Genomic DNA, 55,915 nt, shown 5'->3' with positions numbered 1-55,915 from the left:
GCCGCAGGAATGCTGACACCGTCGCATGGTCCCTCCCGGAGTCGGCAGCGCCCTGAGCGTAAGCCCGGGCGGGCGACGTGATCAGCGCCTTCGCGGCCGAGATCACTCGGACGAGTGGCGCGGGACCAGAACGTCCGGCCTTCTGCCGGGCCTTCCGGCGCCACTGGCGTCCTCGCAGGTCAAGTGCCCGACCCCCGGGCCCGGCGCGACTGAAGTCGCAGCCACCCCCCAGCCTCGAGTCGTACGCGGCCGGCCCGGACCACCGCCAGGCGACTACCCCGGGACAAGCCCGTCGGCCGACGACCGGGACCCCCCTTGATCCCTACCGTTTTCTTGGGCCTGAAGCGCCCGCCCACCCACACGAACAGCAGCGCCCACACCACGTTTTCCGGAGGGGTTTCCATGTCCGCCACCACCCGAGCGTTGAGAGAAAGCCCCGAGTCCGTGCCGAGCGGCTACGCGGTCCTCGCGCGCGACCTCGTCAAGACCTACGGCTCCGGCGCCACCGCGGTCCGCGCCCTGGACGGCGTCACCGTCGGCTTCGGCCAGGGGGAGTTCACCGCGATCATGGGCCCGTCCGGGTCCGGCAAGTCCACGCTGATGCACTGCCTGGCGGGCCTGGACACCGCCTCGTCCGGCTCGGTGCAGATCGGCGGGGTGGAGCTGACCAAGCTGAACGACAAGGCCCTGACGCTGCTGCGCCGCCGCCGGATCGGCTTCATCTTCCAGTCCTTCAACCTGCTGCCCACGCTCACCGCCGAGCAGAACATCCTGCTGCCGCTGGACCTGGCCGGCCTGAAGCCGCCGAAGCAGTGGTGGGACCAGGTGATCGGGGTCCTGGACCTGGGCGGTCGGCTCAAGCACCGCCCCGGCGAGCTCTCCGGCGGCCAGCAGCAGCGGGTGGCCTGCGCCCGGGCGCTGATGAGCCGGCCGGAGGTGGTGTTCGCCGACGAGCCGACCGGGAACCTGGACTCCCGGTCCGGCGCCGAGGTGCTGGCGTTCCTGCGGATGAGCGTGCGCGAGCTGGGCCAGACCGTCGTGATGGTCACCCACGACACCACCGCGGCCTGCGCGGCCGACCGGGTGGTGTTCCTCGCGGACGGCATCATGCGCGGCGACGTGCTGTCCCCGACTCCGGACTCGGTGACGGCGCAGCTGCGCATGATCCGGCCGGACCGCGTCGCGGCCGGGGAGTGAGACCGCGATGCTGAAGACGGCCCTGGCCAACCTGCGGGCCCACAAAGCCCGCATGCTCCTGTCCTCGATCACCGTGCTGCTCGGCGTCGGCTTCGTCGCCGGCACCCTGATCTTCACCGACTCCATCAAGCAGTCCTTCTTCGACAGCTTCGCCCGGCAGGCCAAGAACGTCGACGCCGCCGTCACCCCGGCCGGCGGCCTGCAGGTCTCCAGCATCGAGAACCAGCAGGACAAGAAGACGGTCGACCCGGCGGCGCTGGACGCGATCCGGAACCTGCCGGACGTCGCCTCGGCCGAGGGCCGGGTCCTGGGCCCGGCGCCGGTGCTGGACAAGACCGGCAAGCTGGTCAAGGAGAACGGGGGCACCGGGGTCGGCGTCTCCTTCCCGACCGACACCAAGCTCGGCTACTTCGACTTCGCCTCCGGCCGCGCCCCGGCCGCCGCCGGCGAGGTCGCCATGGACAAGTCCACAGCCGACGACAAGCACTTCGCCGTGGGCGACCAGGTGACCGTGATCGACCACGGCGACCAGCGGGAGAGCTTCCGCCTGGTCGGCATCTTCGACACCAGCACCGACAAGACCTACGCCGGGGAATCGGTCGTCGGCTTCGACACCGCCACCGCGCTGAAGGTCACCGGCAGCGCCGGGTACGACCAGATCGCCGTGCGCGCCAAGGCCGACGTGAGCCAGGACCATCTCGTCACCGAGCTCAAGGACCTGCCGGTCCTGGACGGTAGCGGCGCCACCTTCTACACCGGCGCGCAGCTCCAGACCGAACTGGCCGACAAGGCCACCGGATACACCAGCGGCTTCGGCACGTTCCTGCTCGTCTTCGCCATCATCGCCGCGCTGGTGTCGGCGCTGGTCATCCAGAACACCTTCCAGATCCTGGTCGCGCAGCGGGCCCGCGAGCTGGCGCTGTTGCGCTGCGTCGGGGCCACCCGCCGCCAAGTGTTCGGCAGCACCCTCATCGAGGCCTTCGTCTTCGGCGCGCTGGCGTCCACCGCCGGCTTCTTCGCCGGCATCGGGCTGTCCAAGGGCCTGTCCGCGCTGCTCAACGCGGCCGGGATGAACACGCCGACGGACCACCTGGTCGTCAACCCGAGCGCGGCGCTGTACTCGATCGGCCTGGGCCTGCTGCTCACCGTCGGGTCGGCGGTGCTGCCGGCCCGCGCCGCCACCCGCGTGGCGCCGGTGCAGGCGCTGTCGGCGCAGCTCGGGGAGACCCGGGTGACCCGCAAGGCCGGGCGGGTCCGCGTCACCGTCGGCCTGCTGATCGCCGCCGCCGGCCTCGCCGTCGGCTACCTGGGGATGCAGAACCAGGACCGCAGCACCGGATTCATGGTCCTGACCGTCGGGGCCATGGTGACCTTCGTCGGCGTGCTGGCCCTCGGCCCGGTGATCGCCTCGCCGGTGATCCGGGTGCTGGGCTGGCTGCCCGGCAAGGCCTTCGGCCCGACGGCCCGGCTGGCCACGGCCAACGCCGGCCGCAACCCGCGCCGGGTCGCCGCCACCACCGCCGCGCTCACCATCGGCATCACGCTGGTGACGATGTTCACCGTGGTCACCGCCTCCATCAAGGCCTCGGCCACGGACTCCATCAAGCAGCACTTCCCGTTCGACTACCAGGTGGTCGCCGACCAGGACCGCGCGGTCCCGGCCGACGCCGTGGCCAAGCTCAAGGCCCTGCCGGAGCTGGGCACGGTCGCCGCCGAGTACGACGGCAAGATCACGGTCAACGGCCGCTCGGAGCACACCGGCGCGATCGACGCGGTCGGCTACGGCAAGCTGATCAACCCGATCATGAAGCAGGGCTCGATCGGCGACGTCGTCCCGGGCACCGTGGGGCTGCAGGAGAACCAGCTCGCGTCCCTGCACACGGCCGTCGGACAGACGGTCACGGCGACCGCGGCCGACGGCGGAACCGTGACGCTGAAGGTCGTGGCCACCTACGAGGACAGCGGGATCGGCATGCCCGACGTGGCGGTGTCGGTGCCGGACTTCCAGCGGCTGCAGCCGTCGAAGGGCCCGGATTCGGTCAGCATGGTGGCCAGGCCCGGCGTGTCGCCGGCCGCGTCCCGGGCCGCGATCGAGGCCGCGGTGGACGGCGACCCGCTGCTGACCGTGAACAGCGTCGCGGACTACAAGAACCAGCTGAACAGCAGCCTGAACCAGATCCTCGCGATGTTCACCGCGATGCTGGGGCTGGCGATCCTGATCGCCCTGATCGGCATCGCCAACACCCTGTCGCTGTCGGTCCTCGAGCGCACCCGCGAGAGCGCCCTGCTGCGCGCGCTGGGCCTGACCCGGCAGCAGCTGCGCCGGATGCTGATGGTCGAGGCGATGCTGATGGCGGTGCTGGGGGTCTCGCTCGGGATCGTGATGGGCGGCGGCTTCGGCTGGGCCCTGGTGCACCTGGTGGCCAAGGCCACCGGCGCCGGCGCCCTGGCGATCCCGTACACCCAGCTGCTGATCTACGTCGTGGCGGGCGCGCTGGCCGGGGTCCTGGCCGCGGTCGTGCCGGCCCGCCGGGCGGCACGGCAGACGGTCGCGAGCGCGATCACGGAGGCCTGAGAGGGGAGCCGCCCGGCTGGGGGACAGTGGGGGGAACGGGGGAACGGGTAACGGGGAACGGGGAACTGAAAAGGGCGGCCCGGCGCATCAGCGCCGGGCCGCCCTGTCGTCTGTCGCAGGCAGCCTTACTGCAGGTAGCCCTCGACCTCGCCGACCGCGCGGGCCCTGGCGTCCGACGGGTTCCCGCCGGTCTCCTGCTTGGCCCGCCGCTGCCGCAGCAGGTCCCAGCACTGGTCCAGCTCGTTCTCCGTGCTCTTGAGCGTGGTCAGGTCCTCGGGGGTGGGGTTCGGGTGCGACCGCAGCCGGTGCTCCTCGGCGACCAGCTCTTTGATGCGCGCGCCGATCCCGGCGTCGTTGGTGGTGTCAGCCATGGGACCACGGTATGCCGCCGCGCGACGCGACGCAGAATTTGACCGTCCGGACCCCGGGACGGCCGGGGCGCTACAGCCCGATCAGCCGCTTCAGCCGACGGAACGGCGCGCGCAGCCACAGCGCCCGCTCGGAACGCCGTGCGCCGCCGGTCCGGGGCAGCACCGCGATCATGGTCTGCAGGGCCTCGTTGGCGTTGTCGTCGTCGAGCGCCGCCGGCGCGTCCACGATCGCCGCGAAGTGCCGGTCCAGACGGTCGGCCACGGCCTGGTTGCCCAGGTTCAGCGGCGGCACCCCGACGCGCCGCGGCGGAGTCATCGGACCCGCCGTCGAACCGCTCGCCTGAGACATCGCCACCCTTAGAAGGTAGCGCATCGCGCCCCACGCGGCACAGAGGTTCGGTGTTCCGTTATCCCGTTGTGCCGAGTGCTGAATGTCACACCGGATCAGGACCCTGTCTGAGCAGGGCCCGACCCGTCATGCGCTACAGGGTTCTGTTAAAGACCCGGCGGGAAATCGTACGAGGACGGCACCTGAGGCGTCTGCGCCTTGTCGCCGACCCAGACCACGATCTCGTCGTGCGCCTTGAACACGTACTGCGACGGGTCCCCGGTGATCTCCTTGCCGTTCACGAAGACGTGCAGCGCCTTGTCGCCGCCGATCGCGACCGGGCCGACCTGGGTGGTGCTCAGCGGCTGGCCCCACTCGGTGAAGAACTGGCCGAGCTTGAAGGGGACGTCCTTGCCGGACTCGATGTGCACCACGCCGCTGGTGTCGTGGGTGTGCAGCGCGGTGATCGTCTGCGCGTTCTCGTCGATGCCGACGTACTGCGGCACGGTGACCGGCTTGCCGTCGACGATCACGTCGAGGTGGGCGTGGTAGTGGACCTGCAGCTCCTCGCTGCCGAGCATCGGCAGGCCGGCCTTCAGCGCGGTCGAGGACTGGTCCGGGTTCCGCGCCCAGCCGGCGGCCGCCGCCGGCGCCCCGGCGCTCGTGCTCGGTGCCGGGGCCGTGGTCGACGTCGACGTCGCCGCGCCCGCCCCGGAGGCCGCGCCGCTGGAGCCGTTCGACGAGCAGGCGGTCATGACCAGGGCCGTCACCGTCGCCGCGAGGCCTATCGCGGCACGCTTGGGGATACTCATGGTGCCCAACCCTACCCAGCCGGGAGCTGTTCTCAGTTCGAATTCAAACGATTACTCCCGTGAGCATCCTCACCCGGCCGAGCGGGAACTTCTCACCGATACCGGGGCAATGGAAAGCGGGCGGCGCATCAGCACCGCCCGCCCCGTGGATCCCACGGCCACCGCTCAGTAGAGGTCCGGCCCTTCCGCGCTGTTCCCATCGAACCCGCCGAACCCGCCGAAACCGTCGGCCCCGTCGTCCCCGCGGGCCTCGGGGTCCGCACCGTCCCCGGCGGTCACGACCGCGCCGACCAGCACCGGCAGCGCCGCGGTGACGTCCGCCGCGACCGGCACCTGCACCCGCACCACCGGACCGCCGCCGACCCGGGCGAAGCCGCGTCCCGGGGGCAGGACCGCCGGGCCGCCGATCTCCAGCGTGCCGCCGAACAGCGCGGTGGAGGCCCCGGGCGGCAACTGCCCGAGCCCGACCCGGGCGTGCGCCTGGTTGCGCACCGTGGCCCGCAGCTCGGAGACCCGCTCGGCGCGGCAGGACAGCACCACGGTCACGCCGGTGGTCCGGCCGGCCCGCATCAGGTCCGCCAGCAGGTCCTGCGGATCGGCCAGCCCGGCCCGGCCGGCCGCCTCGCCCAGGGACGCCAGCTCGTCCACGAACAGCCACATCGGCTTGGCCAGCTCGGTCATCAGGGTGTCCTCGGTGTCGCCGAGCTCGCGCAGCCGCTCGGCCCGGCGCGTGGACTCCGCGCAGACCCAGTCCAGCAGGTCCATCGCGGCGGCCGGCTGGGACTCCACGCGCAGCACGCCGTCGCGGCCGGTGAACTCGTCGAAGTGCCCGGTGTGCTCGGCGTCGATCGCGGTCACCAGGTGGCCGTGGCCCAGGGCCTGGGCGGCCAGCGAGCGCAGCAGGTTCGACTTGCCGCTGCCCAGGACGCCGGCCACCAGCAGGTGCGGCTCGGCGGCGAACCGGCCGTGCCGCCAGACCACCGGCGCCAGCTCCACCACCGGCACCTCGCCGCCGGGCTCGGCGGTCAGCTGCACCGGGATCAGGCGCGCGGTCGAGGTGGGGTCGGTGAAACCGAGCACGTACTCGATCTCGGCGACCTTCCACGGCTGCGCCGGGATCCCGATCGGCAGCGGCGGCAGGATCCGGACGGCGAGCTTGTTGCCCTCCTCGTCCCAGTCGTAGAGGTACTCGTTGGACTGGCCGATCTTGCCCTCCAGGGCCCGCTCGACCTTGGCCCGGGAGTCAGCCTCGCCGTCCTTGAAGAAGGGGGAGTACTGGAGCTTGAGCGTGACCAGCCGGTCGCCCTCGTCGAACTCCCATTCGGTGAACCCGTCGCGGTAGCCGCCGCCGGGCTTGAAGCGCTCGTCCGGGTCGTGGGTGTCCATCAGGTAGGGGACCAGGCCGTTGTACGCCGACTGCAGCCGCGCGACGTGCGCCTCGCTCTCCGGGTCCTTGCCGGGGTCGGGCCGGTCCCGGCCCAGGTAGGTGGCCGCGGCCGCCCAGACCGCGATCAGCAGCAGGATGCCGTACGGCTGGAAGCCCACGGCCACCGCGCACACGGCGAAGACGAAGACCGCCAGGTCCCGCCACTCCTTGTGCTTCTCGTGCCCGCCGGCCTCGGTCCAGTAGGTCTTGGCGTCCGCGGCCATGCGCTTGGTCCCGCGGGCCAGCACGACCACGGGGTGCCCGATGTCCAGCGCCCGCGCCTTGGCCCGCTTGGAGGCGTGCCGGGTGGTGTTCGTGTAACGGCCGAAGGCTTCCGTGATCGGATGATCACGGAAGCCGCGGGCCAGGCGCTGGATGGGGTTCTCCGACCCCACCGATCCCGCCATGTGTGTTCGACCCCTTAACTAGCTGTTCGACACCGGATCAGCTCTCGCGCGCCCGCCTAGAAGTGCAGGTTGCTGATGAAGCTGGCGATGGAGGCGCCGCTCTGCTTGATGTTCGGGGCGATCGAGGTGGACGCCAGGTAGAACCCGAGCAGCGCGCACACGATCATGTGCGAGACCTTGAGCCCGTCCTTGCGGAACAGGATGAAGGTGATGATGCCCAGCAGCAGTACACCGGATACCGAGAAGACCATGACAGCGACTCCTTCGCCTGCGAGTGCCCGGCGTTTTTCGGTCGCCGTGCGTGAATCTCTACCTAGTGGTGCGGTCGGCTATGGAGAGTGGCCGTCGCCCGGCTCGGCGGGGCCATTCGTTCCCGAAGCGGGATGAAAACCAGATTCAGGTGAAGCTCACACATGGATTCTCGCCCAGCGGGTCGGGCTTTTATAGCTGGAAAGCCGTCCAGGGCGGTGAAGATTCACCCGGGCGGCGCATCTGCCTGGGCGGGGCCGGAACGCGAGTACGAACGCGTGGGGCCGGTGGGAACCCCGAGGTGAACGGGGTCTGATTCGCGAGGCGAACGGCGCGCGGGGGGCCGGTCGGTGGCAAGACCGGCTCAAGGAGTTGATGGGTTCCAGTCGGGGAATCCCCATCCGCCGATTGTCGGAGGGCGATACTATTCCCGCTTCCGGGAAGCGGATGACGTGTATTGAATTACATGCTGTGAAGTACGGGCGCTGCTTATTCCTCGAGCGCCAGGGTCCATTGGCCGCGCTTCACGACCCCGCGCACCTCCAGCTCGTCGTCGAGCACGACCAGGTCGGCGAACTTGCCGGCCTCCAGGGAGCCGATCTCGTGGTCCAGGCCCAGGGCCAGCGCCGGGGTCAGCGAGGCCGACACGGCGGCGTCGTGGATCGGCAGGCCCAGCTCGCGCACCGCGCGGCGGAACGCGACGTCCATGGTCAGGGTGCTGCCGGCGATCGAGCCGCCGCCGGAGAGCCGGGCCACGCCGGCGGCCACCTCCACCTCCAGCGCGCCGAGCCGGTACATGCCGTCGGGCTGGCCGGCCGCGGCCATGGCGTCGGTGATCAGGGCCACGCGGTGCGGGCCGACGGCGTTGAAGACCATGCCGATCACCGCCGGGTGCACGTGGATGCCGTCGTTGACGAGCTCGACGATCACCGACTCGTCCTCGATCGCGGCCACCACCGGGCCCGGCTCGCGGTGGTGCACCCCGGGCATCGCGTTGAACAGGTGGGTGGCCACCTTGGCGCCGTTGGAGAAGGCCTGCTCGGTGATGCCGTAGCCGCCGTCGGTGTGCCCGACCGCGGCGATCACGCCGGAGTTCGCCAGCAGCGCGGTGGCCTCGATGCCGAAGTCCAGCTCCGGCGCCAGGGTCACCATCTTCACCGTGCCGCGCCCGGCGGCCAGCAGCGGCCGCAGCAGCGCCGGGTCCGGCGCGCGCAGCAGGGCCGGGTCGTGGGCGCCGCAGCGGGCCTTGGAGATGAACGGGCCCTCCAGGTGCAGCCCGGCCAGCAGGCCGTCCTCGACCAGGCCCGCGAGGTCGGACAGGTAGCGCTGCAGCTCGTCCAGCTCGGTGGAGACCGTCGAGGCCATGATCGTGGTGGTGCCGTGCGCGCGGTGGAACGCCGCGGCGCGCACCGCCTGCTCGACGTCGCCGGAGCTGAAGGCCGCGCCCCCGCCGCCGTGGACGTGCATGTCGACGAAGCCGGGCAGGACATAGCGCCCGGCCAGGTCTATGGATTCCTCGTGGGGGTCGGTGGCGGACGCTCGCGGAACCGAGCCCTCCGGGCCCACCTCGGCGATCCGGTGGCCGTCCAGGCGCAGCCAGCCGGCTCGCACACCGTCGGGCAGGACGATCCGGGCGTTCGTCAGCAGTGTCATCGCACCTACACGTGTTGATTGGTATAGACCTGTACCTGGACGGACCAACGGTACGCCATGGGCCCACTCCACCGCTGTGTGGGTGGCCGGCCGTACCCTGTCCTGCATGAACACCAGCGAGCCCGGGGGCGGATTGACAGACCGGGACCGCGCGATCCTGGCCTTCGAGAAACAGTGGTGGCGCAACGCCGGCAGCAAGGAGCAGGCGATCCGGGAGCGGTTCCAGATCTCTGCGACCCGCTACTACCAGTTGCTCAACGCGCTCCTGGACGACGAGGCGGCGCTGGCCCTGGAGCCGGAGGTGGTCAAACGGCTGCGCCGGCTGCGCGCCGCGCGCCAGCGTGCCAGGTCCGGACGGGTGAAGCGGGTGGCCGACATCGGGCCGGACCCCGACCGGGAGCCCCCGCCTGTGTCTAATGAGGGGCATGACCGGGACCGAGCCGCTTGACCGGGAGCCCGCCGAAGACGCGGGGCCGGAGTACCGCGACGATGCTCCGGTGTACCGGGACCGGCTGGGCGCGGTGAGCGAGGCGCGGCCGATGAGCCGGCCCGCGCTGCTCGCGGCGGTCGTCGCGGTGTGCGGCACCGGCCTGCTGGCCGGGCTCGGACTGTTCGGGGGCTCGACACCGCGGTCCCGGCCGCCGGCGCCCGCGCCGGTCGTGGTGAAGGCCGCGGACACCCTGGGCCCGCGCTCGGGGGAGCCGGTCCACGAGCGGCCGGCGCACCAGCTGCACCCGCGCCACCTGCCCAAGCACGTCCCGCGCAGCCTGTACGCGGTGCACCAGGGTGCCCACGAAGCCGCCTACGAAGCCGTTCACGGGACGGCCCGCCGGACGCACAACCGGACGAACAACTGGACGCACAAGGGGAGTGGGGGGGGGGCGGCCCCCCCCCCCCCCCCCCCCCCCCCCCCCCCCCCACTCCCCGGTCCGGGACGAGCTCAGGCGCTCTGAGCGTCCGGCCACTGCGCGGCCCGCAGCGCCTTCTGGGACACCGCGTACAGCACCGCGACCGTCGTCAGCAGCGACAGGCCCAGCAGCGTCGCGGTAGGCGAGAACCACTGCAGCGTCGCGCTGGCCACCAGCATTCCGGCCGGCATCCCGACCAGCAGGAACATGTCGAGCGCGGCGGCGGTCCGGCCGCGCTGCTCGTCCGGCACCGCCTGCAGGATCAGGACGTTGACCATCACCACGGCCGACGGGATGACGGCGCCGCCGAGGGCGAGGAACACCGCGTCCGCGACTGGCGCGGCGAAGAAGGTCATGCCGAAGTTGGTGAGCGCGAAGACCAGGCAGGCCAGGATCAGCAGCCACCCGGGACGCAGCACCTTGTGCAGCGGCTTGACCAGCGCGGTGCCGCCCAGCCCGCCCAGCGCCATGGCGGCGACCACCAGGCCGGTGGTCCCGGAGGCGGCGTGGTTCTGGTGCATGCGGACCACCAGGCTCAGGAAGACCGGGTAGCCGGCGGTGTTCACCAGGCACAGCGCGAGGGTGGTCGCGCGCATCACCGGGTCGCGCATGATGGTCTTCAGGCCGAGGAGCGCGCCGTCGTGCGAGGACTCGGGGCGGTCGGCGGCCTCTGCCTTCCCTGCGTTCTCGGCGGCCGGCGTCACGGACTTCGGCAGCTTGAGCAGCACCACGGTGAGCAGCGAGACCAGCCCGGTGACCGTGGCGAACAGGAACGGCAGCGCCCGCGAGATCCCGAACATCGCCCCGCCCAGCGACGGACCCGCCAGCTCGCATCCCTGCTGCCGCACCTGCTCGGCGGTGAGTGCGGCCGGGATCTGCTCGGGCGCCACCACCTGCCGCAGCAGCAGCGTCCGGGCCCCGGCGAAGGGCTGGATGGCGCCGAGTGCGGCGGCGGTGAGCAGCAGGTGCCAGAACGTCAGGGCACCGAGGAAGTAGGCGGCGGCCACGGAACCGGCGGCGGCCACCCGCACCGACTCCGACAGCAGGAGCATCCGGCGGCGGTCCTTGCGGTCCATGAGCTGTCCGACCGGCAGCGTCGCCAGCACCGAGGCGATCAGCTGCACCGTGGCGAACAGGCCGGCCTTCAGCGGCGAGCCGGTCATCGCCAGGATGACCAGCGGGTAGGCGATGTCGGCGGTGCTCAGGCCGAGCAGGGCCGAGACCGCGCCGCCCCACAGGAGGTTGAAGTTCCGGTTGCGGCGGAGCGGGACCACCGGCGCGGCGGCGGGCGTCCCGGCGGCCGATCCGGTGGCTGCCTCGACCGGCCCGAACCGCTCGGTTGTCGCCTCCATCGCCGTGTCCCCACTCGCCTCGAGCACCGTTGCGGTCATCGTGAACCCTCCCTGATCCATGAACGTTCGCGTTGGCGCGATCATTCACCCCATCCACATCATTCACGCTTGAGTGAATGATGACGCATCCGTGAGCGTCTGGCAAGATGGAGCCCATGGGCAGCAAGAACACGTCGTCCGACCTGGCCGGGGCGCTCGAGGCCGCGCGCGGCGCGATCCAGGACGCCAATGCCGAGGTGCGCGACGCGCTCCGGGAGGCGCACCAGGAGATCGCCGGCGCGCATGAGCAGGTGGCACTGATCCAGGAGGTGGTGCGCACCGTCACGGACGTCGACACCATCAAGGCGCTCGCCGACACCACGCGCCTGGCGATCCTGCGCGCGCTGAACCGGGACCGGGTGCCGAAGTCGGCCAAGGAACTGGCCGAGGAGCTCGACCAGCCGCAGACCAAGCTCTACCGGCACCTGAAGGTGCTGCTGGAAGCCGGTCTGATCGAGGCCGCCGAGACCCGGGTGGTTTCCGGCATCGTGGAGACCAAGTACCGGTCGGCGCAGAGTTCGGTCACCATCGACCCGACCGCGCACCCGGACGAGACCCGCGAGGCCATGGGCCGGATCATCGACGAGAACCTGGCCGACTACCGCAAGCGTTTCCTGCGGCACATGTACGCCGAGGAAATCCCCACAGACACCGAGCAGGCCAAGGACAGCGGCATGCTCATGTTCCTGTCCTCCACTCTGGCGCCCGACGTCGCCGCGGACTTCCAGAAGCGCCTGGAAGCCCTGGTCAAGGAGTTCGACAGCCTCCCGCGCGACCCCGACGGGGTCCGGGTCGAGGGCCTGGTCTCCTGGTTCAGGCCCAAGCCGGCGGCCCGGGCGGCAGGCCGTCCCGGTTCCGGGCCAGAGTCCGCATAGGCGGCCGCTCGATCACTGTCACGTCGGTCGAGCGCGGGGCGAAGCCCTCGGCCTCGCGGTGGAACTGGGTCATCAGCGTGTGCGGGCGGGCGTCGTCCCCGCCGGGGACTATCCGGCCCTCGCGCCGCAGTCGCTCCCACGCGACCTGCATGATCTCGCTGGCCATCCGGCCCAGGCCCGCGTCGTCCTGGTGGTGGTGCAGCCGCACGCCCACGTCCACCTGGGCCATGCCGTCCAGCCCGACCAGCGCCAGGGTGTCGATCAGCATCGCGGTCTCCACGCCGTAGCCGGTCGGGAACGGCAGCCGCTCCAGCAGCGACCGGCGCGCCGCGTACTCGCCGCCCAGCGGCTGCACGAACCCGGCCAGCAGCGGCCAGTGCAGGTTCAGGATCGGCCGCGCGACCAGCTCGGTGACCCGGCCGCCGCCGGCCGGCAGGACCGCGGAGCCGGTCACCAGCGGCCGGTCGTACATGGCCTTGACCAGGTGGATGGGGTCGCCCTCGGTGCACAGCAGCGGCCCGAGCACGCCGGTGACCACGGTGGAGGAGAACGACTTCAGGTCGGCGTCGACGAAGCAGACCAGGTCGCCGGTGGTGGCGGCGAGCGAGCGCCACAGCACCTCGCCCTTGCCCCGGACCGACGGGATGCCGGGGAGGATCTCGTCGCGGTGCAGCACCTTCGCCCCGGCCGCCGCCGCGTTCTCCGCGGTCCGGTCGGCCGAGCCGGAGTCCACCACGAGCAGCTCGTCCACCAGCGGCGCGGCCTCGACGAGGTCCTCGCGGATCGCGGTGACGATCGCCCCGACCGTCTCCTCCTCGTCGAGGGCGGGCAGGACCACGCTGATCCGGGCGCCGGTCGCCTCCTTCGCGGCGAGCAGCCGCTCCAGCGGCCAGTCCGACGCCTGCGAGGAGCGCACGGCAAGCCACCGCTCCACCTCTTCCAGCACCGGGCACTCCACTCTGAAATCGGTATCGGCGACCTCTTCAAGAGTAGGCGACGGCACACACCGGCGGCTGTCTCGGGATCCGGACGGGTAGCTCCCACCAGGCCGCCGGAGGCTTACGCTCCTTAGGAACAGTTCGATCGACAACTTAATAAGCGCTCATCCAGAGGAGCTGAGGGACCGGCCCTACGACGCTCCGGCAACCATCCGTTCTGCCACCTCATCGTGGCACGGCGCGGTGCCAACTCCGGCCCACCCGGCAGCCGCCGAGCCGTGGGAAAGATGAGGAAAGGAACCTCGCGTCATGTCTGGCACCCTCTCTCCGGTCGCCCCCTTCGGCCCCGCCGCGCACCTGTCCTGTCGTGAGTGCGGTCACACCACCGACCTCGGCCCGACGTTCGCCTGCGAAGAGTGTTTCGGCCCCCTGGAGATCTCCTACGACTTCGGCACGGTCACCCGCGAGCAGATCGCGGCCGGCCCCGCCTCGATCTGGCGCTACGCGCCGCTGCTGCCGGTCCCGGCGGACGTGGCCACCCGGCCCACCACGAACCCCGGCTGGACCCGCCTGGTCCGCGCCCACCACCTGGGCCGCGAGCTCGGCTTCACGAACCTGCACGTCAAGGACGACTCCGGGAACCCGACGCACTCCTTCAAGGACCGCGTCGTCGCGATCGCCGTCCAGGCCGCCCACGCCTTCGGCTACACCACCCTGTCCTGCTCCTCCACCGGCAACCTGGCCGGCGCGGTCGGCGCCGCCGCGGCCCGCGCGGGCCTGGACTCGTGCGTGTTCATCCCGTCGAACCTGGAGAAGGAGAAGATCGTCGTCGCCTCCGTCTACGGTGGCCGGCTGGTCGCCATCGACGGCACCTACGACGAGGTCAACCGGTTCTGCAGCGAGCTGATCGGCGACGAGCTCGGCGAGAAGTGGGGCTTCGTCAACGTCAACCTGCGGCCGTACTACGCCGAGGGCTCCAAGACGCTGGCGTACGAGATCGCCGAGCAGCTCGGCTGGCGGCTGCCGGAGCAGATCGTGGTCCCGGTGGCCTCCGGGTCGCAGCTCACGAAGATCGACAAGGGCTTCCGGGAGCTGGTCAAGCTCGGCCTGGTCGAGGACACCCCGTACAAGGTGATCGGCGCCCAGGGCTCCGGCTGCGCCCCGGTCTCGCAGGCGTACAAGGACGGCATTGACGTCATCCGCCCGGTCAAGCAGCCCGACACCATCGCCAAGTCGCTGGCGATCGGCAACCCCGCCGACGGCCCCTACGTGCTGGACATCGCCCGGCGCAGCGGCGGCACGGTCGAGGACGTCACCGACGAGGAGATCCGGGACGCCGTGAAGCTCCTGGCGCGCACCGAGGGCATCTTCGCCGAGACCGCCGGCGGCGTGACCGTCGGGGTGCTGAAGAAGCTCGCCGACGCCGGCCGGCTCGACCCGGAGGCGCTGACCGTGGTCATCAACTCCGGCGACGGGCTCAAGACCCTCGACGCGGTCTCCGACTGCGGGCCCACGGCGGTCATCAAGCCTTCACTGGATGCTTTCCGCGCGACACTCTGAAACGTTCGGGGCAGATCTGTTCGCGCATTCTTCACCGGCATGACACCCCGACAGGGGATCGAGTAAGGAGCATCGCTATGAGTATCACCGTACGGATTCCCACCATCCTGCGTACTTACACCGACGGGCGGGCCGAGGTGTCGGTCGCAGGGGGTACCCTGGCAGAGGTGATCGACCAGCTGGAGGCCGACCACGGCGGGATCCGCGCGCGCGTCCTGGACGACGACGGCAAGCTGCGGCGTTTCGTGAACGTCTACGTCAACGACGACGACGTCCGATTCGCCGAGGGCCTGGGGACGGCGGTGCCGGAGGGCGGCAGCGTCTCCATCATCCCCGCTGTCGCAGGGGGCTGATGCACCGGCGGTTCGGCGTGCCCGAAAGCGGATCGGTTCCCGTATCGTTATCTACTCACCGTGTTCACTGGTGAAAGATACGCGGGGATCGGTCCGTATTTGTCGGCCCACCACTTACGAACCTCTGAATTTTCTCTGAGCTTCAGGCCTGTTGTACTGAGCGTCACATTGGCTAGTCTCAGCGCCGGTCGAACGATTCGGCGAGATCCCTCCAGCTCAACCCTCTTGGTACGGCGGGTGGTACGGCGGCGAACGCAGACCCTGGCCCGCGGGGTGCGGGCCGGAAATGGGGTGGGGTTTCCAACAGGGGGTAAGCCCACTCCGTCTAGAGCCGGCAGCAAGGGGAGTACGGAATGGCTCAGGGCACCGTCAAGTGGTTCAACGCGGAGAAGGGCTACGGGTTCATCGCGGTCGACGGCGGGTCGGACGTCTTCGTCCACTACAGCGCGATCCAGATGGACGGCTACCGCAGCCTGGAGGAAAACCAGCGGGTCGAGTTCGAGATCTCGCAGGGCCAGAAGGGCCCGCAGGCGGACATGGTCCGGGTCATCGTCTGACCATCGGCATCCGCCAGGCACGCCGGTTCCCACCACCCGGGTCGCGACCCTTCGGGCTTGCGCCGCCGCCCGACCGGCAGGACTCCGCACGAGAGAAGTATCCAGGGCCCGCTCCCGCGGTATTCGGGGGCGGGCCCTGAAGCTTGCCGACCGGCTTGCACTCCCCGGGGGAGAGTGCTAATCATGGACCTTGGCAGTCTCACACCGAGAGTGCCAAACGAGAGAACCTCTCAGGCGAGGCCCCAACGTCCGGCCGGCAGGGACCGGCCACGGCGGGAGGCCGTCCGTCGCGGGCGCCTGGCGGTTCGCCAAGGAATCCCTGGTGTGGGAGGTCTGTACCACAATGTCGAAGATCATCGCGTTCGACGAGGAAGCCCGGCGCGGCCTCGAGCGCGGCATGAACCAGCTCGCGGACGCGGTCAAGGTGACCCTCGGCCCGCGCGGGCGCAACGTCGTGCTGGAGAAGAAGTGGGGCGCCCCCACGATCACCAACGACGGTGTGTCGATCGCCAAGGAGATCGAGCTCGAGGACCCGTACGAGAAGATCGGGGCCGAGCTGGTCAAGGAAGTCGCCAAGAAGACCGACGACGTCGCGGGCGACGGCACCACCACCGCCACCGTGCTGGCCCAGGCGCTGGTCCGCGAGGGCCTGCGCAACGTGGCCGCCGGCGCGAACCCGATGGCGCTCAAGCGCGGCATCGAGGCGGCCGTGGAGGCCGTGTCCGCCGAGCTGTCCGGGATGGCCAAGGACGTCGAGACCCGCGAGCAGATCGCCGCGACCGCCTCGATCTCCGCCGCCGACACCGCGATCGGCGACATGATCGCCGAGGCGATGGACAAGGCCGGCAAGGAAGGCGTCATCACCGTCGAGGAGAGCAACACCTTCGGCCTGGAGCTGGAGCTCACCGAGGGCATGCGCTTCGACAAGGGCTACATCTCGCCCTACTTCGCCACCGACCTGGAGCGGATGGAGACGTCCTTCGACGACCCGTACCTGCTGATCGCGAACTCCAAGATCGGCAACGTCAAGGACGTCCTGCCGATCCTGGAGAAGGTGATGCAGAGCGGCAAGCCGCTGGTCATCATCGCCGAGGACGTCGAGGGCGAGGCGCTGGCCACCCTGGTCGTGAACAAGATCCGCGGCACCTTCAAGTCGGTCGCGGTCAAGGCCCCCGGCTTCGGCGACCGCCGCAAGGCGATGCTCGGCGACATCGCGATCCTCACCGGCGGCCAGGTCGTCTCCGAGGAGGTCGGCCTGAAGCTGGACTCCGTCGGCCTGGAGATGCTGGGCAAGGCCCGCAAGGTCGTGGTGACCAAGGACGAGACCACGATCGTGGACGGCGACGGCGACAGCGACTCGATCGAGGGCCGCAAGAACCAGATCCGCGCCGAGATCGAGAAGTCGGACTCCGACTACGACCGCGAGAAGCTGCAGGAGCGCCTGGCCAAGCTGGCCGGCGGCGTGGCCGTCATCAAGGCGGGCGCGGCGACCGAGGTCGAGCTCAAGGAGCGCAAGCACCGCATCGAGGACGCCGTGCGCAACGCGAAGGCGGCCGTCGAGGAGGGCATCGTCGCCGGCGGCGGCGTGGCCCTGCTCCAGGCCGGCAAGCAGGCGTTCGAGAAGATCGACCTGGCCGGCGACGAGGCCACCGGCGCGAACATCGTGCGCCTGGCCCTGGAGGCCCCGCTGAAGCAGATCTCGGTGAACGCCGGGCTCGAGGGCGGCGTCGTGGTGGAGAAGGTCCGCAACCTGGACACCGGCTTCGGCCTGAACGCCGCCACCGGCGAGTACGTCGACATGATCAAGGCCGGCATCCTGGACCCGGCGAAGGTCACCCGCTCGGCGCTGCAGAACGCGGCCTCCATCGCCGCGCTGTTCCTGACCACCGAGGCGGTCATCGCCGACAAGCCGGAGAAGGCGGCGGCCCCGGCCGGCGGCATGCCCGGCGGCGACATGGACTTCTGAGCCGCGGCTCAGGGTTCTGGTTCGGTATTCACCGCAGGCGGTTCCGGCTTCGGCCGGGGCCGTCTTCGGCGTTTTCGAACGGATTTTTAATCTTTTGGGTGACTACTTTCCGGTTCGCTTCCCTCGCGCCGGGGCTGACGTGTGAGTCTATGCTCGGAGTGTGACGACAAAGGGACACTCCGATGCCCATGGCGGCACCAGGGAGCCACTGATGACGATCTCAGCGGAGACGCGGCGCGAGTTCCACCGTTTCGACGCCATGCTCGGCCCCGAGTACCGCGCCGAGCTCATCGCTGGAGAGATTGTCGTGAACCCGCCGCCACACGGTACCCACGAGCAGATCTTCGCAAAGCTGAACAGCCAGCTTGTGAAGAAGTCGGCCATCGAAGTAGAGGTCTCCGGACACCGCGGAATCGAGACGCCGCTCGGCGACTACATCCCAGACATGACCATCACCGAGCCGGACACCTTCGATGGACAGCCGCCGTGGGGTACCCCTGAGGGCATCCTCATGCTCGTGGAGATCACTTCTTCGATGAGAGCCTCGGACCGGGTCGAGAAGCGCCATGCGTATGCCGCTGCGGGGATCCCTCTCTTTCTGCTGGTCGACCGCCAGAACCGCGAGACAGTCCTTTTCAGCATCCCGGATGTCGAAGCCGAGGACTACCGTGCCGACGTCCGCGTCCCGTTCGGTGACGCTCTCGAACTCCCCGCGCCGTTCTCCTTCACCCTGACCGACTTCGCCCCGATGACGCCGCGGCCCAGGGAGCTTTGACCGACTCGCTGCCCCGTTGCCCGTTTCCTGCTCCCGGCCTGCCCTTGTCCCCATCTCAGCTCTCTGGCGTAATTGAAGAGATCGCCTTAGCTGAGAGGAACGCATGCCCCCACCCCCGCGCGGACGCCACCGCATCCTGAGGTGGCTCAACCGTCCGCGCCGGCTGGTGCGCCTGAGCTCGGGGCAGCGGCGGCGCTTCATCCTGGTCGTCGGGAACACCATCGTCACCTCCGGCGCGATCATTCTGCAGGTCTCGGCGCGCGGGAACCTCGTCATCTGGACGCTGGCGCTGATCGCGGTCTCGCTGATCACCGGGATCCTGGCGATCGGAACCGAGTGGCTGATCGTCGAGGGGGCTTCGGGGGCGGCTCGGGAGGATCGGCGCTCTGGTTGGCCGGATGCGCGTGTCATGCACACGAGTGCGCCGTTGAGTCTGGAGCTGCCGCCGGCCGACGAGCAGTTCGTGGGCCGGCGGCAGCAGCTCGACCAACTGCGCGGCATGTTGCGGCGCACCGCCAACGACGGGCGCGGCGCCCCGGTGCTGGCGCTGTACGGCATGGGCGGCGTCGGCAAGACCTCACTGGCGGTGCAGTTCGCCGAGGAGGTGCGCAGCGAGTATCCCGGCGGCGTGCTGCACCTCTCGCTCAGCGCCGGCCGGACCACCGGCCTGGACGCCCCCGATCCGGCCACCGCGCTCGGCCGGCTGCTGGCCGCGCTCGGGGTGCGGGCCGGGGAGGTGCCGCCGGAGGAGGAGGCGCGGCGGCGGCTCTACCACGACCGCCTCGTCGGCCGTCGTGTGCTGGTCGTGCTCGACGACGCCAAGTCCGCCGCGCAGGTGCGTCCGCTGCTGGCGCGGGTGCGCGGGTGCGCGACGGTGATCACCAGCCGGCGTCCGCTGGGCCTGCTGGAGGCCGACCCCTTCACCGTCGGCGGCCTCGACGACGACTCCCTGCGCGAACTGCTCGTCCGCCACGTCGGGGCCCGCCGGGTCGAGGAGGAGCCGGACGCCGCCCGCCAGATCATCCGCGCCTGCGGCGGCCTGCCCCTGGCCCTGCGCCTGGTGGCCGCGCGGCTGGCCGCCGACAACCACCGCACCCTGGCCGAGCTGGCCGGCCGGCTGAGCCTCGACGAGTTCCGCTCCGGGGACGTCCGTGTCCGCGACGCCATCGAGGTCTCCTACGCCGAGCTCAGTGCCCGCAGCCGCCGGGCCTTCCGGCTGCTGACCCTGTTCCCCTCCATATCCCTGCGCGAGTGGGCCCCGGCGCCGCTGCTCGACATCCCGGTGGCCGACGCCCTGGAGGTCATGGAGGACCTGGTGGAGTCGCAGCTTCTGGAGCGTGCGGCGCGCGGTGCTTCCAACGGCACCGAATACCGCTTCCACGCCCTCGTGCGCGAGTACGCCGAAGAACGCCTCGCCGACGAGGACGCCCCCGAGGACCAGCGCGCGGCCCTGGCCCGGCTCGGCGGCGCCTTCCTCGCCCTGGCCGAATACGCCGAGCACCTCACCGACCCCACCGTCCCGCGCCACGGCCGGGCCGGCGGCGCCCTGCCGTCCAGTGCCGAGCACTGGCACGTCGACGACCCCGCCCTGCTCCGCTACGCCGAGTACGGCCCGACCCGCTGGCTGCTGGGCGACTGCCGCCGGCTGGGGCGCATGGTCGAGCGCGCGCACGAGCACGAGCTGTGGGACCTGTGCTGGGAGCTCTCGGTGGTCCTGGCCCGGGTGCTGGAGACCGTCTACACCGTCTGGAACCGCTGGGACGACGTGCTGCGCGACGGCCTGGACGCGGCCACCCGCCGCGGCGACCGGCGCGCCGAGTCGATCATCCAGCAGGGCTACGGCGTGCTGCGCCACTACCAGGACCGCTTCGAGGAGGCAGAGCAGCACTTCACGATCGCGCTGCGGCTGTGCCGCGAGATCGGCCACCGCCCCGGCGAGGCCTACACCCTGCGCTGGATCGGTCGCGGCCACTACTTCGCCGGCCAGTTCGCCGCCGCCGTCCACGATCTGGAGCAGGCCCTGGAGCTGTCCCGGGTGCTGGGCAACAAGCTCGCCGAGGCCCGCGTCCTGCGCGACCTGTGCGAGGCCTACGCGGGCCTGCGCCGTTTCACCGACGCCGAGGAGGCGATCCGCGCGGCGCTGGCCCTGTTCGACGGCGACGCGGTGGACCAGGGCGCGGACGGGGACGTGCGCCAGCCGGCGGAGGCCGCGCGCGCCCGCCGGGATCTCGGCGTCCTGCTGAACCGCCGCTACAAGTTCGCCGAGGCCGAGCAGCAGCTGACCTCGGCCGTGGACACCCTGACCGAACTGGGCCATTGGTACTGGCGTGCCTCGGCGGTCTTCGATCTGGCCATGCTCCGCCTGCGTCAGCACCGCCCGGTCGAGGCCGAGGCCCTGATGTGGCAGTCCTTCGACACCTTCAACGACTCCGGCTACCGCTACTGGACCGCCGTCGTCGCCCGCCGCCTGGCGATGCTCCGCCTGGAGCAGGGGCGCGTGGAGGAGGCGGTGGAGCTGATGATGCCGGTGCTGGAGACGTTCCAGCAGCTGGGCCTGGGCCTGTGGGAGAGCTACACGCTGCGGGTCCTGGCCTGGGCCCGCCGCGAGGAGGGCCGCCTGGACGTCGCCGACCAGCACCTGGAGGACGCCGCCGCACTGGCCGAGCGCTACCAGGACCCGTGGGGCCTGATGCGCGTGCGCTGGATGCAGGCCTCGGTGTGGATGGCGCAGGGCCGCACGGCCGAAGCGGTGCGGCTGTATCGGGAGGCGGCGGCCACCGCGGCGCGGTACGAGGAGCCGTGGCAGGAGGCCGAGATCCTCGCCGACCTGGCGAAGGCGCTGCGCGCGACCGGCGACCGCGCGGCGGCGGCGCGGGCGGAGGCCGAGGCGAAGGAGGCGGCGGCGAGTTTCGAGCTGGTGCGCAAGGAACGCGGGCGGGAGCTTGGGCGGGGACGGCGGGTGCTGAGGCGGCTGGGGCGGAGCGGCTGACTATAGATTGCCGATTGCCGATTGCCGATTGCCGATTGCCGATTGCCGATTGCCGATAGCCGATAGCCGATAGCCGATAGCCGGATTGCCGATAGCCGCCCTAAAGCGATCCCCACCGCGTCGCCCGCCATCCGAGCTGCACCCGGCTCCGCGCCCCGGCGAAGGCCATCAGATCTCTGATACGCCGTTCGGCGCTGCGCCGGCTCAGATACAGCGAGCGCGCCAGCGTGGATCCCGAGTCGGCGAGCATCAGCTCCAGCAGGCGCCCTTTCCTTCGTGTCCATCGCGACGCGAACGCGCGAGCCCCGGGGTTCGGTTGCCCGGTGCGGGTGTCGGGTTACCGTCATCACAGAATGCTGACAATGGCGACGCGGGCCGGTTGATTGGCCTTCCATGAGCCTCATCCGTTCGAAGGCCCTGGCGGCCGTGGCGCTGGCGGCGTCACTCGGCGCCACGGCCGTGACCTCGTCGGTCGCCGCCGCGCCGCGGAGCGCTTCGACCGCATCGACAACCTCGGCCGCACCGACATCCTCGGCCCTGCCGACATCCTCGACCGTGCCCGGGATCGTGACCCTGCCGACCGGCGACCGCGTGAGCCTGGACGCCCGGGGCCACATCACGCCGCTCGACCGGGGCACCGGCACCGGCCTGACCGGCTTCGGCAACGCCGCCGGCGACCGGTTCCTGATCCCGTCCGAGGCGGTGCCCTACGCCGGCCACCAACTGGACATGTCCCTGTTCGACCTGACCAAACTCGCCGCGCTCCAGGTGGATCAGAACTCTGCGGCGGCCCGGATCCCGGTCCAGCTCACCTACCAGCCCGGGTTCACTCCCCAGGCCCCGGCCGGCGTCACGCTGACCGGCCTGACCCAGACCACCGCCACCGGATCCACCGCGACCGGCTACCTCACCGCCGACTCCGGCCGCGCGCTGGCCGCGGCGCTGCGCCGACAGATCGCCGCCGACCGGGCCGCGGGCAAGCCGGCCGGGGCCTCGGGCCTGCCCGGCGGCCTGCTCTCGATGGCGCTGGCCGGCACCACCGCGCCGGTCACGCCGTTCTACCCGCTGCACATCCTGCAGATCGACGCGACCGACGCGGAAGGCCAGCCGGCGAACCTCCCGGTCCTGCTGGTCGACACCGACAACTCGCAGGTCTTCGCGGGCTCGGCGACGGTCGTGGACGGCGTCGCGCGGATCGCCGTCCCGGCCGGGCACTACGCGGCCTACGCGACGTTCTACGAGGTCGATTCGCAGGGCTATGACACCAAGGACAGCCTGGTCTCGATCCCGGACTTCGAGGTCCCGGCGACCGGCACCGTCCCGACCCTGACCATCGACGGGCGCACCGCCGCGTCGAAGGTCGCCGTCAGCACCGACCAGCCGGCCGCGCTGGACCTGGACATGGACGCCGTCGTCCGCACGCCGGTCACCGGGACACCGGCCTACGTCTTCCAGGTGGACGGCCCGAACGCCCCGCTGTATGTGAGCCCGGCGCCCAAGGCGGTGGTGGGGAGCTCGGAGTACGGCGTCAACTGGAACTCCACGGCCGCCGCCTATCAGTACGTCCTGGACTACACCGCGGACCACATCGACGCGAACCAGACCTACGCGGCCCACGACGCCGACCTCGGCAAGGGCACCGACACCCTGGCCGGCGAACCCGAGTACGGCACCCAGACCCGGCGGCTGTCCGCCGGGCCGCGGGACTCGGCCGTCGGCCTCATGATCGGCGGTGTCTTCCCCAACGGCAGCACCGTGACCACCTACTACACCCCGGGCTCGTGGTACCGGGGCCTGGTCGGGCCGTCGTCCTACACCCCGGGGCAGTCCGTCGACGGGCCGGTCCTGAGCTCCGACCCGGTCGCCTTCCCGGTCGGCAAGACGGTCCCGCATGTCTGGAACCAGGGCCCGATGGCGCCCGGTGTGCGACGGCACCCCATGGCGGACCCGGAGGATTCCTGCGGGGTGTGCAGCGGCGCCGGCGGGCTGAACGTCAACCTGAGCGGGGCCGGCGACAGCAACCTGGACACCTCCGGCGACGCCATGGGTGCGGAGACTGATTCCTACTTCTGGAACGGGCAGCCGATCACGTCCAACCCGCCGGCCCCGCCGTGGTTCGGCCTCGTGCTGGCCAGCGCGCCGGCCGGGCCCGCGACCGTGCGCGCCGTCATCGACACCGACCGCACGATGGCCGGCGCGACTCAGTCCACGAAGACGCACACGGACGTCTCGTTCCCCTATACGGGCAAAGCCGATCCGGCCGCAGCCCTGCCGGCGGGCAACTCCTGCACCGCGGCCCAGGCCGCCGGCCAGCCCACCGCGCCGTGCCAGATCCTCCCCGTCCTGACCATCACCTACCAGCTGGCCGGCCTGTCGGTCCTGAACACCTCGCAGCTCCCGGTCCAGGTCCTGAACCTGGACATCGGCCACGAGTCCTACGGCGACCACGGCCCGCACGCGGCGGTGACCGAGGCCCAGGCCTCGATCTCCACCGACGGCGGGACGACCTGGCGGGACGTGCCGACCATCGGCGCGTTCGGGCACTACGTGGCGCTGTGGCCGAACCCGGCGGCGGGCACCTCGCTGACGCTGCGCGTCACGGCGAAGGACGCCGTCGGCGGCACGATCGCGCAGACCGTCACGGATCCCTACACCGTCGGCTGAGCTTTCGGTATTCGGAGGTCCTGCGGAGCCGTAGGATCGCAGGGTTCTGACCCGGCGCTTCCGCCAGGGGCGCCGGGTCCGGCATGTCCGGGCTTGCTCGCGCCTGCGAACTAGCCGCCGCTGCGCGAACCCCGCGGATGCTTCGGCCGCCGCAGCCCCGCCGCCGTCAGCCGCTGGAGCAGCTCGCGCGAGCGGACCGGCGTGGCGCCGGCCGCGACCGCCTGCTCGTACAGGTGCGACGGCAGGTCGTAGTGGTCGCGCTCGAACCCGCGCGGCGGTACTCCCAGCTGCTCCGCGAAGGCGTGGAGCTCGTCGAACGAGGCGTCGCTCACCAGGTGCGACCACAACCGGCCGTGGCCGGGCCAGGTCGGCGGGTCGATGAGGATCACGACGTCATCAAAGCACATCGGGGTGGGATTCCGCGGACGCCCGGACGGCGGCCTCGACGTCCGCCTCCACCAGGGCGGTGTTGATCTGCGCGGCGGTCAGGGTGGCGGCACCGGCGGCCGCGATGACGCCGTTGGCGGGGTCGGCGACGTTGCCCGCGACCCACACGCCGGGGACCGAGGTGCGTCCGCCTACGCCGGCCTTGATCCAGCCGGTCTCCGGGTCCTTCTCGCAGCCGAGGGTGTCCAGCAGGGTGCTGTTGGCCTCGAGCTTCGGGACCAGGAACACGGCTTCGCGCGCCAGGAGTGTGCCGTCCGCCAGCTCCAGGGCGCTCAGGCGGCCGTCCTTCTCGACCAGGCGCTGTAGCGGCCGTTCCTCGATGCGGATTCCGCGCGCGGTGAGCTTGGCGCGGTCGGCGTCCTCCAGCGGGTGGCCGTTGAGGACGTAGACCAGGTCCTCGGTCCACTGGCGCAGCAGCAGGGTGTGGTGCGTCGAGAAGGGGCCGGTCGCGACCGTCGCGAGCGGGCCGTCCTGGACTTCCCAGCCGTGGCAGTACGGGCAGACGTGCACGTCCCGCGCCCACAGCTCGGCCATGCCCGGGATCTCCGGCAGGACGTCGGTCAGGCCGGTGGCGACGAGCAGCTGGCGGCCGGTGGCGACGCAGCCGCTGGCCAGGGTGACGCGGAAACCGTCCTCGGTCGGCTCGGCCTTCTCCGCGTAGTCGGTCACGATCACGCCGCCGTAGGACAGCACCTCGTCGCGTCCGTGTTCCAGCAACTCCATCGGCGGCATGCCGTCCCGCGACAGATAGCCGTGCATGTGGCCGGCCTTGGCGTTGCGCGGGGCGCGGGCGTCGACGACGAGGACGCTGCGGCGCGCGCGGCCGAGCATCAGGGCCGCGGACAGACCGGCCGCGCCGCCGCCGACGATGACGACGTCGTATTCCTGCTCGTGATTCATGGCGTTCATGCGATCACCTCCGCTGCGAGGATGCGGCGTGGGCGCGCCGGTGAGCAAGAAATGTTGCCGCCTTGGCAAACTGGGGGGATGGACGATCAGCTCGCCGCCGCCATCGGAGTCCGCCTGCGCGCCGCCCGCCGGGCCCGGCCGCTGACCCTCGCCGAGGCGGCCGGGGCCACCGGCATCTCGGTGAGCACGCTGTCCCGGCTGGAGACCGGCGGCCGGCGCGCGACGCTGGAGCAGCTGCTGCCGCTGGCCGACCTGTACGAGGTCTCGCTGGACGAGCTGGTGGGCCGCGCCGAGCCGCCGCGCAAGCAGGGCGACGGCCGGGTCATCGTGCCGCTGACCAAAGAGCCCGGCGGGCTGCGCGCCTACAAGATGACGCTTCCGCCGCGCTCGGAGGACGAGGCCGCGCCCGTGCTGCGGACGCACGAAGGCTGGGAGTGGATGTATGTGCTCAGCGGCCGCATGCGGGTGCTGTTGGCGGAGCACGACCTGCTGTTGGGCAAGGGCGAGGCTGTCGAGTTCGACACGCATGTGCCGCACTGGTTCGGCGCGGCCGGGCCCGCGCCGGTGGAGGTGCTGACGCTGTTCGGGCCGCAGGGGGAGCGGGTGCATGTCAGGGCCCGGTCGCGTGGGCAGTGGGGGTAGGGCGCTACTTCTCCAGCTCGGCGATCTCAGCAGTCAGATTCGCCCGGGCCCTCGCCTCGTACCGCCGCACCGCGACTGGCGTGCGGAACAGGTTCGGCAGCTCCAGCAAGCCTCGCAGCACCGCGGCGCGCCCCGGCCGGAACAGGTCGTCGGGGACTTCCGCGTACTCCTGCCGGATGGCCTCGGTGTACGCGTTGTAGGCCGCCGCGTCGCTGCCGAGGATCGCGAGGTCGGCGTCGCAGAGCACGGCGCCGTTCTTGTCCCCGTCGGCGACCGCGTGGCCCTTCGTCAGGCGGACCAGGCGGGCCACTTCCGCGACCCGCTCGTCGGGCACGTTCAGGGCCGGCAGCTCGGTCTCGGCCAGCTGCGCGCTCAGCTCCTCGTTGTCGGCGCTCGCCTCGCCGCCGTCGTAAACCGCGTCGTGGAACCACGCCGCGTAGCGCACGGCGGCGACGTCGTCGGCGTGCCCGCCGAACTCGTCGACGCCGTCCAGCACGCGGGCCAGGTGGTCCAGGGTGTGGTAGCGGCGGTGCGGTTCGGCCCAGCGGGCGACGAGCTCGTCGCCCAGGCGGATGCTCTCCGGGGTGATGCCCGCCAGGGTCAGCCAGCGATCATGCAGCGACAACGCCATGGCCGCAGCCTACGCCGATCGATCACGACCGCAACGCCGCCGGCTGAGGTCCGCGGCGATACCGGCGTCGGGGCCGTGGTGCCGACGGCTCAGGCCCCGGCGGCCCGGCGCGCGTCCCGGGCCGTGGCCGCTCCGGTCGCCCGCGCCGCCATCGCCTGGCACTCCTTGAGCGTCCGCGCCGCCAGTGCGCCGCGCACCTCCGCGATCGCCGAGGGCGCCATCGACAGCGAGCGCACCCCCAGCCCGACCAGCACGCAGGCCAGCAGCGGGTCGGCGGCGGCCTCCCCGCACACCCCGGCCGGCTTGCCCGCCGCCGCGCCCGCGGCGCCGGCCGCGCCGACCAGCTTCAGCACCGCCGGGTGCCACGGGTCCTGCAGCGGCCCCACCGCGCCGAGCATGCGGTCGGCGGCCATCGTGTACTGCGTCAGGTCGTTGGTGCCGAGGGAGACGAAGCCGGTGCGGCCGGCCAGGATCGGGCCCGCGGTCAGCGCCGAGGCCGGGGTCTCGACCATGATCCCGACCCGGCCGGCGGCCACGTCCAGGCCGCAGGCGGCGGCCAGGTCGCAGAACCACTCCGCCTCGGGCAGCTCGTCGACCATCGGGGCCATCACCCACACCTCGGGCGCGCTGGTCCCGGCCGCTTCCCGGACGGCCAGCAGCTGGGTGCGCAGGATCGCCTCGTTGCGCCCCTCGAAGGCGCGGAACGCCCGCAGGCCGCGAACGCCCAGCGCCGGGTTCGGCTCCTCGCCCAGCGGGACGAACGGCAGCGGCTTGTCCGCCCCGGCGTCCAGGGTCCGCACCACCACCCGCGCGTCCGCGCCGAACCCGTCGAAGACCTCCTTGTACACCTTGACCTGGGCCTCGAAGGACGGCGGCGCGTCCGAGTCCAGATACAGGAACTCGGTCCGGAACAGCCCCACGCCCTCCGCGCCGGCCGCCAGCGCCTCCGGCACGTCCTCGGGGCCCCCGATGTTCGCCAGCAGCTTCACCGCGGTGCCGTCGGAGGTCCGTCCCGGCCCGGTCCGCGCGGCAGCGGCCGCCGCCGCGCAGCTGCGCGCGACCGCCGCCTCCATCGCCTCGGTCGAGGGGTTCGCGACCACGGTCCCGGCCGCGGCGTCCACCAGGACCGGCGTGCCGTCGGCCAGCGCCAGCACGCCGGCCGCGCCGACGACGGCCGGGATGCCCATGGCGCGCGCCAGGATCGCGGTGTGCGAGGTCGGGCCGCCCTCGGCGGTGACCAGGGCCAGCACCAGGCGCCGGTCCAGCAGCGCGGTGTCGGCCGGGGCCAGGTCGGCGGCGAGCAGGACGTACGGCTCGTCCCGGCGCGGCAGTCCCGGCATCGGCACGCCGGAGGCGACGGCGACCGCGCGGGCCGCGATGTCGTCGAGGTCGGCGACCCGGCCGGCCATGTAGTCGCCGAGCGCGGCCAGCGTGTCGTGGAACTCGGCGAAGGTCTCGTGGATGGCCCGGGCCGCGCTCAGGCCGGCGGCGGTGCGGCCGGTGACGCCGTCCGCCAGCTCCGGGTCCTCGGCCATCATGGCCTGGGCCTCCAGCACGTCGGCGGTGGCGCCGCCGGCCGCCGTGCCGCGGGCGCGCAGGTCGGCGGCCACCGCCGCCAGGGCGGCCAGGGCCGCGGCGCGCTCCCGGCCGGGGTCGCCGGGGTCGCCGGGGTCGCCGGGGTCGCCGGGGTCGCCGGGGGCCGGCCCGGCCGCCGGCTCCGGCGGCGCCTGACCCATGCGGGCGACCGGGCCGGCCACCGCGGCGGTGCCGACCCCGACCCCCTCGTACCGGTCCTGCGCCGGACGGTCCGGGCGGTCCGAACAGTCCGAGTGGTCAGGATGGTCCGGGTTGTCTGGACCGTCCCGGCCCGGCGCCCCGTCAGCCATCGAGGTCGGTCTCCAGCAGGTCGGCCAGTTCGTCCACGGCTCGCGCCGCGCCCTCGCCCTCGGCCGCGGCCAGCGTCACCCGCTCCCCGCCGCGCACGTCCAGGGACATCACCGCGAGCATCGACTTGGCGTTCACCGGCTTGCCGCCGTCCCTGGCCAGGGTCACCGGGACCGGCTGCTCGCCGGCCTTCTTCACGAAGACCGCCGCCGGGCGGGCGTGCAGCCCCACCTTGGAGGCCACGGTCACGGTGCGCTGGGGCATGTCAAGGTCCTTAATCATCGGGCGGGTCAGCGCCAGTGGAACAGCTCGTCGCCGGCGCACACGGCGCCGTTGACGATCGCGTCGATGGCCGCGGACTCCGCGTCCAGCGCGATCACCGGGCTCACCGGCGACAGCCCGCCGGCCTCGACCTCGGCCGGGTTCCAGGTGACGATCGGCTGGCCGGCCCGCAGCAGCTCGCCCTCGATCGCGATCAGCTCGAAGCCGCGGCCCTCCAGGTTCACCGTGTCGATGCCCAGGTGGACCAGCACGCCGCGGCCGTCGGCGGACTGCACGACGAAGGCGTGCGGCTTGAGCTTGAGCAGCCGGCCGGCGATCGGGGCCACGGCGACCTGCGGCGCGCGCCGGGGGTCGACGGCGGCGCCGGGGCCCACCAGGGATCCGGCGAACACCGGGTCGGGGACCTCGGTCAGGCCGATCGCGGTGCCGGTCAGCGGGGAGGAGATGTAGATGTCCATGGTGCTCACTCGTGGTACTCGGGGCGCTGGACGCCGATGGGTGCGCACGCGCAAGGGGGCCGATGCCTGATCCGCCCCGGCGCTACATCAGGTCCTCGATGTCGTTGGCGATCGCGTCGGCCTCCGGGCCGACCACCACCTGGACGTTGTTCCCGACCTTCATGACCCCGTGGGCGCCCGCCGCCCGCAGGGCGGCCTCGTTGACTTTGGAGCCGTCCCGTACCTCGGTGCGCAGCCGGGTGATGCAGGGCTCCAGCTCGACGATGTTGTCGGCGCCGCCCAGTCCGGCGATGATCTGCTCGGCCTTGCTCACGGCAACTCTCCTTAATCCGCCGGGCCCGCCGTATGGCGGGCCCGGGTTGCTGACAACTCGGACATTATCCCACTAAACAGTCAAAGGCTTGATGACCACCGGCCCGCTGCGCCGTATGTGGAGCCGGCCGGCGCACGGGTCGGTGGTGGTACGACGCCTGCCAGTAGTTGACACCGATGTGGCGCCGGTGGTCTAGTCCGGTGACATGAGCGAAGAGCCCGCGGGCATCGACCCGACCAGCTCCGTGCCCAAGCACCTGCAGCTCAAGGACCTGCTGGGGCGGATGATCTCAGAAGGTCTGACACCCGGATCGCCGATCCCCTCCGAGCGCGATCTCGCCGAGCAGCACGGTCTGAGCCGGATGACGGTGCGTCAGGCGATCAACGCGCTCGTCGCCGACGGCCGCCTGGAGCGGCGTCTGGGCCGCGGCACCTTCGTCGCGCAGCCGAAGATGGACGTGCAGATCCGTCTGGTCGGCTTCACCGAGGACATGCGCCGGCGCGGGATGACCGCGAGTTCGCGCACGCTGTCCTTCGAGCGCATCCACGCCTCCAGCGCGCTGGCCGGCCATCTGGAGGTGGAATCCGGCGAGCCGGTGGTCCGCCTGGTGCGGCTGCGCTATGCCGACGGCATTCCTATGGCCATCGAGCGCACGCATCTGCCGGAGCGAATCGTGCCAGGGCTCGTGGAAGCCGGGGCGCCGGAGTCGTTGTACCAGTATCTGGCCGACGAGTATGGGATCGTACTTACCTGGGGTGAACAGTCGATCGAAGCCGCCACCACCGCCGCCGAGGACGCGCCGCTTCTCGGGATTCGCTCTGACGGCGTAGTCCTGATCATGGCGAGGCGGTCCTTTGCGGAAGATGTGCAGGTGGAGTATGCGACGTCTGCGTATCGCGCCGACCGGTACCAGCTGTGGGTGCCGCTCGCGCAGGCCGCGCGTCCGATCGTCCGCAACCCTTAACCGGGCGGGGAACTGGCCGGCGGATCGCCGGTAGCGGCTGCGGGGCTTGGGACTACGTGGCACACCGAGAGGACCACCTGATGAGCGCAGAAGCCGCAGCGGCGGCCCCGAAGGAGCCGGGGTGGGGGAGCAAGGCCTTCGGCGTGCTGCAACGCATCGGCAAGTCCCTGATGCTGCCGATCGCCACCCTGCCCGCCGCGGGCCTGCTGGTCCGCTTCGGCCAGGACGACATGATCGGGCGCTTCCACAGCGTGTTCCTGAAGAACGTCGCGGCGGTCATGCTGGCCGGCGGCAACTCGCTGCTGAACAACCTGCCGGTGATCTTCGCCATCGGGGTGGCCATCGGCTTCGCCAAGAAGTCCGACGGCACCACCGCGGTCGCCGCCATCGTCGGCTACCTGGTCTACAACGCCGTCTCGATGCAGATGTTCGCCGGCTCCAAACTCAAGCCCCAGGTCCTGGGACTGGTGATCAGGAACCCCGACCAGAACGTGAACGCCCCGGTGCCGGCCGGCGGGCTGAAGTTCGGCCTGGACATGAACCAGCCGAACCCCACCGGCGTGCTCGGCGGCATCCTGGTCGGCATCTGCGCGGCGCTGCTGTGGCAGCGCTACTACCGGATCAAGCTGCCCACCTGGCTGGCCTTCTTCGGCGGCCGGCGCTTCGTCCCGATCATCACGGCCGTGGTGTGCCTGTTCCTGGGCGTCCTGATGGGCTGGATCTGGTCGCCGATCGGCCAGGGCATCAACGACATGTCGAACTGGATCACCCGCAACAGCTCGATCGGCCTGTTCTTCTACGGAACCCTGAACAGGGCCCTGATCCCCTTCGGCCTGCACCACATCCTGAACGCCTTCCCGTGGTTCCAGTTCGGCACCTATACCAACGCCAACGGCACGTTCCACGGGGACATCGCCCGCTTCCTGAACGGCGACCCCACCGCCGGCCTGTTCCAGACCGGCTTCTTCCCGGTCATGATGTTCGGCCTGCCCGGCGCGGCCCTGGCGATGTGGCGCTCGGCGCTGCCGGCCAAGCGCAAGGTGGCCGGCTCGATCCTGATCTCGGCGGCGCTGACCTCCTTCGTCACCGGCGTGACCGAGCCGCTGGAGTTCGCGTTCATGTTCGTCGCGCCTGTGCTGTACGTGATCCACGCCGTGCTCACCGGCATCTCGATGTCGCTGATGTGGAGTCTGGGCTGCAAGGACGGGTTCAACTTCTCCGCCGGGCTCATCGACTTCACGCTGAACTGGGGGAAGGCGACGAAGCCGTGGCTGATCCTGATCGTCGGGCCGATCTACTTCGTGGTCTACTACTTCCTTTTCATTTTCGCGATCAGGTTCTTGAACCTGAAGACACCCGGGCGCGAACCCGATCCCGAACTCGACGAGTTACCGGCTTCGCCTTAGCGAGGGGGCGGGGCGGGGCGGGACGTGACCCAGTCCCCTGATACAGCCCTAGCTCACGCCGAGTGCCGCCTTCAGCACCGCCGTCGCGACCGGGCCGGCGTACTGGGCGCCGGAGATGGTGTCGCGGACCGCGGGATTGTCGGTCTGGACCATCACCGCCACGGTGACGTGCTTGCCGTTGGCCGTGCCGTAGCAGACGAACCAGGCCAGCGGGTTCTGGTTCTGGCCGCGCTGCGCGGTGCCGGTCTTGGCGCCCATCTGCACGCCGTTGACCGCGTCCTGCTGCGCCGTGCCGTTGACGACGACGTTCTTCATCATGTCGTCCAGGGTGTTCGCGGTCGCCGGGCTCATCGCCTGGCTGAGCTGGTGCCGGTGGTCCTTGCCCTGGTAGGTCACGTGGCCGTTGGGCGCGGTCTCCTTGTCGACCAGATAGGGCTGCATGATGGCGCCGCCGTCGGCCACCGCCCCGGCGATCATCGCCGCCTGCAGCGGGGTGACCTGGGTGTCGTTCTGGCCGACCGAGGCCTGGGCCAGGGTGACCGAGTCGCTGCCGATCTGGCTGAAGGTGGGGAAGTTGGACTGCGCCACCGGCATCGGGACCTTCAGGCCCGGGGTGTTGAAGCCGAACTTCGCGGCGTACTGGGCCATGACCTGCGGGCCGAGTTTGTCGCCGATCCAGCCGTAGACGGAGTTGCAGGACTGCGCGAGCGCGGTCTTCAGGTCGGTGCCCGGGCAGTCGCCGTCCTCGTTGGGCAGCGTCGTGCCCGAACCGGACCAGGTCAGCGGGCCGCGCGGGGCGTCGGTCCGGCCGGTCTCGGTGAACTGGCCGGTGTCCAGCGCGGCGGCGGCGGTGACGATCTTGAAGACCGAGCCGGGCGGGTAGTTCTCGCCGATCGCGTGGTTGAGGTTCGGTTTGTCCTTCTGGGCGTCCAGGGCCTTGCCCGCGGCGGAGGCGGTGTCGCCGTCGTTCGACGCTATCCCGTTGGGGTCGAAGGCCGGGTTGGAGTACATCGCCAGGATCGCGCCGGTGGTCGGGTCCAGCGCCACCACGGAACCGGTCTTGCCGGTCAGCTTGCTGATGGCGGCCTGCTGGACCGCGTTCTGCAGCGTCAGCTGGACGTCGCCGCCCTTCTTGGACTTGCCGGTCAGGGTGTCCATGAAGTTGGCCACGGACTCCGAGCCGTCAGTGCCCGCGAGGTACTTGTCGAGGACGGACTCGATGTCCGAGGCCCCGTAGTCCATCGTCTTGTAGCCGGTGACGTTGGCGTAGTCGGCCTTGAGCGGGTACTGGCGCTGGTACTTGTACGACAGGCCGCCGGAGGGGACCGAGTCGGCGATGACCGTGCCGTCGGCCGTGAGGATCCGGCCTCGCGGGTAGGCGTAGGCGTCGTATTTGTTGCGGTCGTTGCCGGCGCGGGCCTTGTAGCTGCTCGCGTTGATCACCTGCAGGTAGTTCGAACTCGCCAGCAGGCAGGCGATGAGCAGGAAGCAGAATATGGCCACCCGCCTGATCGGCTTGTTCACGATCCGTACCCGCTCACCTAGTAGTCGTCCAGTAGTTGTCTTCGTCGTCTTCGGGGATGCCGCCCGTCGCGATACTTGACGCGGTGACGGCCCGAATCCGTTGTCAGCCGACACGCCCCGCCCCGTGCTCGTCTCCGATCACCGATCCATGGCAGGCTGCCACCTATGTCTGATCCGACGCCCCTGCTCGAAGTCATCGCCGTCGACGCCGTCGACGCCCGCGCCGCCGTGGCCGGCGGGGCCGACCGCCTGGAACTCGTCTCGGCGATGGAGTACTTCGGCTTCGACCCGTCCCTTGAGACCTTCGAGGCGATCCGCGAGGCCGTGGACGTCCCGCTGCGGGTGATGATCCGGCGTCGCGACGGCTTCTCGGCCGGCGGGGTGCAGGGTGTGGCAGAGCTCGTGCACGCGGCCGAGGCGCTGCGGCGGGCCGGCGCGGACGAGTTCGTCCTCGGGTGGCTGGACACCGACGGCACGGTCGACGGGGAGGCCGTCCGCGCGGTCCTTGACGCCCTCGGCGGTGCGAAGTGGACGTTCCACAAAGCGATCGACGCCGCGTCGGACCGCGCGGCCGTGTATGACTCCGTGCGCCGGATGCCCGGTCTGGACACCGTGCTCACCTCGGGCGGATTCAAAGCCGCCGGCGACGGGATCGAGGTGCTGCGGGCCGAGGCCGAGCGGGAGCGGGCGGCCGGCGGACCGCGGGTACTGGTCGGCGGCGGCCTGACGCAGGAGGCGCTGGCGCCGCTGCGGGCTGCGGGGCTGGACGCGTTCCACGTGGGGACCGCGGTGCGCGCGTCGGGGACGTGGGACTCGCCGGTTGACGCGGAGAAGGTCGCCGCGTGGCGCAAGCTGCTGGAGTAGGGGCCGGGGTGATCGGCGCCGACCGATCATAGAGAGATCGTTTCTGTCAGACTGGCGGCCCTGTGCTGTGTCCTGCTGTGTCTCGACGGAAGGGCTGACCCGATGTCCACGCGTCCCGCGGAAACACCTGAGCCGCCGTACTACATGGTCGTGTTCGCCTCGCAGCGCACCGAGGGCGACAACGGCTACCCCGAGGCGGCCGCGCGCATGGCTGAGCTCGTCACGCAGCAGCCCGGTTTCCTCGGCGCGGACTCCACGCGCGACGCGAACGGCTTCGGGATCACCGTCGCGTACTTCTCCGACGAGGAGTCCATCAAGCAGTGGCGGGTCCACCCCGACCACACCGAGACCCGCAACGAGGGCCGGGCTTCGTGGTACCAGCACCTCGCGGTGCATGTCGGGAAGGTCGAACGGGCCTACCGCTGGGACCGGTGAGCCGGGGAGTCCGGCACCGGTGAGGCCGGGGAAGCCGGGGCCGGTGAGGCCGGAGCCGGGCGCCGTCAGCACGGTCGTTCATCCCCCGGCCATGTGCTAGGCTACTTCGCCTTGCCCGGCACGTACGGCGGTCCCGCCCCTTACGGCACCGCTCGGACCTCTGCCTGAAGAACCTCCAACGCGTCCCGCGCCGATCCGGCGTGCGCGCGTTCCTTCCTCTACTTCTTCAGGAGTCCGGCATGCCCGAAACCAGTGACGCCGCCGATCCCGTCGTGCTCGCCGAGCAGTCCCACCTCGAGGACTCCCGCTCGGCGCTCAAGGCGATGCGCGACGAGGCACTGACCCTGCGAGCCCAGGGCGGCAACGCCGTCTCGACCGAGAACCTGCTGGCCGCCCTGCGCTCCCGGGCCAAGGCGCTGATGGACGATCCGAACGTCCCGCTCTTCTTCGGCCGCCTCGACTACGGCGACACCCCCGACGCCGGCGAGTTCCGCACCGAGCACTACTACATCGGCCGCCGCCACGTGCACGACGCGACCGGCGAGCCGATGGTCATCGACTGGCGCGCCCCGGTCTCGACCGCCTTCTACCGGGCCACGCCGAAGGTGCCGATGGGGCTGGACCGCCGCCGCCGCTTCGGCTTCGGCTTCGGGGCCATCACAGGGTACGAAGACGAGCCGCTGTCCGACCCCGCCGCCTCCGCCGCCCCGGCCGGCCAGCCGGGCGCGAGCCGGATCCTGACCGACGAGATCGAGCGCCCGCGCTCGGGGCCGATGCGCGACATCGTGTCGACGATCCAGCCGGAGCAGGACGAGATCGTCCGGGCGGATGTGAACGTGAGTGTGTGCGTGCAGGGCGCGCCTGGTACTGGGAAGACCGCGGTCGGTCTGCACCGTGTCGCGTTCCTGCTGTATGCGCATCGGGATCGGCTGCGGCGAGGCGGGTCTCTGGTTGTGGGGCCGAACAAGGAGTTCCTGAAGTACATCGAGCAGGTCCTGCCGGCGCTTGGCGAGATCGAGGTCGGGCAGACCACGGTCGATGATCTGGTGGCGCGCGTGAAAATCACTGCGACCGACCCGCCGGAGGCCGGTGTGGTCAAGGGCGATGCGCGGATGGCTGAGGTCTTACACAAGGCGATCTGGTCGCGCCTGCGGACGGCTCAGGAGGCGCTGCCGGACGGGATCATGATCGTGCGCGGTTCGCGGCGGTGGCGGGTTCCGGCGTATGAGATCGATGAGCTGATCGCGGCCACCAAGGAGCGCGATGTCCGTTATGGGGCCGGGCGGGCGATGCTCGCGCCGCGCATCGCGCACGCGGTTCTGTACCGGATGGAGGCCGCCGGGGAGACCACGGACGATCGCACGCAGAACGCTGTCGCGCGGACGAGCGAGGTGCGCAAGGCCGTGGACCTGCTGTGGCCGGCGATCGATCCGGTGAAGGTGGTGTTCGAGCTCTACTCCGATCCGGAGGTGCTGGCTGCTGCCGCCGAGGGGATCCTCACGGCTGAGGAGCAGGCTGCGGTCCTGTGGAGCGCGACGCGTCCGAAGGTGCCGCGGACTGCGGGGACAGCCAAATGGTCCAGTGCTGACGCGGTGCTCATCGATGAGGCGCACGATCAGCTCGATCGGCTGCCGTCGCTGGCGCATGTGGTTCTTGATGAGGCGCAGGATCTGTCGGCGATGCAGTATCGCGCGGTGGGGCGGCGGTGCTCGACGGGCAGCGTCACGGTGCTGGGGGACATCGCGCAGGGGACCACGCCGTGGGCGACGCCTTCTTGGGCGGAGACGCTGAAGCATTTGGGGAAGCCGGAGGCGGTGGTTGAGGAGCTGACGTTGGGGTTCCGGGTGCCGCGGCAGATCATTGATTTCGCGGCGAAGCTTCTGCCGGATGCCGCGCCGGGACTGTTGCCGCCGACGTCGGTTCGGCAGCAGGGTGGGGCGCTGGAGATTGATGCGGTCGGGAGTGACGCGGACCTTGTCGGTGCGATGGTCACTGCTGCGCAGCTTGCTTTGGAGTTTCAGGAGGGGTCGGTCGGTCTGATCACGGCTGATGCCCGGGTCGCGGAGGTCGCGGCGGCTTTGGACGCTGCTGGTGTGGAGCACTCGGTGCTTGGGGCGGAGCCTGCCGCTCCGGCGATCGAGGGGGCCAGCGAGACTGAGGCGGAGCTGGTCGAGTCGCTGCTGGCGGAGACTGTTGGGCCGCGGTTGGTCGTGGTGCCCGCGACGTTGGCCAAGGGTCTTGAGTACGACCAGGTTCTGGTGTTGGAGCCCGCTGAGATCGTCGCTGCTGAGCCGCGGGGGTTGCGGCGGTTGTATGTGGTGCTGACGCGTGCGGTTTCGCGGTTGCATGTGGTGCATTGCGCGGCGTTGCCGGCGCAGTTGGTGGGGGACTGACGTTACGTGTCACACGGTGGTCGGCTCATGCCGGCCGACCACCGTGCGCTGGCGCTACTAGATCTCCTTGCCGGCGAAAACGTCGTCCGCGTCGGCGATCCGGTACGCGTAGCCCTGCTCCGCCAGGAAGCGCTGTCGGTGCGCCGCGTACTCCTGGTCCACGGTGTCCCGGGACACCACGGCGTAGAAGCGGGCGCCTCGGCCGTCGGCCTTCGGGCGTAGCACGCGGCCCAGGCGCTGGGCCTCTTCCTGGCGGGAGCCGAAGGTGCCCGATACCTGGATGGCGACGCTGGCTTCGGGGAGGTCGACGGAGAAGTTCGCGACCTTGGAGACCACCAGGGTGGGGATCTCGCCGGTGCGGAAGCCTTCGTACAGGCGCTCGCGTTCCTTGACCGGGGTGGTGCCCTTCAGGACCGGGGCGTTCAGGCGTTCGCCGAGGTCGTCCAGCTGTTCCAGGTACTGGCCGATGACCAGGGTGGGTTCGCCGGCGTGCTTCTTCACCAGGGCTTCGACGAGTTTGGACTTGGTCGCCGTGGTCGAGGCCAGGCGGTACTTCTCCTCCGGTTCGGAGCTCGCGTAGCGGAGGCGTTCGTTGTCGGTGAGGGTGACGCGTACCTCTACGCAGTCCGCCGGGGCGATGTAGCCCTGGGCTTCGATGTCCTTCCAGGGGGCGTCGAAGCGCTTGGGGCCGATCAGGGAGAAGACCTCGCCTTCCAGGCCGTCTTCGCGGACCAGGGTGGCGGTCAGGCCGAGGCGGCGGCGGGACTGGATGTCGGCGGTGAAGCGGAAGACCGGGGCCGGCAGGAGGTGGACCTCGTCGTAGACGATCAGGCCCCAGTCGCGGGCGTCGAACAGTTCCAGGTTGGCGTAGACGCCCTTCGTCTTGCGGGTGAGGACCTGGTAGGTGGCGATGGTGACGGGGCGGATCTCCTTGCGGGCGCCCGAGTACTCGCCGATCTCGTCCTCGGTGAGGGTGGTGCGCTTGAGGAGTTCCTTGCGCCACTGGTGCACGCTGACCGTGTTGGTGACCAGGATCAGGGTCGTCGCCTCGACGCCGGCCATGGCCGCCGCGCCGACGATGGTCTTGCCCGCGCCGCAGGGGAGGACGACCACGCCGGAGCCGCCGTGGCGGAAGCCCTCGGCGGCCTCCTTCTGGTACGGGCGCAGGGTCCAGCCGTCCTCGCGCAGGGCGATGTCGTGGTGTTCGCCGTCCACGTAGCCGGCCAGGTCCTCGGCGGGCCAGCCGACCTTCAGCAGGACCTGCTTGAGGGTTCCGCGCTCGGAGGGGTGCACCTTGATGGTGTGCTCGTCGATGCGCTCGCCGATCAGCGGCTGCACCTTCTTGTGACGGACCACTTCCTCCAGGACCGGGACGTCGGTGGTCTCCAGGACCAGGCCGTGTGTCGGGTGCTGGAGCAGCCGGAGGCGGCCGTAGCGGTCCATGGTGTCGGCGATGTCGACGAGCAGGGAGTGCGGTACCGGGTAGCGGCTGTGGCGCAGCAGCGCGTCGATGACCTGCTCGGCGTCGTGGCCGGCGGCGCGGGCGTTCCACAAGGCCAGCGGGGTGACGCGGTAGGTGTGGATGTGCTCCGGGGACCGCTCCAGTTCGGCGAAGGGGGCGATGTCGCGGCGGCACTCCTCGGCCTGCGGATGGTCGATCTCGAGCAGGAGGGTCTTGTCGGACTGGACGATCAGGCAGGTCACGCATACCTCCGGGCGCGGCGCTTCGGTCGGGCGACGGGCATCCTTCTAGTGTCGCTCATTCCGGCGGGTCGGATGACCACAAGGCGCGGGAACTGGTGGGGGACTGCGTACAACAGCACCGGCGCGGTCGGGATTCCGACCGCGCCGGCTCGCTCGCTGACCGAACTAAGCAACCTCGCGACTGAGTAACCTCGCGGCCGGCCTACTCCGCGTTCGGGTCCTCCCGCCAGCGCGGCGCCGGCTGTTTCTGCCACGGGTGCGGGCCGTCCAGGGGCCGGTACTCCACCCCCAGCGCGTCCAGGCGCTCCAGGTGCTTCTCCAGGCGCGGCAGGAACTCCGCGAAGTCGCGTCCGGCGGTCGACCACACCGTCTCGCTGAACGCCGCCAGGCGCGGCCAGGCCTGGTAGTCGTGGACCCGGGCGTCCGGGATGTACTCGCTCCACAGGGTGGCCTCGGAGCCGATGACGTGCCCGGCGAGCTCCTCGGGCATGTCCTCGGGCACCGGCTCGAAGCTGTACGCGCGCTCCAGCGACGTCGGCGCGGCCCACGGGGCGCCCGGCTCGCCCTCGGCGTCGGACTGCCGGTAGTCGAAGTAGACCCAGTTGTAGGGGCTGGTCAGGGTGTCGTGGCCGCGCCGGGCGGCCTCGACCGCGCCCTCGGTGCCGCGCCAGGAGGACACGACGGTGCCCGGGAACAGCTCGCCCTCCAGGATCTCGTCCCAGCCGAGCAGCTTGCGGCCCTTGGCCGCGACGTGCTCGCTGAGCTGGTGCATGAACCAGGCCTGCAGGTCCTCCTCGGTCGCCAGGCCCAGCTCGGCCTTGCGGGCCTGGGCCCGCGCGCTGGCCTTCCACTCGTCCTTCGGGCACTCGTCGCCGCCGAGGCAGACGAACTCGCCCGGGAACAGGTCGCAGACCTCGTCCATGACGGTCTTGTAGAACTCGACGGTCGAGTCCTCCAGGTTCAGCACCGAGGTGGCGATCCCGAACTGCGTCCAGACCTCGCGCGGCTCCTGCGCGCTGGGGACGTCCTGGTTGCCGAGCTCCGGATAGGCCGCGATGGCGGCCGTGGAGTGCCCCGGGATGTCGATCTCGGGGACGATCGTGATGTGCCGCTCGGCGGCGTAGGTGACGATCTCGCGGATGTCGTCCTGGGTGTAGAAGCCGCCGTGCGGCCGGCCGTCGCCCACGGTCTCCCGGCGCCAGCCGCCGACCTCGGTGAGCTTCGGGTACTGCTTGATCTCGATGCGCCAGCCCTGGTCCTCGGTGAGGTGGAAGTGCAGGACGTTCAGCTTGTGCAGCGCCATCAGGTCCAGGAAGCGCAGGACGTCGCGCTTGGGCAGGAAGTGGCGGGCCACGTCCAGCATCGCGCCGCGCCAGCGGAAGCGCGGGGCGTCGGTGATGGTGACGTGCGGGAGCGGAAGGGACTTCCGGCTGGCGTCGGTGCGCAGCCCCTCGGGCGGCAGCAGCTGCTTCAGGGTCTGCTCGGCGTAGAACAGGCCCGCCTCGGTGCCGGTGAGGAACGTGATGCCGTCGTCGTCGATGGTGAGGTGGTAGCCCTCGGCGCCGAGTTCGGCGTGGCCGTCGGAGAAGTTCACGACGGTCGTGGCGTCGAACATGAGCTGGCCGGAGCCGGCCTGGATATGCAGGGGCTTCGGGATGATGGAGATCTCAGGCGCGTCCATGCGGACAAGATCTCACGGATCGTTCATCGATAAAACGAGAAGAGCTGACCGGCCAAAAAGGCCGGTCAGCAGGAATGAAACGGTGGGGATGCTCAGACTGCGACGAGTTCTTCCATCTCCGCTTCTGCTTCGGCTTCGGTCTCGATCTCCGGCATCCGGTTCCGGCGTTCGGCGATCGCCGCCGTGCCGACCGCCAGCGCGCCGACGCCGACCCAGCCGACCAATGTCCACGCGTGCCGCGCGACGCCGCTTCCGCCGAAGTACAGCAGGCTCCGCACGCCCTCGACGAGGCCCGCGCCGTTCCAGAACGCGTGCAGGCCGCCGAAGAAGCCGTTCTGCAGCTCGGGCTGGAACAGTCCGCCGGAACTGGTGAAGTTCAGCATCACGAACAGGACCATCATCACCAGCGTCGTCCACCGCTTCAGGAACGGGTGCAGGCCCACGCCGATCAACAGGATCGCGGCCGAGTACAGCCAGGCCAGTCCCCACACCCCGGCCAGACTGTGGTGTGCGAGGTGGAACACCGGGCCGGCCAGGGCCGCGCCGATCGCGCTGACCGCGGTCGCGGTGCCCAGAGCCAGGATCGTCTTGCGCTTCAGGGACCAGCCGGCGGCGCCCGCGCCGATCGCGGCGACGGCGCTGTAGGAACCGATGCTGACGGCGATCATCAGGAAGAAGGGCCCTGAGTCGGCCGGGTCGTCGGCGGTGGTCGGGGCGACGTCGGTGACCGTCAGCGGCTTGTCCTCGACCGCGGCGACCGTGGTGAAGACCTTGGTGGCGACGGTGGCCGAGGAGTCGCTGTTCCCCTCGGCTATGTACAGCTGGGGCTTGGCCGGGTCCGGGACGAACGCGCCGACCAGATCGCGGCTGTGCAGCCGCGCCACCGCGGCGTCGGTGCTCGGCAGCGTCGACACCTGGAGCGCGTCGCCGCCCTTGCTCTGGATCGCCTGCGCCACCGCGGCCACCTGCGGGCCCTGGCCGATCACGGCCACCTTCACGTGGTGCGGGTGGGGGACCATGAACGCGCTCATGTACGCCAGCCCCATCCCGACGCACATCAGGAGCGGGGTGATCAGGTGCACGAGGACGTGGCGGACCGAGGGGACCGCCGTCGTGGGCTGCTGGGCCGGATGCGTCGCCGGGTTCATCGGCTGGTGCCTTCTTCCTCCGAATATGGTTGCTAACTACAACCTAGCCATAGATGTACTATACAACTATCTGGAGGGAGTGAGACCGTGACCGGGAGTGAGACGCGTCACCGCGAGGCGGTGGACGCCATCCAGCGCGAGATGACGGTGTTCGCGCGGCGCGCGCGAGCCTTCGCCGGGCGGCTGCACCCGGAGCTGACCCTGGTGTCGTACACGCTGCTGGCGCACCTCGAGGACTCCGGCGGCTGTCTGGCCAAGGACCTGGCGGTGCGCTACGGCCTGGACAAGTCGACGGTCAGCCGCCAGGTGCAGGCGCTGGAGCGCCTCGGGTTCCTGGAGCGCCGGCCCGCGCCGGACGACCACCGCGCGCAGATGCTGCATCTGACGCCGGCCGGCGCCGGGATCCTGGCGCAGGTGACCGAGAGCCGGTACGCCGCCGTCGCCGAGCGGCTGACGGGCTGGGACGACGACGAGATCGCTCGGTTCGCCGAGCTTTTGATCCGCTACAACGCGGGTCCGGAGACGTCCGGTGACGATGCGATCACCCAGGAGTATTCCGACACTGACATCACCGAAACAGTGCACTGACCGCGTATCGTGCCCGGGCGGCGGCCCGCGCAGGCAAGGGTCTGTTTTGCACGTGCAAAGGGTCTGTGCATTTGCTGGTTCGGCGCTTACGCTGTGCAGGGTGGACGTGTCCCTGCTGGAGGCCTTCGAGCCGGTGGCCCATGACCTGCGTGCCGCGGGTCTGGACTGTCAGCTGGCGGAGGACCCGAACCCGGGCGAACCGGCGGCCGGCGCCACCGCCGTGCTGATCGTCTCCGGGGTGAAGGTGGGGCGGCTGACTCTCGGCGCGTCCGTGCTGGACACGGCTTCGCGCACGCTCTACCTGGCCGCGCAGACCCAGCGCCTGGTGCAGGGCAATCTCTCGATCGGCGGGCGGGTCATCGAGTGGCCGCCGTGCCTGCCGAGCCACGCGCATCCGATGATGGCCACCCGGGGGCAGCGGGCCCCGCTGTGGACCTGTCCGCTCGGCGGGGACGTGTCGGTGCCGATCGGGCGGCATCCGTAAGGGGAATCGCCGCCGCGGACGGTGACCGCGGCTCGCCTCAGCGCGGCGCGTAGGCCCGCAGGAAGAAGTCCACTCCCTGGGCGATCCGTCGCTCGAACTCCGCCTCGAAGTCCGCCTCCGGCGGGATCCGGCGCACCTCCGATCCGGCCGTCGAGGTCAGCTGGTGCGCCAGCAGGTCCGGGACGGCCAGGACCTCGGGGGGCACGTCGAGCAGTCCGGCCCGGGCCAGGGCGGACAGCAGCTTGTTCAGGCGTGGCATGGTGCGGCCGGGGCCGTTGGTGAACCAGCGCTGCTGGAGGTCGGGATGGTGCTCGGATTCGGAGTCGACCAGCTTGCGCAGGGCCACCAGCGGCCCGGTGTGGACGACGCGGACCCAGGCCCCGGTCAGCTGGAGCAGGGCGGCGCGCAGGTCCTCGGGGCCGGCGAGCTGTGAGGCGTCCGGGAAGTCGCGGTCCATCAGCGCCATGACATCCGCGACGGTGCGGTCCTGCACGTCGTCGGTCATCGCCATGAACAGGCGCTCTTTGTCGCCGAAGTGGTTGTAGACGGTTTGCTTCGAGACCTTCGCCTCGGCCGCGATCGCGTCGATGCCGGCGCGGGCGAAGCCCTCGCGCAGGAACACCGTGCCGGCGGCGTCCAGGATCGCCCGGCGCTTCCTCGGGTTGCCCTGGGGCTCGTCGGCGGTCGCGGACGTGGCGGTCGTGGCGGTCGCGGTCATGCGGTCATTCTCCTCGCCGGGCGGTCCGATTGCGGACTTGGACTCATCAGTCTAATCTCTTGGACTAGTCAGTCTAATTCTTTGGACTCATCAGTCCATCTCGCTGTCGTTCCGGGGAGGAACCATGAACGCTCAGCCAGCCGGCGACCGGCTGCCCCGCGAGTACCTGAAGATCGGCATCGCCCTGGTCCTGGGTGCCGCCATGGCGATGCTCGACGCGACCGTGATCGCCGTCGCGACCCGCACCCTGGCGGAGCGGTTCGGCTCGCCGCTGTCCACCGTGGCCTGGGTGTCCACGGCCTACCTGCTCACCATGTCCGTGGTGGTGCCGCTGGCCGGCTGGAGCATGGAGCGCTTCGGCGGGCGCCGGGTGTGGCTGCTCGGGGTGACCGCCTTCCTGGCCGGCTCGGTGCTGTGCGGCGCGGCGTGGTCGATCCCGAGCCTGATCGCCTTCCGGGTGCTGCAGGCGCTCGGCGGCGGCCTGATCCAGCCGGTCGGGCAGGCGCTGCTGGGCCGCAACGTCGGCCCGCGGCACATGGCCCGGGTGATGGCGGTGATGTCGGTGCCGCTGGCGCTGCTCCCGGTGCTGGGACCGGCGGTCGGCGGGCTGCTGCTGGCCGAGTGGGGGTGGCGGTGGATCTTCTTCATCAACGTGCCGATCGGTCTGCTCGCGATCGTGCTGGTGCGGCTCTGGGTCCCGGCCTCGGCCCCGGCTGCCGGATCGGCCGGCGGACCGGCTGCCGCCGCGCGGTTCGACGTCCGCGGCTTCGCCCTGATCTCCCCGGGACTGGCGGCACTGGTCTACGGCTGCTCGGCGGCCGGCGACCACGGCGGCTTCGCCTCGCCGGCCGCGTGGGGCCCGGTGCTCGGCGGGCTGGCGCTGGTGACGGCGTTCGTGGTCTACAGCCTGCGCACCAGGATCAAGCCGCTGGTCGACCTGCGTCTGTTCCGCGACAGGGCGTTCGCGGTCGCGATGCTCAACGCGGCCCTGATGGGCGCGACACTGTTCGGCGCGATGTTCCTGCTCCCGCTGTACTTCCAGCAGGCGCACGGCTTCTCACCGCTGCGCGCCGGCCTGGTGCTGGCGCCGCAGGGACTCGGGACGGCGATCTCGACCTTCGCCGCCGGCCGGCTGACCAACCGCACCGGACCACGCGTCCTGGTGATGACCGGCACCGCCGTGGCGACGGCCGCGACCCTGCCCTTCGCCCTGGTCGGCGCGCACACCTCGGCGGCCGCCCTGGCCGCGCCGCTGCTGCTGCGCGGACTGGGACTCGGCCTGGTGATGGCCCCGCTGATCGCCGCCGGCTACAGCACCCTGCGGCAGGAGTCGATCCCGCAGGCCACGACGACCTTCAACATCCTGAACCGGGTCGGCGGCTCGATCGGGACCGCGGTGCTGGCCGTGATCCTGGTGCGGGGGCTGGCCGGCGGGGCGCCGACGCCGGCGGGCGTCGCTTCCGCTTACGGCGCCACGTTCTGGTGGGCGCTGGCGTGCACGGCGGTGACGTTGGTGACGGCGGCCTTCCTGCCCGGGGCGAAGGGGATGCAGGCGGCGCTGGCCGCGGCCGCGGCACGGCAGGGTTCGGAGGCGGGAGCGGGCTCGGGCCGGGCGGTCGCCGATTCCGGCAGGCCCGGCAAGCCCGGCAGGCCCGGTAAGGCTGCCGAGCCGGCCGAATCCGCCGAACCTGTCAGCGCCTAAGCGTTCCCCGACTCCGGCCAGCTGGACCAATGCGTGTTCGGCGCCTGCGTCGGCCGGTACTCATGGGGGTTCCCGGTGTCCAGCACCTTCGCCAGGAGCTGGAACACCTCCTCCCGGCTCGGCCGCTCGACCAGCACGTCGGGGTGGTGCCAGGCCTCCAGGCGCAGAATCTCCGGCAGGTCCGGCGGGACCAGCGCGCGCAGTTCGCTCTCGTCGGCCAGCAGGAGGTCGCGGTGTTCGGGGACGAGTTCGCGGACCGCTTCGGCGAAGTACTCTCCGGGCGGCGCGTCGACCGCCAGGTCCTCGCCGCGGACCCGGATCGGGACGCCGCCGACGTAGTTCTCGTCGTCGTCGATCAGGTCCGCGATGTTCTCCACGCGGTTCAGCTGGCTGCCGGCGCGGATGCCGTAGCCGGTCAGGGCGTCGGTGACGCTGCGCGCCTTCGGGTTGAAGCCGACCGTCTCGAAGACCACGGCCCAGTGCTTGTCGTCGCGGTAGACGTGCAGGCGGACGTCGATCGCGGAGTAGAAGCCGTGGTCCAGGAACGGGAACGTGAAGTCCTGCGCCGAGGCTTCGATCTGGTCGAGGAACTGCTGTCCGAAGGTCACGCAAAAATCCTAGGTCACCGGGGCCCGGTCATCCGGCCCTGAAGTCATCCGGCCTTGATGAACGCCCGCACCGAATCGGCCACCATCTGCACCGCGATCGCGGACAGCAGCAGACCGGCGATGCGCGTCACCAGGGTCACGCCGGAGTCCTTGATGACCCGGATCACCTGAACGGAGAAGCGCATCGTGAGCCACAGCGTGATGTGGATCGCCACGATCGCCACGCCGACGGCGAGGATGCCGGACCAGTGGTGGTCGGTGCGCTTGGCGAACACCATCACCGCCACGATCGCGCCGGGGCCGGCCAGCAGCGGGGTGCCCAGCGGCACCAGCGCGACGTTGACCGCCTCGTTGGAGTGCGAGGGCTCCTCGCTGCGGCCGGTCAGCAGCTCCAGCGCGATCAGCAGGAGCAGCAGCCCGCCGGAGCCCTGCAGCGCCGGCAGCGTCACGCCGAGGTAGTCCAGGATCTGCTGGCCGAACAGCGCGAACACGCAGATGACGCAGAACGCCACCAGCGCCGCCTGCCACGCGGCCTTCGTGCGCTCGGCCTTGCTGCGGCCGTTGGTCAGCGCCAGGAAGATCGGCAGGGTCCCCGGCGGGTCCATGATGACGAACAGCGTGATGTACGCCTCGAGAAAGAGCTTGCTGTCGAACACGCACGAAGACCTATCACCTGGAAGGACTTTGTTTCCACATCCGTTCACGCCAGCCACGGATGCCGCTGCACGAGCGGGGTGCCGGACCACCACCGGCCCAGGCCGTACCGCCATCCCAGGGTGGTGAAGCCGATGCCCAGGACGACGAGCGCGAAGACCAGACGGTGGTCCACGGTCGGATGGCCGTGCACGGCCATCAGCAGCACGGCCGCGCCGACCGCCGCGAACCGCATCACGATCCCGAAGACCAGCCCCACCCCGGCCCCGGTCAGGGCGAGCACCAGCAGCCAGTCCGACCACGAGGACAGGCTGTGGATCCAGGCCCTGCGCAGGAACGTCCCGCCGAGCAGGACCCGGATCAGAGCCCAGAGCAGGTCCAGGCGCGTGAGCTCCAGTGGGTCCATGGAGCCTTTATCGCCCCGGGGCCGCAGTGGTGCATGTGGGGCGGGGGAAACGGGTGACGGAAGGAACTAGATCTTCGCGAACGCGGCTTCGAGGTCTTCGATGAGATCATCGGCGTCCTCCAGCCCCACCGAGAACCGCAGCAGGCCGGCGTCCGGCCGGGCGTCGGGGGCGACGTTGCGGTGGCTCAGAGACGCGGGGTGGGTGATCAGCGACTCGGCGCCGCCGAGCGAGGCCGCGTGCAGGATCAGCCGCACGTTCTCGGCGACCGCGGCCGCCGCGTCGTAGCCGCCGCGCATCTCGAACGACATCATCGCGCCGGGCAGCAGCATCTGCTTGTCCGGGCCGATCAGGCCGTCCGGGTCGCCGCCGGGCAGGCCGGGGTAGTGGACGCGCTCCACGGCCGGGTGCGAGGCCAGCCAGGCGGCGACCGTCCCGGCCGTCTCCGAGGAGCGCTTCACGCGCAGCGGCAGCGTCTGCAGGCCCCGGTGCAGCAGGTAGCCGGCCAGGGGGTGCAGCAGGCCGCCGGTCTGGATGCGGATGTCCCGCAGCCGCGCGGCCCACTCCGGGGTGGTCGCGACCACGCCGCCGAGGACGTCGGAGTGCCCGCCGAGGTACTTGGTGGCGCTGTGCACGACCAGCGTCGCGCCGTGCCGGGCCGGCTGCTGCAGGACCGGGGTCGCGAACGTGGAGTCCACCAGGTACGGCACCTCGCCGCAGGCCGCGGCGACCGCGTCGAGGTCCAGCAGCCGCGCGGTCGGGTTGGCCGGGGTCTCGACCACCACCAGCGCGGTGTCCGGGCGGGCGGCCAGCGCCGGGGCGATGTCCGCCGGGCCGTCCACCCAGGTGACCTCGGTGCCCAGCGTGCCCTTGGTGAGCAGGCCGTCGGTGCCGCCGTAGATCGGCCGCAGCGCCACGATGTGCCGCTTGCCCTCGGCGGCCGCGGTGGCCGTCGCGGCCAGCAGGCAGGCGGTGATCGCGGCCATCCCGGTGGCGAAGGACACCGCCTCGGGCAGGCCCTCCAGCTCGGCCAGCGCGCGCTCGAACCCGGCGGTCGTGGGGTTCCACATCCGCTGGTAGACCAGGCCGCCCTCGACGGTGGGCGGGGCCCCGGCGACGAGCGCGGCGTAGCTCTCGCCGCCGGCGTCGACGCCGGGCAGGTGGTAGGTCGCCGACAGGTCGATCGGCGGCGTCGGGTTCGTGACGGTTCGCCCCGCGTGGACGGCTGCTGTGCCGGTTACCCGGTCTATGTTCCGATCAGCGCTCATGCTGCGATTATGCGAGATGCGCGCGGGGCGGCGGCATAGCCGTTCACGATGTGGTGGCCCGCACTTGTGAGTGGCCCGCTCGTGGTGGCCCGCTCAGCTCTCCAGCTGGTCGGCGACCGCGCGCAGCACCCCGGCGAGCTTGCGTGAGGTGGCCTTGTCCGGGTACTTGCCCCGGCGGAAGGTCTCGGACATGCCGTCGAGCAGCTTCATCACGTCCTCGACGATGACCACCATCTCCTCGGCCGGCTTGCGGTCGCGGGCCGCGACCGCGGCCTCCACGCTCGGCCGGGTCTCCAGCAGCCGCACGCCTATCGCGGTGTCGCCGCGCTTGCCGGCGGCCACCCCGAACTCGACCCGCTGGCCGCTCTTGAGCTCCGCCGCGCCCGCGGGCAGAGCGGAGGAGTGCATGAACACGTCGGGCCCGTCGTCGCGGGTGATGAAGCCGAAACCCTTTTCGGTGTCGTACCACTTGATCTTGCCGGTAGGCACGGTGGGACCCTCGCGTCTGCTGTCGTCGGTGATTCACTCTTGCGGGGTAAGCGTAACCAGGAAACGCCCGCCTTGGGCAGGGTTATCCCAGGGCCTGACCGGGGCGTCCGGGGCAGTTCGGGACGGTGCTGCCGGGCACGGACACTGGGCCGATCAGGCGGCCAGATACCCGTCGAGCCAAGCGGGGAAACCACGCAGGTCGGCCAGCACCGCGTCGGCCCCGGCGGCGGCCAGGTCGGCGGCGCTGACCGGCCCGGTGGCGACCGAGACGGCCACCGCGCCGGCCGCCCGCGCGCCGAGGATGTCGCCGATGTGGTCGCCGACGTAGACCCCGGCGCCGTGCTCGCGCAGCGCCTCGCCCTTCTTCGGGCCCCAGTGCCAGCCCACGAGGACGTCCGGGACCAGCCCGAGGTGCTCCAGGTGCAGCGCGGCGTTGGGGCCGTACTTGGCGGTGACGACCATGACCCGCCCGCCGCGCTCGCGGATCGTCGCGAACGCCTCGGCGGCGCCGGGCAGCGCCGGCGTCGGCGCGATCGCGAACTCCGGGTACAGCGCCCGGTACTCGTCCCCGGCGGCGGCGATGCGCTCCTGCGGGAACCAGTACGCCAGCTCCTCCTCCAGCGGCGGCCCGAGGCGGGTGACCACGGCGTCGGCGTCGATGGCCACGCCGGTGCGCCGGGACAGCTCGGTCATCGTGGCGTGCACGCCCGGCCGCGAGTCGATCAGGGTCATGTCAAGGTCGAAGCCCACGGTCAAAGGAGTGCCGATCATGCGATCAGCGTATCGCCGGCCACGTTTTCGCCCGGCGGGCGCGGGCAGCCGGGGAACCGGACAAGCCGGCCGGCGGCCGGCGGTCACCGGTTCGGGCGAGCGTTCAAGGCCGGAAGGGTAGGACTGCGGGTGCGCGGGGTAAGGTGAGGCTACCCTGAGTTGCCTGATCTGAGCTACCCGACCCGATCCGGGTCACCTGATCCGACCTGATCCGACCTGATCTGATCCGACCCCGCCGACTCACCCGTTCCCGCCGTGACCGCCCCCCGACACTCCCGGCCCGATCACCCCAAGGTTCCACTCTCCCCGATCGGGCCGGGGCGTGACCGCACCGCCTCGAAAGACCCGCCCGTGTCCGTCTGCGAATCCGCTCTCGGTGGCTGCGCCGCCCTGTGCCGGGCCCTGCGCCGGCCGATGGGGGACACCGCGCCGCCGCGGGCCAAAGCGTGGCTCGCGGTGGAGCACCCCGGGCCGTGGCCGGCCTTCGGGTGGCCGCCGGACCTGCCCGCCGGGGTGGCCGAGGTGCTGACCGCCGCGCCGGCCTACGCCGTACGTCCGCAGCTGATCCGGAGACCGGACCGTGACGGGCGCGCCGTGACCGGGGACCGGGCGGTCTTCGTCGCCGGCGGACCGCTCGGCGCGCGCTGGCTGGAACGGCGGGTCACCGGGGACCTCGACGACATCGCGAAGCTCGATCTGAAGGCGCTGGCCGACGGCGGTCCGCCCGGGTTCGGCGCGCTGCTGCGCGAGCGGATCCTGCTGGTGTGCACGCACGGCAAGCGCGACGTCTGCTGCGCCCGCTACGGCGCCCCGGTCGCCCGGGAACTGGCCGCGCGCGGGCTGCCGGTCTGGGAGACCACGCACGTGGGCGGCGACCAGTTCGCGGCGAACATGGTGTGCCTGCCCGACGGCACGTACCACGGCCGTCTGGACCGCCTGTCCGCCGCCGAGGTCGCCCTCGGCGCGCTGCGCGGCGAGGTGTCCGCCGCGCACTTCCGGGGCCGGGCCGGGGTCAGCCGGACTTAGCCACCGCCTTGAACAGGCGCCAGAGCAGATACAGCGCGCCGAGCAGGCCCAGCATCGTCGGCACCGCGGTGAAGCCGTCCTTGGCTGCCTGCCAGGTCTGGCTGGAGTTCAACGGCGTGTCGTGGCCGGTGGACCGGCCGCGCGCCAGGAACAGCCCGAAGGCGTAGAACACGAACGCGGTGAGCGGCACGCCGATGAGCGCGAACCGCTTCTCGCCGGGCGTGTACGAGTACGACGTCATCGCGAGCAGATAGCCGACCACGACGATGGCGATCGTGTACGGCGACATGGCCACCGCGTTGACGATCGCGCCGACGCACAGGACCGTCACCGCGGCGAGCGCCTGTGCGTGGCCGTTCGCGGTGCGCCGCACCATCGGCCCGGCGGTCATCGGCGGTGGCGGGGGTGCCGGGGCCGGTCCCGGGGCCGGGGTGAAGCTGCTCCCGCTCTCGATCGGGATCTGCGGCCCGGCGCCGCCGCCACCCTCTCCGCCGCCTTCCTCCGGCTCGCCGCTGTAGTACCAGTCGGCGCTGCCGGCGCCGAACGGGTCCGGCTCGGCCGGGATCTCCGGCCCCGGCAGCACGTCGCCCTCGGAGTCCGAGGCGCCGAAGCCGCCGGGCGGCGGGTTGGTCAGCGACTCCGGGGTGACCAGCCGGGCGACGGCCGGGTCGACCTCGGGGGAGAAGACGGAGGCCGCGCCGTACGCGTTGCCGCCGCCGCTCACGCCCCGGCGCTGCCGCTCGCGGGCCGCGTACAGCGGGTCCTTGTTCGCCTCGGCCATCACCAGAGCCTCGGGGCGGCCCATGCCGAGCAGGATCTGGCGCACGTCGGCCGCGCGCGTCGCCTTGCGGGCCGTGACCCGGGACTCGATCTCCGTACGGGTGCGGGACACGAGCTGGTTGCGCGACGTGGGCGACATACGGCCCTCCGCCAGCGTGGACAGCTCGGCCAGGTACCGGAACATCTCCTGGTCGGTCTCGGCCGTCACCCCTGCGTTCCCCCTGTTTCCGTTGAGCCCAAAGCGGCGTGCGTGCCGCCTGTGGCACCCGCATCCGTATCGTATGCGGGCGCTGTGATCGTCGGGACTCGACTACCGTTGTCTGTGATGCCCATCGAACACCCCGGCCATTCTGCGCGACCCGGCACCGCAGGTGCACGGGCGGTGACGCGCGCCAATCGGGGTCCGGCGGCCGGCGGGGCGTCTCAGGGTTCGGACACCTCGGGTCCGGCGGCGGCCGCGACGTCGGCCCCGCGCAGGCGTTCGCTCGCGGACGAACTGCGGTCCTGGCCGGTGGAGCGGCTGGCGAATCTGCTGGCGGCGCGCCCGGATCTGGCGGTGCCGCCGCCGGCGTCGATCGCGGCCCTGGCCGAGCGGGCCTCGCAGCGCGCGTCCGTGGCGCTGGCGATGGACCGACTTGATGCATTCACCTTGCAAGTGCTCCAAGCGCTCGCGGTGTCCCCGGAGCCGGTGACCGCGGCCTCGACCACCGAGTTGCTCGGGCTGTCGGTGCTGGACGAGGTCGCCGACGCCATCGCGGACCTGCGCGACGCGGCGCTGCTGTGGGGACCGGACGAAGCCCTGCGGCCGCTCGTCAATGCGCGCGAGGCGTTGGGGGAGAACCCCGTCGGCCTCGGTCCGCCGCTGGCGTCGGCGCTGAACAACTCCTCCCCGGCCGGGATGCAGGGATTCCTGCACCGCCTCGGCCTGCCCGCGACGCCGGATCCGGTGAGCGCGGTCGGCTCGATCTCCGCGCTGGCCGCCGATCCGCCGAGGATGCGTGCGGTGCTGGACTCCGCGCCGTCCGGAGTGGAAGCCGTGCTGGAGAAACTGGTGTGGGGGCCGCCGTTCGGCCGGATCAACCAGCCCTCCGCCGAGGACGAGGCAGTGGCACCGGCCCCCGACGCGGCCCCCGACGCCGGCGGATCCCCTCTGGAATGGCTCCTGGCCCGCGGCATCCTCGGCCGCTGGACCGACGACACCGTCGTGCTGCCCCGCGAGATCGCCTTCTTCCTGCGGCGCCACGTCTTCGGCACCGGCCTGCACCGCGACCTGGCCTCCGATCCGCCGCCGGTCCCCGTGGTCCAGCACGACGCCCGCACCGCCGACGCCGCCGCCGGCGCCGCGGCGATCGCCGTGCCCCGGCGCGTCGAGGAACTGCTCGACGCCTGGGCCTCCGGCCCGCCCGGCGTCCTGCGCTCCGGCGGCGCCGGCATCAGGGATCTGCGGCGCACCGCGGCGCTGCTGGACGCGCCCGAGGAGGAGGCCGCCTTCCTGGCCGAGCTGGCCTACGCCGCCGGCCTCGTGGCCGCCGACCTGGCCTCCGGCTTCTGGCTGCCGACCCCGGCCTACGACCGCTGGCTGGACCTGCCGCCGGAGCGCCGCTGGGCCGAGTTGGCGGCGGCGTGGCTGGTCTCGGACCGGGCCGCGGGCCGGGTCGGGTCGCCGGACGAGCGGAACCGGCAGGTGGCCCCGCTGTCGGCGGAGGTCGCGTCCTGGGCCGTGACCGAACTGCGCCGGGACCTGCTCGGCGAGCTCGACCGGCTGCCGCCCGGCGCCACCACCCCGCTGCCGGCCCTGGTGGACCGGCTGTTCTGGGAGCGCCCGCGGCGCAGCGGCCCGGCGATGCGGCAGCTGGTGGACTGGACGCTGCGCGAGGCGGTCTGGCTCGGCCTGGTCGCCCCGGTGCGCGGCGGCGCCGGGATCCTGGCCGCCCACGGCCGGGCCCTGCTGCTGGGCCGGCCGCGCGAGGCGCTGGCCGCGGCGCTGGGCCGGGCGCTGCCCGAACCGGTGCGGCATGTGCTGATCCAGGGCGACCTGACCGCGATCGCCCCCGGCCCGCTGGCCCCCGAGGTGGCCCGGGAGATGGCGCTGATCGCCGACATCGAGTCCTCCGGCGCCGCGACCGTCTACCGGTTCACCACCGCCTCGGTCCGCCGCGCCTTCGACGCCGGGCGCGGCGCCGCCGATCTGCACGCCTTCCTGGCCGAGCACTCGCTGCACGAGATCCCGCAGGCCCTGAGCTATCTGGTCGACGACGTCGCGCGCCGCCACGGCCGGGTCCGCGTCGGCTCGGCGGTCTCCTACGTCCGCGCCGACAACGACGCCGCGCTGACCGAGATGCTGGCCGACCGGCGCATCGGCGGCCTGGGCCTGCGCCGGATCGCGCCCGGCGTCGCGGTCTCCGAGCTGCCGCCGGAGGAGCTGCTCGAGGGGCTGCGGACCAACGGCTACGCCCCGATGGGCGAGAACGAGGACGGCAGCGGCGCGCCGGTGGTGGTCGCGACCTCCCGGGCGCGGCGGGCGACCTCTTTCCATCCGTACGCGGTGCAGCGGCAGGCACTGCCGGGGTCGGCGGCGGTGGTCGGGCTGGCGCAGGAGCTGGCGGCCGGGGGCTAGCCGGACCGGATAGTCAGCCGTGCAGCGTGGGCCGGTAGACGAGCTCCTGGACGCGGCCGTCGAGCGTGCGGTGCTCGAGCAGCTCCAGGTCGAAGTCGGCCGCGCCGCCGAAGACCGGTTCCAGCCCGGTCCGGCCGGTGATCACCGGGAAGACCGACACCTGGACCCGGTCGACCAGCCCGGCGGCCATCAGCGCCCGGTTCATCGACAGGCTGCCGTGCGAGCGCAGCGGCACGTCGGACTCCTTCTTGAGCCGGGCGACGACCTCGACGGCGTCGCCGTTCTCGAGCGTCGCGTCCGGCCAGTCCAGGGGCCCGGTCAGGGTGCTCGACACGACCGTCGCCGGCAGCTCCACCATCCGGGTCACCCAGGGATCGCGGACATCGGAGTCCTCGGTACTCGCCGCGAGCATCTGCGTGAACAGCCGGTACGTGGCGGCTCCGAAGACCATCCGCTGCTCCCCGGTGTACAGACCCAGCCGGTGCTCCAGCAGTTCCGGGCCCTGCTTGCCCCAGTAGCCGGTCCAGTCGCCGCCGGCGGCGCCGAAGCCGTCGAGGCTGGAGAAGACGTCGAACGTGTAGGTGGCGGTCATGGCGTTCTCCTCGCTGTCATCGGCGTCTGTCGGTGGTTCAGACGACGCGCCGCCGCGAAATTCATCGCTCGATTCGGTACCGCCTCGGTAGCGTTCCGTCATGGCACGTGACGAGCGCGGGGTCACCCCGCAGAGCGAGGACTTCTCCTCCTGGTACAACGAAGTGGTCACCAAGGCGCAGCTGGTCGAGCGCGGCCCGGCGCGCGGCACCATGGTGATCCGACCGTATGGGTACCGCATCTGGGAGCTGCTCCAAGCCGACCTCGACGGCCGCATCAAGGACACCGGGCACGAGAACGCCTACTTCCCGATGCTGATCCCGGAGTCCTACCTCAAGCGGGAGGCCGAGCACGTCGAGGGCTTCTCCCCGGAGCTGGCCGTCGTCACCCACGCCGGCGGCAAGGAGCTGGAGGAGCCGCTGATCCTGCGGCCCACCTCGGAGACGGTCATCGGCGAGATGATGGCCAAGTGGATCTCGTCCTACCGGGACCTGCCGCTGCTGCTGAACCAGTGGGCGAACGTCGTCCGCTGGGAGCTGCGCCCCCGCCTGTTCCTGCGCACCACCGAGTTCCTGTGGCAGGAGGGCCACACCGCGCACGCCGACGAGGCCGAGGCCATGGCCGAGACACTGCAGATGCTCGACGTCTACGAGCGGGTCGCGCGCGACGTGGCCGCGATCCCGGTCGTCCCGGGGGAGAAGACGCCCGGCGAGCGGTTCGCCGGCGCCGTGAAGACCTTCACCGTCGAGGGCATGATGCGTGACGGCAAGGCCCTGCAGAGCGGCACCACGCACTATCTGGGCACGAACTTCGCCAAGGCCTTCGGCATCCAGTTCGCCGACGACGCCGGCCGGCTGGAGCTGTGCCACACCACCTCCTGGGGCATGTCCACGCGAATGGTCGGCGGCGTGATCATGACCCACGGCGACGACAAGGGTCTGGTGCTGCCGCCGAAGCTGGCCCCGTACCAGGTGGTGATCGTCCCGATCGCGCGCGGCGACCAGGCGGAGACGGTGCTGGAGGCGGTACGCGAGCTGGCCGTGCGGCTGAAGACCGCCGGGATCCGGGTCCACGTCGACGACCGGCCCCAGGTGTCCCCGGGCTTCAAGTTCAACGACTGGGAGATGCGCGGCGTCCCGATGCGGCTGGAGATCGGCCCGCGCGACCTGGCGGCCGGGACCGCGCTGCTGGCCAAGCGGCTGGGCGATGAGGGCAAGACCGCGATCTCGCTCGACACCGCCCCGGAGGTCCTGCTGGACCTGCTCGACGACTTCCAGGAGTTCCTGCTGGAGCGCGCGACGGACTTCCGCGAGTCGCACACGGTCACCGTGGACGACTGGGACGGCTTCACCGCGGCCGTCGCCACCGGCTGGGCCCGGGCCCTGCACTGCGGGCGTCCGGAGTGCGAGGAGGACATCAAGTCCGAGACCGCCGCCACGCCGCGCTGCATCCCGCTGGAGGCGCCGGCCGAGTCCGGGACCTGCGTGCGCTGTAATGCGCCGTCGGCGTACGGCAAGCGCGTGTTATTCGGGCGTT

Annotated in this window: 52 protein-coding genes and 1 riboswitch (2 of these 53 running past the window's edge); of the genes, 23 read left to right on the top strand and 29 right to left on the bottom strand. The window is 71.4% G+C overall.

The annotated features are described in order from the left end of the window. Window positions 1–27: the 5' portion of a hypothetical protein gene (locus ABH926_RS02830; protein WP_370363646.1), read on the bottom strand. It extends 378 nt beyond the left edge of the window; 27 of the gene's 405 nt are visible here — the first part of the coding sequence; the start codon lies at window positions 25–27; its stop codon lies beyond the left edge, outside the window. Window positions 28–402: 375 nt separating this feature from the next. Here ABH926_RS02830 and ABH926_RS02825 point away from each other — a divergent pair, with 375 nt between their 5' ends. Continuing rightward, window positions 403–1,197, top strand: coding sequence for an ABC transporter ATP-binding protein (locus ABH926_RS02825; RefSeq protein ID WP_370363645.1), 795 nt, complete (start codon window positions 403–405; stop codon window positions 1,195–1,197). Window positions 1,198–1,204: 7 nt separating this feature from the next. After that, window positions 1,205–3,772 (top strand): ABC transporter permease, encoded by a 2,568-nt coding sequence (locus tag ABH926_RS02820; RefSeq protein WP_370363644.1) that lies wholly within the window; start codon window positions 1,205–1,207, stop codon window positions 3,770–3,772. Window positions 3,773–3,897: 125 nt separating this feature from the next. Here ABH926_RS02820 and ABH926_RS02815 read toward each other — a convergent pair whose 3' ends face one another. From ABH926_RS02815 to nagA, 6 genes are all read right to left on the bottom strand, one after another. Then, a complete protein-coding gene (locus tag ABH926_RS02815; RefSeq protein ID WP_370363642.1) occupies window positions 3,898–4,143 on the bottom strand; it encodes a DUF2630 family protein in 246 nt (81 codons plus the stop codon). Between the two features lie 70 nt (window positions 4,144–4,213). Further along, window positions 4,214–4,459, bottom strand: coding sequence for a hypothetical protein (locus ABH926_RS02810; protein ID WP_370363640.1), 246 nt, complete (start codon window positions 4,457–4,459; stop codon window positions 4,214–4,216). Between the two features lie 179 nt (window positions 4,460–4,638). Further along, on the bottom strand, window positions 4,639–5,283 hold the full coding sequence (locus ABH926_RS02805) for a hypothetical protein (protein ID WP_370363639.1): 645 nt from the start codon (window positions 5,281–5,283) through the stop codon (window positions 4,639–4,641). Window positions 5,284–5,448: 165 nt separating this feature from the next. Continuing rightward, entirely contained in the window at window positions 5,449–7,116 is a 1,668-nt protein-coding gene (locus ABH926_RS02800; RefSeq protein ID WP_370363638.1) for an FtsK/SpoIIIE domain-containing protein, read from the bottom strand. A gap of 56 nt (window positions 7,117–7,172) precedes the next feature. Continuing rightward, window positions 7,173–7,367 carry a hypothetical protein gene (locus ABH926_RS02795; protein WP_015796679.1) on the bottom strand — a complete coding sequence of 65 codons (195 nt, stop codon included), beginning with the start codon at window positions 7,365–7,367 and terminating at the stop codon, window positions 7,173–7,175. 487 nt (window positions 7,368–7,854) lie between these two features. After that, on the bottom strand, window positions 7,855–9,018 hold the full coding sequence (gene nagA / locus ABH926_RS02790) for an N-acetylglucosamine-6-phosphate deacetylase (protein ID WP_370363637.1): 1,164 nt from the start codon (window positions 9,016–9,018) through the stop codon (window positions 7,855–7,857). A gap of 106 nt (window positions 9,019–9,124) precedes the next feature. Between nagA and ABH926_RS02785 the strand changes: the two genes are divergently transcribed. Beyond that, the gene (locus ABH926_RS02785; RefSeq protein ID WP_370335378.1) at window positions 9,125–9,466 is read left to right on the top strand and encodes a DUF3263 domain-containing protein; all 342 of its coding nucleotides are present in this window, start codon (window positions 9,125–9,127) and stop codon (window positions 9,464–9,466) included. Window positions 9,467–9,958: 492 nt separating this feature from the next. Here ABH926_RS02785 and ABH926_RS02780 read toward each other — a convergent pair whose 3' ends face one another. Further along, window positions 9,959–11,317, bottom strand: coding sequence for an MFS transporter (locus ABH926_RS02780; protein WP_370363636.1), 1,359 nt, complete (start codon window positions 11,315–11,317; stop codon window positions 9,959–9,961). Window positions 11,318–11,433: 116 nt separating this feature from the next. Here ABH926_RS02780 and ABH926_RS02775 point away from each other — a divergent pair, with 116 nt between their 5' ends. Beyond that, window positions 11,434–12,192, top strand: coding sequence for an ArsR/SmtB family transcription factor (locus ABH926_RS02775; protein ID WP_370363635.1), 759 nt, complete (start codon window positions 11,434–11,436; stop codon window positions 12,190–12,192). Here ABH926_RS02775 and ABH926_RS02770 read toward each other — a convergent pair. Then, window positions 12,131–13,138, bottom strand: a complete 1,008-nt coding sequence (locus ABH926_RS02770; RefSeq protein ID WP_370363634.1) for a glucosyl-3-phosphoglycerate synthase — start codon at window positions 13,136–13,138, stop codon at window positions 12,131–12,133. The genes ABH926_RS02775 and ABH926_RS02770 overlap by 62 nt on opposite strands. 153 nt (window positions 13,139–13,291) lie before the next feature. Beyond that, window positions 13,292–13,424: riboswitch (SAM riboswitch) on the top strand. A 15-nt stretch (window positions 13,425–13,439) separates the two neighbouring features. On the opposite strand from ABH926_RS02770, the gene thrC reads away from it, so the two are divergent. From thrC to ABH926_RS02735, 7 genes are all read left to right on the top strand, one after another. Continuing rightward, window positions 13,440–14,690, top strand: a complete 1,251-nt coding sequence (gene thrC / locus ABH926_RS02765) for a threonine synthase (RefSeq protein ID WP_370363633.1) — start codon at window positions 13,440–13,442, stop codon at window positions 14,688–14,690. Window positions 14,691–14,767: 77 nt separating this feature from the next. After that, window positions 14,768–15,043, top strand: coding sequence for a ubiquitin-like small modifier protein 1 (locus ABH926_RS02760; protein WP_370363632.1), 276 nt, complete (start codon window positions 14,768–14,770; stop codon window positions 15,041–15,043). A gap of 353 nt (window positions 15,044–15,396) precedes the next feature. Further along, window positions 15,397–15,600, top strand: coding sequence for a cold-shock protein (locus ABH926_RS02755; RefSeq protein ID WP_015796671.1), 204 nt, complete (start codon window positions 15,397–15,399; stop codon window positions 15,598–15,600). A gap of 343 nt (window positions 15,601–15,943) precedes the next feature. Beyond that, entirely contained in the window at window positions 15,944–17,566 is a 1,623-nt protein-coding gene (gene groL / locus ABH926_RS02750; RefSeq protein ID WP_370363631.1) for a chaperonin GroEL, read from the top strand. A gap of 211 nt (window positions 17,567–17,777) precedes the next feature. Then, window positions 17,778–18,341 (top strand): Uma2 family endonuclease, encoded by a 564-nt coding sequence (locus ABH926_RS02745; RefSeq protein WP_370363629.1) that lies wholly within the window; start codon window positions 17,778–17,780, stop codon window positions 18,339–18,341. 103 nt (window positions 18,342–18,444) lie between these two features. Continuing rightward, window positions 18,445–21,330 carry a tetratricopeptide repeat protein gene (locus tag ABH926_RS02740; protein ID WP_370363628.1) on the top strand — a complete coding sequence of 962 codons (2,886 nt, stop codon included), beginning with the start codon at window positions 18,445–18,447 and terminating at the stop codon, window positions 21,328–21,330. Between the two features lie 393 nt (window positions 21,331–21,723). Next, the gene (locus ABH926_RS02735) at window positions 21,724–23,994 is read left to right on the top strand and encodes a hypothetical protein (protein ID WP_370363627.1); all 2,271 of its coding nucleotides are present in this window, start codon (window positions 21,724–21,726) and stop codon (window positions 23,992–23,994) included. Window positions 23,995–24,104: 110 nt separating this feature from the next. Here ABH926_RS02735 and ABH926_RS02730 read toward each other — a convergent pair whose 3' ends face one another. Further along, window positions 24,105–24,401 carry a DUF4031 domain-containing protein gene (locus tag ABH926_RS02730; protein ID WP_370363626.1) on the bottom strand — a complete coding sequence of 99 codons (297 nt, stop codon included), beginning with the start codon at window positions 24,399–24,401 and terminating at the stop codon, window positions 24,105–24,107. Beyond that, window positions 24,391–25,350, bottom strand: a complete 960-nt coding sequence (locus ABH926_RS02725) for an NAD(P)/FAD-dependent oxidoreductase (RefSeq protein WP_370363625.1) — start codon at window positions 25,348–25,350, stop codon at window positions 24,391–24,393. Before ABH926_RS02725 ends, ABH926_RS02730 begins: the two co-directional genes overlap by 11 nt. Window positions 25,351–25,428: 78 nt before the next feature. Here ABH926_RS02725 and ABH926_RS02720 point away from each other — a divergent pair, with 78 nt between their 5' ends. Next, on the top strand, window positions 25,429–25,992 hold the full coding sequence (locus ABH926_RS02720) for a helix-turn-helix domain-containing protein (protein WP_370363624.1): 564 nt from the start codon (window positions 25,429–25,431) through the stop codon (window positions 25,990–25,992). A gap of 4 nt (window positions 25,993–25,996) precedes the next feature. Here the strand turns inward: ABH926_RS02720 and ABH926_RS02715 are convergent, their stop codons facing one another. The 5 genes from ABH926_RS02715 to ABH926_RS02695 all read right to left on the bottom strand — a co-directional run bounded on the left by ABH926_RS02715 (window position 25,997) and on the right by ABH926_RS02695 (window position 29,560). Further along, window positions 25,997–26,623, bottom strand: a complete 627-nt coding sequence (locus ABH926_RS02715) for a metal-dependent phosphohydrolase (RefSeq protein ID WP_370363623.1) — start codon at window positions 26,621–26,623, stop codon at window positions 25,997–25,999. A gap of 89 nt (window positions 26,624–26,712) precedes the next feature. Then, window positions 26,713–28,509 (bottom strand): phosphoenolpyruvate--protein phosphotransferase, encoded by a 1,797-nt coding sequence (gene ptsP / locus ABH926_RS02710; protein WP_370363622.1) that lies wholly within the window; start codon window positions 28,507–28,509, stop codon window positions 26,713–26,715. Then, window positions 28,502–28,771: an HPr family phosphocarrier protein gene (locus ABH926_RS02705; protein ID WP_370363621.1), complete on the bottom strand. Its 270-nt coding sequence runs from the start codon at window positions 28,769–28,771 to the stop codon at window positions 28,502–28,504. The genes ptsP and ABH926_RS02705 overlap by 8 nt, the downstream gene beginning before the upstream one ends. A gap of 26 nt (window positions 28,772–28,797) precedes the next feature. Beyond that, entirely contained in the window at window positions 28,798–29,247 is a 450-nt protein-coding gene (locus ABH926_RS02700) for a PTS glucose transporter subunit IIA (RefSeq protein ID WP_370363820.1), read from the bottom strand. Between the two features lie 82 nt (window positions 29,248–29,329). Next, window positions 29,330–29,560, bottom strand: a complete 231-nt coding sequence (locus tag ABH926_RS02695) for a glucose PTS transporter subunit EIIB (RefSeq protein ID WP_370363620.1) — start codon at window positions 29,558–29,560, stop codon at window positions 29,330–29,332. 205 nt (window positions 29,561–29,765) lie between these two features. On the opposite strand from ABH926_RS02695, the gene ABH926_RS02690 reads away from it, so the two are divergent. Beyond that, the gene (locus ABH926_RS02690) at window positions 29,766–30,524 is read left to right on the top strand and encodes a GntR family transcriptional regulator (RefSeq protein ID WP_370363619.1); all 759 of its coding nucleotides are present in this window, start codon (window positions 29,766–29,768) and stop codon (window positions 30,522–30,524) included. Window positions 30,525–30,604: 80 nt separating this feature from the next. Then, a complete protein-coding gene (locus ABH926_RS02685) occupies window positions 30,605–31,930 on the top strand; it encodes a PTS transporter subunit EIIC (protein WP_370363618.1) in 1,326 nt (441 codons plus the stop codon). Between the two features lie 48 nt (window positions 31,931–31,978). On the opposite strand, the gene ABH926_RS02680 is transcribed toward ABH926_RS02685, so the two are convergent. Beyond that, complete coding sequence (locus ABH926_RS02680) at window positions 31,979–33,454, bottom strand: peptidoglycan D,D-transpeptidase FtsI family protein (protein ID WP_370363617.1); 1,476 nt, start codon at window positions 33,452–33,454, stop codon at window positions 31,979–31,981. Window positions 33,455–33,619: 165 nt separating this feature from the next. Here ABH926_RS02680 and ABH926_RS02675 point away from each other — a divergent pair, with 165 nt between their 5' ends. The 3 genes from ABH926_RS02675 (at window position 33,620) to ABH926_RS02665 (ending at window position 37,146) form a co-directional block, all read left to right on the top strand. Next, entirely contained in the window at window positions 33,620–34,318 is a 699-nt protein-coding gene (locus ABH926_RS02675) for a copper homeostasis protein CutC (RefSeq protein WP_370363616.1), read from the top strand. A gap of 102 nt (window positions 34,319–34,420) precedes the next feature. Further along, window positions 34,421–34,753, top strand: a complete 333-nt coding sequence (locus tag ABH926_RS02670; RefSeq protein ID WP_370363614.1) for an antibiotic biosynthesis monooxygenase — start codon at window positions 34,421–34,423, stop codon at window positions 34,751–34,753. Between the two features lie 239 nt (window positions 34,754–34,992). Continuing rightward, window positions 34,993–37,146 carry an AAA family ATPase gene (locus ABH926_RS02665; protein WP_370363613.1) on the top strand — a complete coding sequence of 718 codons (2,154 nt, stop codon included), beginning with the start codon at window positions 34,993–34,995 and terminating at the stop codon, window positions 37,144–37,146. A gap of 57 nt (window positions 37,147–37,203) precedes the next feature. Here the strand turns inward: ABH926_RS02665 and ABH926_RS02660 are convergent, their stop codons facing one another. From ABH926_RS02660 to ABH926_RS02650, 3 genes are all read right to left on the bottom strand, one after another. Beyond that, window positions 37,204–38,850 carry a DNA repair helicase XPB gene (locus ABH926_RS02660; protein ID WP_370363612.1) on the bottom strand — a complete coding sequence of 549 codons (1,647 nt, stop codon included), beginning with the start codon at window positions 38,848–38,850 and terminating at the stop codon, window positions 37,204–37,206. Between the two features lie 202 nt (window positions 38,851–39,052). Continuing rightward, window positions 39,053–40,531 carry a beta-N-acetylhexosaminidase gene (locus ABH926_RS02655; protein ID WP_370363611.1) on the bottom strand — a complete coding sequence of 493 codons (1,479 nt, stop codon included), beginning with the start codon at window positions 40,529–40,531 and terminating at the stop codon, window positions 39,053–39,055. A gap of 92 nt (window positions 40,532–40,623) precedes the next feature. Beyond that, window positions 40,624–41,679 carry a hypothetical protein gene (locus ABH926_RS02650; protein ID WP_370363610.1) on the bottom strand — a complete coding sequence of 352 codons (1,056 nt, stop codon included), beginning with the start codon at window positions 41,677–41,679 and terminating at the stop codon, window positions 40,624–40,626. A gap of 141 nt (window positions 41,680–41,820) precedes the next feature. Between ABH926_RS02650 and ABH926_RS02645 the strand changes: the two genes are divergently transcribed. Next, window positions 41,821–42,267, top strand: a complete 447-nt coding sequence (locus ABH926_RS02645) for a MarR family winged helix-turn-helix transcriptional regulator (RefSeq protein ID WP_370363819.1) — start codon at window positions 41,821–41,823, stop codon at window positions 42,265–42,267. A gap of 100 nt (window positions 42,268–42,367) precedes the next feature. After that, on the top strand, window positions 42,368–42,751 hold the full coding sequence (locus ABH926_RS02640; RefSeq protein WP_370335327.1) for a hypothetical protein: 384 nt from the start codon (window positions 42,368–42,370) through the stop codon (window positions 42,749–42,751). 37 nt (window positions 42,752–42,788) lie between these two features. On the opposite strand, the gene ABH926_RS02635 is transcribed toward ABH926_RS02640, so the two are convergent. Further along, a complete protein-coding gene (locus ABH926_RS02635) occupies window positions 42,789–43,469 on the bottom strand; it encodes a TetR/AcrR family transcriptional regulator (RefSeq protein WP_370363609.1) in 681 nt (226 codons plus the stop codon). A gap of 124 nt (window positions 43,470–43,593) precedes the next feature. Here ABH926_RS02635 and ABH926_RS02630 point away from each other — a divergent pair, with 124 nt between their 5' ends. Beyond that, window positions 43,594–45,171 (top strand): MDR family MFS transporter, encoded by a 1,578-nt coding sequence (locus ABH926_RS02630; protein WP_370363608.1) that lies wholly within the window; start codon window positions 43,594–43,596, stop codon window positions 45,169–45,171. Here the strand turns inward: ABH926_RS02630 and ABH926_RS02625 are convergent. The 6 genes from ABH926_RS02625 to ABH926_RS02600 form a co-directional block, all read right to left on the bottom strand. Further along, a complete protein-coding gene (locus tag ABH926_RS02625) occupies window positions 45,168–45,779 on the bottom strand; it encodes a hypothetical protein (RefSeq protein WP_370363607.1) in 612 nt (203 codons plus the stop codon). The two genes, ABH926_RS02630 and ABH926_RS02625, sit on opposite strands and share 4 nt — an antisense overlap. Before the next feature lie 44 nt (window positions 45,780–45,823). Further along, window positions 45,824–46,435: a MarC family protein gene (locus ABH926_RS02620; protein ID WP_370363606.1), complete on the bottom strand. Its 612-nt coding sequence runs from the start codon at window positions 46,433–46,435 to the stop codon at window positions 45,824–45,826. Between the two features lie 44 nt (window positions 46,436–46,479). Beyond that, window positions 46,480–46,839 carry a hypothetical protein gene (locus ABH926_RS02615; protein WP_370363605.1) on the bottom strand — a complete coding sequence of 120 codons (360 nt, stop codon included), beginning with the start codon at window positions 46,837–46,839 and terminating at the stop codon, window positions 46,480–46,482. 66 nt (window positions 46,840–46,905) lie between these two features. After that, window positions 46,906–48,105 (bottom strand): PLP-dependent aspartate aminotransferase family protein, encoded by a 1,200-nt coding sequence (locus ABH926_RS02610; RefSeq protein WP_370363604.1) that lies wholly within the window; start codon window positions 48,103–48,105, stop codon window positions 46,906–46,908. Between the two features lie 93 nt (window positions 48,106–48,198). Continuing rightward, window positions 48,199–48,594: a cold-shock protein gene (locus tag ABH926_RS02605; protein WP_370363603.1), complete on the bottom strand. Its 396-nt coding sequence runs from the start codon at window positions 48,592–48,594 to the stop codon at window positions 48,199–48,201. Window positions 48,595–48,747: 153 nt separating this feature from the next. After that, complete coding sequence (locus ABH926_RS02600) at window positions 48,748–49,365, bottom strand: HAD family hydrolase (RefSeq protein WP_370363602.1); 618 nt, start codon at window positions 49,363–49,365, stop codon at window positions 48,748–48,750. 351 nt (window positions 49,366–49,716) lie between these two features. Between ABH926_RS02600 and ABH926_RS02595 the strand changes: the two genes are divergently transcribed. After that, window positions 49,717–50,391, top strand: a complete 675-nt coding sequence (locus ABH926_RS02595) for a sucrase ferredoxin (protein ID WP_370363601.1) — start codon at window positions 49,717–49,719, stop codon at window positions 50,389–50,391. Here ABH926_RS02595 and ABH926_RS02590 read toward each other — a convergent pair. Further along, on the bottom strand, window positions 50,378–51,379 hold the full coding sequence (locus ABH926_RS02590; RefSeq protein WP_370363600.1) for a hypothetical protein: 1,002 nt from the start codon (window positions 51,377–51,379) through the stop codon (window positions 50,378–50,380). The two genes, ABH926_RS02595 and ABH926_RS02590, sit on opposite strands and share 14 nt — an antisense overlap. 174 nt (window positions 51,380–51,553) lie before the next feature. Between ABH926_RS02590 and ABH926_RS02585 the strand changes: the two genes are divergently transcribed. Then, a complete protein-coding gene (locus ABH926_RS02585) occupies window positions 51,554–53,788 on the top strand; it encodes a helicase-associated domain-containing protein (protein ID WP_370363599.1) in 2,235 nt (744 codons plus the stop codon). A 13-nt stretch (window positions 53,789–53,801) separates the two neighbouring features. Here the strand turns inward: ABH926_RS02585 and ABH926_RS02580 are convergent, their stop codons facing one another. Continuing rightward, window positions 53,802–54,380 carry a dihydrofolate reductase family protein gene (locus ABH926_RS02580; RefSeq protein WP_370363598.1) on the bottom strand — a complete coding sequence of 193 codons (579 nt, stop codon included), beginning with the start codon at window positions 54,378–54,380 and terminating at the stop codon, window positions 53,802–53,804. Window positions 54,381–54,480: 100 nt separating this feature from the next. Here ABH926_RS02580 and proS point away from each other — a divergent pair, with 100 nt between their 5' ends. Next, on the top strand, window positions 54,481–55,915 hold the 5' portion of the coding sequence (gene proS, locus ABH926_RS02575; protein ID WP_370363597.1) for a proline--tRNA ligase. The gene runs 8 nt beyond the window's last position; only the first 1,435 of its 1,443 coding nucleotides appear in the window; it begins with the start codon at window positions 54,481–54,483; the stop codon falls past the right edge of the window.

This window comes from Catenulispora sp. GP43 (assembly GCF_041260665.1).
Classification (GTDB): Bacteria; Actinomycetota; Actinomycetes; order Streptomycetales; family Catenulisporaceae; genus Catenulispora.
This window is presented reverse-complemented; position numbering and strand designations above follow the sequence as displayed.

Excerpts from the sequence above, each read along its gene's own strand:
- thrC (WP_370363633.1), top strand. The coding sequence starts at position 13,440 with ATGTCTGGCACCCTCTCTCCGGTCGCCCCCTTCGGCCCCGCCGCGCAC.
- ABH926_RS02600 (WP_370363602.1), bottom strand. The coding sequence starts at position 49,365 with ATGATCGGCACTCCTTTGACCGTGGGCTTCGACCTTGACATGACCCTG.
- ABH926_RS02775 (WP_370363635.1), top strand. The coding sequence starts at position 11,434 with ATGGGCAGCAAGAACACGTCGTCCGACCTGGCCGGGGCGCTCGAGGCC.
- ABH926_RS02780 (WP_370363636.1), bottom strand. The coding sequence starts at position 11,317 with ATGACCGCAACGGTGCTCGAGGCGAGTGGGGACACGGCGATGGAGGCG.
- ABH926_RS02810 (WP_370363640.1), bottom strand. The coding sequence starts at position 4,459 with ATGACTCCGCCGCGGCGCGTCGGGGTGCCGCCGCTGAACCTGGGCAAC.
- ABH926_RS02690 (WP_370363619.1), top strand. The coding sequence starts at position 29,766 with ATGAGCGAAGAGCCCGCGGGCATCGACCCGACCAGCTCCGTGCCCAAG.
- ABH926_RS02800 (WP_370363638.1), bottom strand. The coding sequence starts at position 7,116 with ATGGCGGGATCGGTGGGGTCGGAGAACCCCATCCAGCGCCTGGCCCGC.
- ptsP (WP_370363622.1), bottom strand. The coding sequence starts at position 28,509 with ATGGCTGACGGGGCGCCGGGCCGGGACGGTCCAGACAACCCGGACCAT.
- ABH926_RS02720 (WP_370363624.1), top strand. The coding sequence starts at position 25,429 with ATGGACGATCAGCTCGCCGCCGCCATCGGAGTCCGCCTGCGCGCCGCC.
- ABH926_RS02635 (WP_370363609.1), bottom strand. The coding sequence starts at position 43,469 with ATGACCGCGACCGCCACGACCGCCACGTCCGCGACCGCCGACGAGCCC.
- ABH926_RS02745 (WP_370363629.1), top strand. The coding sequence starts at position 17,778 with ATGACGATCTCAGCGGAGACGCGGCGCGAGTTCCACCGTTTCGACGCC.
- ABH926_RS02675 (WP_370363616.1), top strand. The coding sequence starts at position 33,620 with ATGTCTGATCCGACGCCCCTGCTCGAAGTCATCGCCGTCGACGCCGTC.
- ABH926_RS02730 (WP_370363626.1), bottom strand. The coding sequence starts at position 24,401 with ATGTGCTTTGATGACGTCGTGATCCTCATCGACCCGCCGACCTGGCCC.
- ABH926_RS02700 (WP_370363820.1), bottom strand. The coding sequence starts at position 29,247 with ATGGACATCTACATCTCCTCCCCGCTGACCGGCACCGCGATCGGCCTG.
- ABH926_RS02740 (WP_370363628.1), top strand. The coding sequence starts at position 18,445 with ATGCCCCCACCCCCGCGCGGACGCCACCGCATCCTGAGGTGGCTCAAC.
- ABH926_RS02580 (WP_370363598.1), bottom strand. The coding sequence starts at position 54,380 with ATGACCGCCACCTACACGTTCGACGTCTTCTCCAGCCTCGACGGCTTC.
- ABH926_RS02725 (WP_370363625.1), bottom strand. The coding sequence starts at position 25,350 with ATGAACGCCATGAATCACGAGCAGGAATACGACGTCGTCATCGTCGGC.
- ABH926_RS02805 (WP_370363639.1), bottom strand. The coding sequence starts at position 5,283 with ATGAGTATCCCCAAGCGTGCCGCGATAGGCCTCGCGGCGACGGTGACG.
- ABH926_RS02670 (WP_370363614.1), top strand. The coding sequence starts at position 34,421 with ATGTCCACGCGTCCCGCGGAAACACCTGAGCCGCCGTACTACATGGTC.
- ABH926_RS02815 (WP_370363642.1), bottom strand. The coding sequence starts at position 4,143 with ATGGCTGACACCACCAACGACGCCGGGATCGGCGCGCGCATCAAAGAG.
- ABH926_RS02705 (WP_370363621.1), bottom strand. The coding sequence starts at position 28,771 with ATGCCCCAGCGCACCGTGACCGTGGCCTCCAAGGTGGGGCTGCACGCC.
- groL (WP_370363631.1), top strand. The coding sequence starts at position 15,944 with ATGTCGAAGATCATCGCGTTCGACGAGGAAGCCCGGCGCGGCCTCGAG.
- ABH926_RS02820 (WP_370363644.1), top strand. The coding sequence starts at position 1,205 with ATGCTGAAGACGGCCCTGGCCAACCTGCGGGCCCACAAAGCCCGCATG.
- ABH926_RS02755 (WP_015796671.1), top strand. The coding sequence starts at position 15,397 with ATGGCTCAGGGCACCGTCAAGTGGTTCAACGCGGAGAAGGGCTACGGG.
- ABH926_RS02715 (WP_370363623.1), bottom strand. The coding sequence starts at position 26,623 with ATGGCGTTGTCGCTGCATGATCGCTGGCTGACCCTGGCGGGCATCACC.
- ABH926_RS02650 (WP_370363610.1), bottom strand. The coding sequence starts at position 41,679 with ATGAACCCGGCGACGCATCCGGCCCAGCAGCCCACGACGGCGGTCCCC.
- ABH926_RS02630 (WP_370363608.1), top strand. The coding sequence starts at position 43,594 with ATGAACGCTCAGCCAGCCGGCGACCGGCTGCCCCGCGAGTACCTGAAG.
- ABH926_RS02795 (WP_015796679.1), bottom strand. The coding sequence starts at position 7,367 with ATGGTCTTCTCGGTATCCGGTGTACTGCTGCTGGGCATCATCACCTTC.
- ABH926_RS02735 (WP_370363627.1), top strand. The coding sequence starts at position 21,724 with ATGAGCCTCATCCGTTCGAAGGCCCTGGCGGCCGTGGCGCTGGCGGCG.
- ABH926_RS02685 (WP_370363618.1), top strand. The coding sequence starts at position 30,605 with ATGAGCGCAGAAGCCGCAGCGGCGGCCCCGAAGGAGCCGGGGTGGGGG.
- ABH926_RS02785 (WP_370335378.1), top strand. The coding sequence starts at position 9,125 with ATGAACACCAGCGAGCCCGGGGGCGGATTGACAGACCGGGACCGCGCG.
- ABH926_RS02825 (WP_370363645.1), top strand. The coding sequence starts at position 403 with ATGTCCGCCACCACCCGAGCGTTGAGAGAAAGCCCCGAGTCCGTGCCG.
- ABH926_RS02615 (WP_370363605.1), bottom strand. The coding sequence starts at position 46,839 with ATGGACCCACTGGAGCTCACGCGCCTGGACCTGCTCTGGGCTCTGATC.
- ABH926_RS02610 (WP_370363604.1), bottom strand. The coding sequence starts at position 48,105 with ATGAGCGCTGATCGGAACATAGACCGGGTAACCGGCACAGCAGCCGTC.
- ABH926_RS02645 (WP_370363819.1), top strand. The coding sequence starts at position 41,821 with ATGACGGTGTTCGCGCGGCGCGCGCGAGCCTTCGCCGGGCGGCTGCAC.
- nagA (WP_370363637.1), bottom strand. The coding sequence starts at position 9,018 with ATGACACTGCTGACGAACGCCCGGATCGTCCTGCCCGACGGTGTGCGA.
- ABH926_RS02760 (WP_370363632.1), top strand. The coding sequence starts at position 14,768 with ATGAGTATCACCGTACGGATTCCCACCATCCTGCGTACTTACACCGAC.
- ABH926_RS02665 (WP_370363613.1), top strand. The coding sequence starts at position 34,993 with ATGCCCGAAACCAGTGACGCCGCCGATCCCGTCGTGCTCGCCGAGCAG.
- ABH926_RS02655 (WP_370363611.1), bottom strand. The coding sequence starts at position 40,531 with ATGGACGCGCCTGAGATCTCCATCATCCCGAAGCCCCTGCATATCCAG.